We start from the raw sequence: 55,780 nt of genomic DNA, 5'->3' as shown, positions 1-55,780 counted from the left end.
CGGACGGGTTCCTGTTCGTCTCGGGGCAGGTCGGCAGCCGCGAAGATGGTTCGCCCGAACCGGAGTTCGAACTGCAGGTACGCCGCGCGTTCGAAAACCTCAACGCCGTGCTGGCGGCGGCCGGTTGCACCTTCGACGACGTGGTCGACGTGACCGTCTTCATGATCGATCCGGCCAGCCGCTTCGAACGCGCCTGGGCGATCGTCCCCGAGTACTGGGGCGCGGCGCCGTTTCCGACCGCGACCGTCGTCGGCGTGACCTGGCTCGCGGGCTTCGACTTCGAGATCAAGGTGGTGGCGAAGCTGCCGGAGGCTGCTGCCAGCTGAGCGCTGGGCGCGGGCGGTTGCTCTCCTCCCCCGCAAGGGAGCCGGAATCGCAGAGTCCCTCTTGTCGAAGGCGCCTTGAACGCACCCTTCCCTCCTCGGGGAAGGCGGTTCGCACGGCCCGAATCCCGCGGCGGCAACGCGCGCCAGTCGCCGCGCCAGGACGACATGGTGGTGCTGACCGGACGATCCACTCGATTGGCGTGACACATCGAACTTCCCGCCACGCTAACGGCGATGGGCCCCGCAGGGCCCATCGTCATCAAGCTTATCTGGCGACCTCAGCCGGCTGGCGGAGGCCCGGCCGTTCCCGGCGGGTTCGCAGGCGTTACCGCCGGCTGCGCAGGTGCGGCGCCGGGCTGCGGCTGAGCAGGCGCTGCCGGCGAACCCTGCGCACCACCCGGCGGTGTGATGCGCCAGATAGTGTTCGACAGATCGTCCGCGACCAGCAGCGCGCCGCGTGGATCGACGGCCACGCCGACCGGGCGGCCGCGCGCCTTGCCATCCTCACCGAGGAAGCCGGTCGCGAAGTCGATCGCTTCACCGGAAGGCCTGCCATCGACGAACGGCACGAACGAGACCTTGTAGCCCACCGGCGGATCACGGTTCCAGCTGCCGTGCTGGCCCACGAACACACCATTGGCGAACTGCGGCCCCATCGCGGGCGTCGAGAACGCCAGACCCAGCGCCGCGACGTGCGAACCGAGCGCATAGTCCGGGGTGATCGCACTGGCAACCTTCTCCGGATCCTGCGGCCGCACGCGTTCGTCGACGTTCTTGCCCCAGTAGCTGTAGGGCCAGCCGTAGAAGCCACCGGGCCGGACGCTGGTCAGGTAGTCGGGCACCAGCTCGCCACCGATCTCGTCACGTTCGTTGACCACCGTCCACAGCTGGTCCATGCCCGGTTGCATCGCGAGTGCAGTGGGATTGCGCAAGCCGGTAGCGAATACGCGGTGGAAGCCGGTCTGTGCATCCACCTGCCAGATCTGCGCGCGGTTCTCCTCCACCGGCAGACCGCGCTCGGTGATGTTGCTGTCCGAACCGATGCCGACGTAGAGATACCGGCCATCGGGGCTGATCGCCAACGACTTGGTCCAGTGGTGATTGATCGCCGAGGGCAGCTTGGTGATCTCCTGCGGCGCACCGTCCGCGGTCACCGCACCAACGGCGTAGGGAAAGCGCAGCAGCGCGTCCTGCGTGGCGACGTAGATCGAACCATCGGCGTAGGCCAGCCCGTACGGAGCATCAAGACCATCGGCGAAGATCGAGCGACCCTCATACGCACCGTCGCCATCAGCGTCGCGCAGCAGGGTCAGACGGTTGCCGCTTTCGACCTGGGTATTGCCTCGCGCCTTGATCACCCCGGCGATGACGTCCTTGGGCGTGAGCTTGGGCGCACGGCCGCCGCGCCCCTCTGCGACCAGGATGTCGCCATTGGGCAGGATCAACATCTGGCGGGGAATCAGCAGGTTGTCTGCGATCGCCTCGATGGTATAGCCCTCCGGCACCTGGGGGCGCTCGTCGCCCCACGCAGCCGGGGGCGAGACCTTGAGCACCGGAAACAGGCCGCGGTGCGGTTTCGGCAAATCGGGCGACGTACCCACATAGGTCTGGTCCGGCGTGCCGCCACAGGCGGCAAGTGCGAGTGCCAACGCCGGCACCAGAGCGCGGCTCAGCAGCGCGGTCCTGCGACCGCTGGATTCGAAGCGCTTCATGCGATCACCTCCCGACGGCGCAGCGTGCCGCCAAGCGCGAACCACAGCGTCGCGACAATCGAGGCCACGCACAGCACCGACCACACCAGCGCCTGGGGCATCTTCTGCCAGGCGTCCATCGCATGGACCAGCGAATTGAGGAAGCCCAGCACGCAGGTCAGCGCGAGCAGGCCGACGTAGATGTAGCGCGCGCGGGTGCGCGCGGTCGGCGTGATCAGGGAGACGAGCGCCCAGACCAGCGCCGGCACCGCAAACACCATCGCCCCGACGAGCAACCATGAGGCGAAGTTGGTCCACTGGATCTGGTAGGTCTTCGCGTAGGCGATGTCGGCGACCAGGGTGCCGAGAAACAGGGGAAATGCGCTGGTGACCAGCAACATGTGCAGAGGGTGCAGCGGCCGGTAGGGCTGCGTCACGACGTCCGGGCGTGTATGCATGGCGGTCTCTTCGACGAAAGGAGCGGCGCGTCAACGAGTGCGCGACCTTGCAGACAGTCGTACATCGGGTCGCAAGAGGCAGTGAATACGGCGGCGCCGGGCCACTCGACGCGGCGCGAGCCGGACTACCGGGAACCATCGCGACCGCTCCCGTCGGCGTCGGGCGGCGCATCGGCAGCAGCAGCGGCTTCGATCACCTGCGGGTTCGCCAAAGGGGATGCGACCCGTCGCCTTCCGGGTGCTCATCCGTTCGCCCCTGAGCGAACCTGAGCCCCTCTCCCCCCGGGAGAGGGGTTGGGGTGAGGGCAACCGATCGCGACACGCTGTGGCGCCTCCCAGAAGCACTTTTTTTGTGCCCCCTACGTTGCTAGGACCGGAGCCCGATGCTTGAGCGCGAGGCCGCTACGGCAGGCCCATGCACGACAGTTCTTTGCATCGGTCAAGCCGGATGGCCCCGTGCCCCTCCCGGGTACACATCCTCTCTGCCCTGCGCGAGCCGAAGCCCCTCTCCCCCAAGGAGAGGGGTTGGGGTGAGGGCAACCGATCGCGACACGCCGTGGCGCCGCTCGGGAACACCTTTTTTTTTGCAGCCCCTAAGCTGCGAGGACCACCGGAGCCCGATGCTTGAGCGCGGGCCAGCTACGGCAAGCCCATGCACGACAGTTCTTTGCATCGGTCAAGCCGGATGGGTCCCGTGCCCCTCCCGGCTACACATCCTCTCTGCCCTGCGCGAGCCGAAGCCCCTCTCCCCCCGGGAGAGAGGGGTTGGGGTGAGGGCAAACCGATCGCGACACGCCGTGGCGCCGCTCGGGAACACCTTTTTTGCAGCCCCTAAGTTGCGAGGACCATTGGAGCCCGATGCTTGAGCGCGGGGCCGCTACGGCAAGCCCATGCACGACAGTTCTTTGCATCGGTCAAGCCGGATGGGCCCCGTGCCCCTCACGGGTACACATCCTCTCTGCCCTGAGCGAACCAAGGCCCCTCTCCCCCCGGGAGAGGGGTTGGGGTGAGGGCAGACCGATCGCGACACGCCGTGGCGCCTCTCGGAAACACTGTTTTTGTGCCTCGATGTTGCTAGGACCCGAGCCCGATGCCTGAGCGCGAGCCAGCTACGGCAGGCCCTTGCAAGACAGTTCTTTGCATCGGTCAAGCCGGATGTCCGCGTGCCTTCCCGGGTGCCCATCCTTTCGCCCCTGAGCGAACCAAGGCCCCTCTCCCCCCGGGAGAGGGGTTGGGGTGAGGGCAACCGATCGCGACACGCCGTGGCGCCTCTCAAAAAACCCGCTCTTGCGGCGTCAGCTGGTGGAGGCCAGCCGCGTCCGATGCGTGTGTGCAGTTCCCAATGCGGTCGCGCCCTTGTCATCCGCGGGCTTGCTCGACACGTGTGGACTTGGATGACAAGTTGCGCGAGAAGCTGCCCTCACCCCAACCCCTCTCCCGGAGGGAGAGGGGCTCAGTGCAGCTGCGCGGGGGAAGCTGCCCTCATCCCAACCCCTCTCCCAGAGGGAGAGGGGCTTAGTGCAACTGCGCGAGAAGCTGCCCTTCCCCTCGCTCTTCCGGGCACAGGGCTCGGTGCAATGCGCCTCCCGACGTCGATTCTGGATTCAGATCGCCTGACCGCCCGAGACTTCGATGCGTTGGGCGTTGACCCAGCGGTTCGCGTCGGTCAGCAGCGCGGCGATCATCGGGCCGATGTCATCCGCCACGCCCACACGCCCGAGGGCGGTGATGCCTGCGAGCTGGGCGTTGATCTGCGCGTTGTCGCGAACCGCGCCGCCACCAAAGTCGGTTGCGATCGCACCCGGGGCGACGGTGTTGACTGCGATGCCGCGCGGGCCGAATTCCTTGGCCATGTACAGACTCAAGGTCTCGACCGCCGCCTTGGCCGCCGCGTATGCGGCGTAGCCGGGATAGGCGAACCGGGTGAGGCCGGTGGAGATGTTGACGATGCGGCCGCCGTCGCGGATCACCGGCAGCAGCGCCTGGGTCAGGAAGAACACGCCCTTGAAATGCACGTCCACCAGGCGCTCGAACTGGGCGACGGTGGTCTCGGCGATCGGCGCGGTGTCGCCGTGGCCGGCATTGTTGACGAGGTTGTCGAAGTCGTCGCGCTGCCAGCGCGTGCGCAGGGCCGCGCGCAGGCGTTCCACGAAACCGGGGAACGCGTCGGCCCCACCGGTGTCGAGCTGCAGGGCCACGGCGTCGCGTCCAAGCGCTTCGATGGCGGCGACGGTCGCCTGCGCCTCGTCGGCATTGTTGCGGTAGGTCAACACCACGTCGCCGCCATTGCGGGCGATCGCGAGTGCGGTGTTGCGACCAAGGCCGCGGCTGGCGCCGGTGATGAGGGTGATCCGGGACATGGGTGGCTCCTTGGGGGTGATCGGCTTGCCACGCAGTCTGGGCGGCGCCTGCGCGACCGGGTTGCCGGAAGCTGCGCGGGTCTTGCCGATTCCTGTCGGCGGACACCCGGGCCTGACCGACCGGCGCTACGATCGCCGCATGTCCGCATTGCACGAAGCTGTCCGCCGCCACGCCGACGCCCATGCCAGCGCGAACGGTGTTGCGCCCTCTCCCATTGCCGGGCTCATGGCCGTGCGTGCGCTCGCGCCGAGCGAACTCATGCACGACGTGCAACGCCCGCTGGCCTGCCTGGTACTGGAAGGCGCCAAGCGCGTCACCTTTGGCACGCGCGCGTTCGATTTCGCGGCCGGCCACTCGCTCCTCGTCACCGCGGACGTGCCCACGGTCAGCCAGATCACCCGCGCCAGTGCGGCTGCGCCCTATTGCTCCCTGGTGCTGGAGCTCGATCCGGCGGTGATCGCCGATCTGGTCGCGCAGATGGGCCCGCCACCGGACGAGGACACCGCGCCGGTGCGCGTGCTGCCGACCGAGCCGGAGGTCGCCGATGCCGCGCTGCGCCTGGTGCAACTGCTGGAGCAGCCGCAGGCGCGGCCGGTGTTGCAGGCCCAGCGGATCCGGGAGCTGCACTACTGGTTGCTGGCCGGCCGACACGGCCACGCGATCCGCCGCCTCGGCTGGCCCGATGGCCATGTGCACCGCATCGCACGCGCGGTGAAACGGCTGCGCCGCGATTTCGCCCGGACCCTGCCGGTCGATGCACTCGCCCTCGAGGCTGGGATGAGTGCCTCCGCCTTCCACCGCCACTTCAAGGCGGTCACCTCGCTTTCGCCGCTGCAGTTCCAGAAGCACCTGCGCCTGATCGAAGCGCGCCGGCTCATGCAGTCGCAGGGCCTGCCAGCCGGCAGCGCGGCGTACGCGGTGGGCTACGAGAGCGTGCCGCAGTTCACCCGCGAGTACGGGCGCATGTTCGGCCGCACGCCGGCGGCCGATGCCCGCGCAACCGCTTCGCAGCGCACCGCGCGCGCCTGACGCCGGCGCAGGCGGCGCCGCCGGCATGGCCGCGCGCTTCACCGCGGCCTGGGTATAGCTTGCGGACACCCAGTAACGGATGCCGCGACATGGCCGACGCTTCGCCCGCGATGGAAACGCCCGACGGAATCGCCAGCGCGATCTCCGATACCTGCGCCGAGAAGGCCACGCTGCCCACCGGCAACATGATCGGGCTGGGCGTGCTGGCCGGTGCCTACATCGGCTTCGGCAGTCTGATGGCCGCCCTGCTCGGCGCCGGCGCCGCCGACCTGCCGTATGGGCTGGCGCAGATCGCGGCCGGCATCGGTTTTTCGCTGGGATTGATCCTGGTGATCCTGGCCGGCGCCGAGCTCTTCACCGGCAATACGCTGATGACCCTGCCGCTGGCGCGCGGGCGCATCGGCATCGGCCAGCTGGCCCGGGCGTGGTGCGTGGTGTGGATCGCGAACTTCATCGGCGCGCTGTCGCTGGTGGCGCTCGCGCTGGCCGCAGGCGTGCATCTTGCCGGCGATGGCGCCGTCGCCACCTCGGCCATCGACATCGCGGCCGGGAAGGCCTCGAAACCTGCGCTCGGCATCCTCGCCAGCGGCATCCTGGCCAACGTGCTGGTGTGCCTGGCAGTGTGGATGGCGGCAGGCGCGAAGTCGGCGGTCGACAAGGTGGCGGTGATCGTGCCGCCGGTTGCCGCCTTCGTCGCATTGGGCCTCGAGCATTCGATCGCCAACATGTCACTGCTGCCGCTGGGCCTGCTGGCACAGATGACGACCGGCGCGGCGCTGCCGGCCGGACTGTCGTGGGGCGCCGCCGGCATCAACCTGCTGTGGTCGACGCTGGGCAACATCATCGGCGGCGGCGCGCTCGGCCTCGTCTACTGGGCGGTGTACCTGCGCGGCAAATAAGCGCGGCCACGGGCGCCGGCGCTGGCGCGCCTTGCCGCATGCACGCCGCGGTCGGCCGCCGTGACCGGTCCGCATTCGCCCTCAGGCGCCGCTCGTATCGTCTCCCGCGTCGCGCGCACCGGCGAGCTGCTCGATCCGCCGCCGCGATTCGCTGCTCGAGGCCGTGCGCCGCGCCACTTCGGCGATCACGTCGCGCTTGGCATCGAGCATCCGCTGCCGCGCGGGCGCCCGAGCGCCCCCAGCAAGGACGAGCTGTTCGCCGAGATCCTGCGGCAGTTGCTCGCGCGCAGCATGGATGGCCTCGACCTCGCCTATCGCCCCGACCAGCCGCTGCGCCCGCAATTGCTGGAACTGGTGCAGCAGAAGCTCGCCCTGCTGCGCGACCCGCACTTCATCGATCTGGCCCGCGTGGCCATCGCCGCCGCCATCCACTCACCCGAGCGCGCGCACGACATGGTGGCGCGCATGGGCGAGCGCGAAGAAGGCCTCACCACCTGGGTGCGCGCCGCCGCAGCGGATGGCCGTCTGAAGACCGACAACCCGCTGTTCGCCTCCATGCAGCTGCAGGGCCTGCTGAAGGGCTTCGCGTTCTGGCCGCAGATCACGTTGAGCCAGCCGGCGCTGACGCCCGCGCAGCAGGCGCAGGTGGGCGAAGCGGCCGTGGACATGTTCCTGGCGTGTTACGGGCGGCCTGATTCGGACGATTGAGTTGCGGCTGCGCAAGAAACCACGCGAGCCTGTGACCCCGCTGGGTAAAGAGTCGGTCGCCGAGGGGCTCAGCCAGGGTGCGTCACCTCAACTCATCCGATACGGATCGAGCTCACGCCGCGGAAGCGCACTTGGCGTGGCCATTCGCGGTCCAGGCCGCCAAGGTTCCGACGCGCGAAGGCCGCCTGCTGCGGCGCCACGCCAAAACGCGTGCGATCAGGTCCGCAACGGCAACACGGGGTGTTCGTCCAGGGTCCCGTCTTCGAGAATCACCACGTGGCGCGTGCCCGCCCGATCGAACAGGACCGGGATCGGCGCCTGGAACAGCGGACGGCGCACGAAGGCCAGGCGCCAGCCGAAGATCTCCAGCGCTTCCAACGTGACGAGCTGGGCCGGCCGCAGGCCTTCGCGCAGCGGGGCAGTGTCGGCCGATGGCGCGCCCCGGCGACGCTCGGGCGTCCGGCGGGCCGGCGCATGGGGCTGGGCCGCCCAGGGGCCGGCGATGACGGTGGAGTGCGCGGTGTGCGACATGCGGGTGCTCGAAAACGGATAACGGGCCTCCCTTGCAAGCCGCGTGCCGAACGGCCCGGACGCCCGCGAACCCCGTCATCGGCGGTCACGACGCCCGCACCCTGAAGCGCGTCGTGGAGCGCATCACCCCGTGCCTGCCGCAAACCGACAGCGCATCCACGGGCCTGCGCCCGCAATGGGCGGACAGCCCACCGACAGGAGAGCCCCATGCCTCACGACCACGCCGCCGCTCAGTCCGGACAGCTCGACGCCTGCATCCATGCCTGCACCGCCTGCCATGCCATGTGCCTGGAAACCATCGCCCACTGCCTGCGCCAGGCCGGCCGGCACGTGGAACACGCGCACATGACGCTGATGATGGCCTGCGCCGACATCTGCAGGACCAGCGCCGACACCATGTTGCGCGGCGCCGACGTGCACGTGCATACCTGCGCCGCCTGCGCGGCGATCTGCCGCGCCTGCGCCGAAAGCTGCGCCGCGATGGCCGAAGACGACCCCGCCATGCAGCGCTGCGCCGATGCCTGCGCCGAATGCGCACGTCATTGCGAGGAGATGGCGGCCTGAGCCGCAGACCAGCCGCCCCATGGCGGCTGTGATCCCCCAGCGTCAGCCCGCCTCAGCGCGGGCGTCACAGCAGCGCGGGCGTCACAGCCACCGCGCCATCGCCATCGCCATCGCGGGCGTTGGCCTGTCAGCGCTCGCGTGCAAGGCGCCCGCGCACCTCGCCTTCCAGCCCGCGCAGGCCCCAGCGCCGGCCCTCCTCCACTGCGGCCTCCTCGTCGGCACCATGCAGCCACGCCGCGCGCAGCGCCGCCAGCGCGCCGACGCGGTTGCCGCTTCCGCAGTGCACCAGCGTCGGCCCGTCGGCGGCCTGCAGCAGCCGGTCGAAGGCCACCACCGCCGCGCGGTCCAGATCGCCTGCCCCGGCGATGGGCAAGGTGTCGTATCCCATCCCCGCCGCGCGCACCGAAGCGGCCTCGTCGAAGCCGGGCGTCTCCGCAGCCGGCGCCAGGTTGATCACATGGCGGATGCCCGCCTCGCGCAGCGCGGGCAGATCGTCGGCGCTGATCCGGCCCCCGCTGTGGATGCCGGCGACCGGCGTGGCAAAGCGTTCGAGTACGGGAGATTGCATGGTCGTCACCTCGTCGTGGGTGGGTGCGGCCCGCCCGTCTTCAGGCGCGGCGCAGGCGGTGGACGCGAGGACCAGCGCGATTGCGACCCCAAAACGGAGACGTGCTGGAGTGGATCGGATGGTCATCGAAAGCTCCGCCCTTTCTGTCGTGAACCAAAACCACCCCGGCGCCTGATTTCGGTCTGTTGACCCATCAGCTGACCGCAGAACCTAGCCCGTCCGAATCTCCGGACTCGAACGAGCCCGCAACATCTCATACAACTGCCCAGGGCCAAGCAGGATGTCTTTCAGGCCGTCCTGCACCCTGTCGGAGTTCAATGTCTGACTGCCCAGCGACGTGAATCTTTCCAACGCGTCCATGACTGCGCTAACGAGTGCGGGCGTGAGGTCAGGCGAGTTTGCGAATTGCAGCTTGCTGTTGTGCCCCGCCTGTATGCCGAGTCGATCGTTCTCAAGCATCTGATCCCGGACGCTCTCGACGAACCGCAACTGGTCCTCATCGCTCAGCTGGCCCTCGAACAGGCCGTTGACCCGCTCGATGATCTCGCGCAGGTAGGCCTGTTCCTTCTCCTGCACCCGTCCGCTACCCACCGCGTCCACGGGGGCCAGCGGGTAGCTGCCCCCGGAATCGAGGTTGAGCGCCTGGAGCCCTCGGCTGCGCAGGGTGTGATGGGTCAGTGCCACCTTCGACAGGTCCACGGTGTCGCGCTCACGGCCGAATTCCAGCAGCGGCAGCAGGCGCCGGTAGAACAGGAAGCGTTTTTCGATTGCGGTATTGCCGTAGTCGAACATCTGCGACAGGAAGGCATACAGCCGCACGAACGCGCCCATGTCACCCTTGAACAGCACCAGCGCGTCCAGCGCGTCCTTGGCCTCGGCAGCAGCGGCGTTATCGCCGGATGTTTCGGCAGCGCCCCGGGCCTGTGCAGCTGCCTTGTAGCGCTTGAGCAGGCGGTCAGCGACGGGCTGCAATGCCGCGGCCAGTTGCGACTGCTTCGCCTGCGGGTCCAGCTCCACCTTCGCCACCCGTTCGACCTCGAAATCGTCGTAATGGCCGGCGGCATCCAGCTTCGCGCGCAGGTCGTAGACCAGGTTCGGATCGGTCGTGGCTTCCAGTTCCGCGGTTTCGTAGTAGGTGCGGAATGCCGCGAGGATCTCGCCGGTGTCGTTCTGGAAATCGAGGATGTAGGTCGTGTCCTTGCCCGGATGCGCCCGGTTGAGACGCGACAGCGTCTGCACCGCCTGGATCCCGCCGAGCTTCTTGTCCACGTACATGCCGCACAGCAGCGGCTGGTCGAAGCCGGTCTGGAACTTGTTGGCCACCAGCAGCAGGTGATAGTCCGGCCCGGCGAAGGCCTCACGGATGTCGCGCCCCTTGAGCCCCGGGTTGAGCAGCGCGTTCGATTCGGTCACCGGCTCGGGATAGCTCTCGGAATCGTCGATCTCGCCGGAAAACGCCACCAGCACGCCCAGCGGATAGCCCTGACGCTCGAGATAGGCGCGGATCGCCTTCTGCCAGCGCACCGCTTCGCGCCGCGAGCCCACCACCACCATCGCCTTGGCCCGGCCGTCGAGCAGCGGCTGCACGTTCTCGCGGTAGTGCTCCACCACGATCTGCACCTTGGCGGCGATGTTGTAGGGGTGCAGGCGGACCCACTGCATGATTCCCTTCATCGCCGTCGAGCGCTCGACCTCGGTGTTGTCGAACTCCTGCCCGTCGTGCGCCAGGCGGAACGCCAGGCTGTAGGGCGTGTAGTTCTTCAGCACGTCGAGGATGAAGCGCTCCTCTATCGCCTGGCGCATCGAATACACATGGAAGGGCTGCGGCAGGCCATCCGGTCCGGGCCTGCCGAAGAGCTCCAGCGTCTTGCCCTTCGGAGTTGCGGTGAAGGCCACGTAGGTCAGGCCGGATTCCGCACTGCGCGCCCCCATCTGCGCATGCAGCACGGTTTCGCTGTCGATCTGGCCGCCGTCCTGCAGTTCGGCCCATTCCTGGGCACTGAGAAACTTCTTCAGGTCGGCCGCGGCCTGCCCGGTCTGCGAGCTGTGCGCCTCGTCGGCAATCACCGCGAAGCGCTTGCCTTCGGTGGCCGCCAGCTCCTGCACGGTCTTCAACGCGAAGGGGAAGGTCTGGATGGTGCAGACGATGATCTTCTTGCCTGCCTGCAGCGCCTCCGCCAGCTGCGCGCTCTTGCTGCCGTGTTCGCCGGTGATGGTGGCCACCACGCCGGTGGTCCGCTCGAAGTCGAAGATTGCTTCCTGCAGCTGCGCATCCAGCACGGCGCGGTCACTCACCACCAGCACACTGTCGAACACCTTGGCATTGGCCGCATCGTGCAGATCGGCCAGGAAGTGCGCCGTCCATGCGATGGAGTTGGTCTTGCCCGAGCCTGCCGAATGCTGGATCAGGTAGCGCTGCCCTGCCCCGTATGCGCGCACATCGGCCACCAGCTTCCGGGTCGCGTCGAGCTGGTGGTAACGCGGGAAGATCACCGTCTTGAGCCGCTTCTTCTCGTCGCGCTTGCCGATCAGGTAGCGGCCGAGGATTTCCAGCCAGCTGTCGCGCGCCCACACTTCTTCCCACAGATAACGGGTGGCAAAGCCGCCCGGATCCGGCGCATTGCCCGCGCCGCCGCCGTTGCCGCGGTTGAAGGGCAGGAAGAACGTGTCCGTGCCGGCCAGCCGCGTGGTCATCATCACCTCGGCCTGGCTCACCGCGAAGTGCACCAGTGCGCCGCCCGGAAACGCCAGCAGCGGCTCGGCCACGCCGCCCTTCGGGTGCGGGTTGCGGTCAAGCCGATACTGGTCCACCGCATCGCCCACGCTCTGGGTGAAATCGGATTTCAGCTCGGCCGTCGCCACCGCGATTCCGTTGACGAACAGCACCAGGTCCATGCAGTCGTTCGGACGATTGGGCGAGTGCTTGACCTGCCGCACCACGCGCAGGCGATTTGCCGCGTGGTGCTGTTCGATGACGGTATTGATCGAAAGCGCCGGGCGGAACTGCACCAAGGTCAGCGGGCGCTTGAGGCCCACCATCTCCACGCCCCGGCGCAACACGTCCAGCGTGCCGCGCTCGTCGAGGTTCTTGCGGATGCGCTCCGCCAGCCGAGCCGTGGCCTGCGGCCCGTGGGTCTTCGCAAGTGCCTCCCAGCTCTCCGGCTGGGTGGCCTGCAGCCAGGCCACGAGGTCCGGCAGGTAGAGCGCGCTCGGCCGGTCGTAGTGCGCCGCATCGCCGTCCGCGTACAGCCAGCCATTGGCGGCGAGGTGTTCGCAGATCTCGCGTTCGAAGTGGTGTTCCTGGTGCAGATTCATAAGCTGGCCTCCCCCTCGGCCACGACATCATCCGTAAACAGTCGCACATACGGTTCGTAGCGGAACCGGCGGTTCCGCGCGAAGCCGGTCATCTCCATCAGTATCCCCAGATCCACCAGTCGCGCGACCAGTGTGTTGGCGGCGGGATAAGTGGTACCAGTCATCGCCCGCACGTCCGACACCGTGACGATCGGGCGGTCATACAGGCTTTCCAGCACCCGATGCCCGTTGCCGGCAGCGCGCCCCAGTCCATCCGTGATTGCAAGCCGGTGCTGCTCGCGCAACAGCTGGATCCTGCGCGCGGTTTCAGCCGCTTCGCCCGCCACCTCCACCACGCCGTGCAGGAAAAACTGCAGCCAGTCCTCCCATGCCCCGCGATCGCGAACCGCTTGAAGATGGTCGTAGTAGGCCTGCCGGTGCCGGCGGAAATAATGGGACAGGTACAGCACGGGCTTGTGCAGCACGCCGCATTCGGTCAGCAGGAAGGTGATCAGCAGCCGTCCAACGCGGCCATTCCCGTCAAGAAACGGATGGATGGTCTCGAACTGCACATGCGCCAGGGCAATCCTCACAAGCGCGGGCAGATCGTCCTCCGCATGCAGGAAGCGTTCCAGCTCACCCAGCGCCTGGGGCACATCCTCATGCGGGGGTGGCACAAAACTCGCCGTCGCGAGAGTGCAGCCGGCCGGGCCGATCCAGTTCTGGCTGCGACGCAGCTCGCCGGGCTGCAGCCGTCCGCCTCTAACCCCGTCCAGCAACACCCCATGGATCTCGCGGATCAGGCGGACCGAGACCGGCAACGTCGGCAGCCGGGCCAGCCCATGCTTCATCGCGCGGACGTAGTTGACCACCTCGTCCACATCGCGCGGCATGGTCTCGTCGAACAGATCGGCTTCGGCCGCCAGCAGATCCTGCAGCGAACTCTGCGTGCCCTCGATCTGGCTGGAGAGCACGGCCTCCTTGCGCACGTACATGAAGACGAACAGATCGGGGTTCGGCAGGGTCAGTACCGAACCATCCAGTCGCCCGAGCGCGCGGTCGGCCTGCGACAGCAGTCCCTGCAATGACCCGGTCAGGGTGAGTGCGGGTTCGGGCGGCAGGGGTGCGGGGAAGAACGCGCTGTACCCGGTGGGTTGGCGCAGGTAACGGCCCGCGCGCGTGGATTCGACCTGCTGGGGCATACGCAATCCTGGGGTGCGCACGGAGCCGGAGTCCGCCCATGCGATAGGCTGCGTTTACTATATCGGCCGCGTCGCGCTGTGTTCAAGGCAGGCTTGTACAAACATCAAACGCCGCAGGGCCGCATTCGCAATTCGCGAATTGCGAATGGCTGCTCGCAGTGACGTCATCCGGAGCGCCTCGGCGCTTGGCCGCATCGCGTCGTCCATCCGATAGGCGGGCTCGACAGGCCGCGCCTACCCCTGGACCTGCCGCCGGGGTAAGAGCCGAGGCACAGCGTTGCAGGTCAGGACGCAGCCTCAGCACCAAGTCCCAAGGGCTTCACCTCATGCTCCCAGAGCGGCACGCCCGTCTCGTCCCGCCATTCCAGCAGACCGTTCGCCGTTCGCCCAAGCACACAGGCTGCCGCCGCACTCGGTGACTTGAACAAGGTGTCGCGCACGAACACGAGGCGTCGCCCATCGGTCCGCAATGCGTCCTGCTGGATCAACTGTTGGCGCAGGCGGAAATAGCCCGTCGACTGGAACGACGCAACCGCCTCGGCCCGACCGGTTGAACCGGCCAGCACGACAAATCCCTCGTTCGTGTAAACCCCGCGGGCGTCCGCATCCGGCCCCGTGCAGATGTATGGCCTCAGTTCCGGCCCCGCATTCGGGGCGCCGTCCGGCGCATCAGGCTGGTGCGGACCATCCTGCGCATCGGTCACCGCTCGCCGGGCGACGGGATCGAACACGGGATAGCCCAGTGTCGAAAGCAGCACCCGGATCGTCTCGTGGATTTCCGTGCAGTCCGCAAGCAGCGGTGCCGGCGTATGCGGCTTCGCACCCGAGTTGCCGTTCTCCAGCACGAAGCGTTCGGCATCCCGCGTCTTCTGGATCGACAGCCATTCCAGATAGCTGGCGTGGGTGTTGGTCAGGCTGTTGGTCAGCGACAGCGCGATCACCACGCGGTTCCAGAAGTCCCGTCCTGCGTTGTGCTGCGCCAGCCGCATCCGCAGGGAGCCCGTCTGGCCCACGTAGACCTTCATCTGCCCGGTGGCCTCGTCGTCGCCGAACAGGAAGTACACGCCCACCTGGTCGGCCTCCCGCATCTTGAGAAACTCGCCCAGCAGGCTGCGCGGCACCTCGATGACACGGACGACGCGGGTTGGAATCTCCGCCACGCGAATCCCCTGGGGATCGCCGGCAGGAAGGAAGATCTGGATCGTCCTGCGGGTGGGCCATGGCTACGCTCCCAACAGTTTGCTGACAACGTTGACCAGAACGCCCTGCCCGAAACCGAGCGCGGGGCGGTACACGCGGGCGAAGGCGCCCGCCGGCGCATCGAGCTGTGGCAGATAGACCTCGCAGTCCGTCTTGAAGTGAAAGTGGCGCGCGAGGTGCCACAACTCTGCGGCGATGGCCTCTTCGCTGGCGCCCGTGCCATGCAGTCGTACATAGCGCTCGAGCGCAAGCGCGGCGAGCTGGCCGCCGTCCACCTCGGTGGCGCGCGCGGCGTCGCCCTGCCAGTGCACGCGCACGGTGCCACGCGCTTCGTCCCACTCCGATTCGTCCACCGGCAGTACCAGCGTGCCGTCCTGCAGAGATCGCGCGCACCACACACCGTCGCGGTCTTCGTGTGTGTAGAGCGGCATCAGATTGGCGAGGAAGCCGACCACGGCCACACTCTTGCCGTCGCGTGGCGCGGCCAGGGCCGACAGCCACGCCTGTAGCCGTGGCGACAGTGACACGCGATCGCGCTTGTTGAAGGAGAGCGTCGTCTGCTTTCCGTTTGCGCGGTAGCCGGTGCAGGCGAGGTTCGGTTCCTGCCTGGCCAGGCGGCGCAGGAACTCGGCAGCGGGAACAAAGCCCTCGTGGTCTGCGTCGCGCTCGTTGTGCGAATACAGCATCGGCACGCCGTCGCGGCGAGTGATCCGAGGGCACACCACTTCCTCGGGCGCGTCGGTCCGGTATTCGATGTCCGGAATACGGCCATCGATGATGAAATCTTCTGCGCGCATCAGCCGGCCTCTTCGCTCACCAGGCCGCGCACGTCGATCTGGCCGGTGACGGCGGCGGAGATGAGGGCGCTGCGGCGCTCGCGCAACAAAGGGACTGCTCGCTCGGCAGCACGTCGCAAGGCGGCAAGTTCTTTCAACTTGTCCTGCAGTGATTCAGCAATCTTGCGCTGCTCATCCTCCGGAGGTAACGCAACAGGCAAAGTGCCCAGCACTCCCATTCCGATGTTTTGCTGCGTGCCGAAGCTCCAGTTGAGAGCAACCCCTTCTTGGAAATTTTTTGATCTGAGGTAGCTCAGAACGAAGTGCGGAAGCGCAATTTCTAGGTTGCAGCGGATTGCTGCCAGAGGTGACCAGATGTTGAAGTCAGTCCTACCCTCCACGATCGCGGTTACCCCCGTAGTTGCCCCGGACTTCACCATATATATGTCGTGGATCTGAGGACGGTACTTTTGCGAATAGCGCGCATCATCTTCTGCCGAGATATAGCCCCTGACCTTATCGAAGTTGATAGCTCCACCCGAGACTGCCTCAGCCGACACGAACGGCACGCCTTCCTCGAGAAAAACCGGGGTTTCGTGGGGACCATCAGTGATCGGCGTGGCAACAATTGACTTCAATGCGCGCACTTCCCAATGCGCAGGTACCTCACCCAGCCACGCGATGCCAGAGTCCTTCATCGGGACGTTGGGCTCGAGGCCGCGGGTGACGGCGTGGGAGATAGTGGCCTGGCGCTTCTCGGCCAGCAGCGCCAGCAGCGTTTCCTGCTCGGCGATCAGCGCGTCGATCCTGGCGGTTTCGCGATCGAGGAAACGCGCGATGGATATCTGCTCTTCGACACTCGGCCAGCCAAACGCGAACTCCCGAACGAACTCGTCCGGAACGCGCTTCTGTCCCCCTGCGCCGTACATCGCCGCTTCGCCGCGTTTCCGGAACGGTGTGCTGCGAAACACCCAGTCGAGATAGTGGCTGTCGAGAAGATCGGGATCAGGTCGGGCGACTGTCAGTTCCGTGGTGCCAAATCCGTGTCCGCCATACAGGCCGACCATCCTTGCGCCTTTACCATTCTCGAAACACGGAGTGATTTTCGCGAAGGTCACGTCTCCCTCGCGGAAGTAGGTATAGCCGCTCAGGACATCGGAGATCTGCCGAGTTCGAGACAAATCCAGATCCCCATTTTCCCCAACTGCTTCCATTGGGAGAAAGGAAACCATTGCATCGCCAGGGAGCTCGCGAATTTCAGATTTGCTCGGATTCAGAGCTGCGCGGCGTCGGAGCGCGTCAACGTTCCAATGCGCCGGCACCTCCCCCAACCACTCCACCCCACTGTCCTTGTACTCGGGATACCTCGGCAGACTCATTCCGCCATCTCTCCCAGCATCCGCATGATGTTGGCGGTCACGGCTTTCAGCTCGGCGTCGATGACCTCCAGCGGACGTGGCGGCTCGAAGACGTAGAAGTGACGGTTGAACGGAATCTCGTAGCCGATCTTGGTCCTGGCCTCGTCGATCCACGCATCCGGCGCATGCGGCAGCACCTCGCGCGCGAAGTAGGCTTCGATGTCCTCGCCCAGCGGCACGTTCTCGGTATCGCGCAGTGAACTGTCCGGCTGCGGCTTGCCCTTCTGCTTGCCCTTCAGCCCGAGCACGATTTCGCCGGCGTCATCGCGCAGCGGGCGCTCGACGATAATCGTGGTGTAGCCGAAGTCTTCGTTGCGGAAGATGCGGCTGATCGGCACCCGCTTGAGCCGGCCGCCTTCGGGCGCTGCGGGCACGTCGTCGGTGCCGGTGACGATGCGCTGCTCCAGCTCGCGCCCCTCGGCATCGAGCACGGTGATGCGCTCGGCCTCGGTGAAGCCGCCGAACAGGCGGGTGACGAGGGCGATATCGTCGTCGCCCATCTCGCGGCGTTTGGAGCCGAGGCTCTTGCGCATCTTCCGCCAGAAGCTGCTGGCGTCGATCAGCTGCACCTGGCCGCGGCGGTCCTCATCCTTCTTGTTGCTGACGATCCACACATAGGTGGCGATGCCGGTGTTGTAGAACATGTCCGTCGGCAGGCCGATGATGGCTTCGACCAGATCGTTCTCCAGCAGATAACGGCGGATCTCGCTCTCGCCACTGCCCGCCCCGCCGGTGAACAGCGGCGAGCCGTTGAGCACGATGCCGAAGCGACTGCCGCCCTCGCCGTTGACCACCGGCGACATCTTGGCCACCAGGTGCAGCAGGAACAGCATGGAGCCGTCCGACACACGCGGCAGGCCGGGGCCGAAGCGGCCGTCGAAGCCTTGTCGTTCGTGCTCGGCGCGGACCAGCTTCTCGACCTTCTTCCACTCCACGCCGAAGGGCGGATTGGAGAGCATGTAGTCGAAGCGGCGGCCCGCATGGCCGTCGTCGCTGAGCGTGTTGCCGGGCGCCATGTTCTCCACCGGCTGGCCGCGGATCAGCATGTCGGCCTTGCAGATGGCATAGGACTCGTCGTTGAGCTCCTGCCCGAACAGGGTGAGGCGCGCGGCCGGGTTGTGGGCCAGCAGGTGCTCGGCGGCCACCGAGAGCATGCCGCCCGTGCCGGCCGTGGGGTCATACACGGTGCGCACCACGGCGTTGCCTGGCGTCAGCACGTCGTCGTCCTCGATGAAGATCAGGTTGACCATCAGCCGGATGACTTCGCGCGGGGTGAAGTGCTCACCGGCGGTCTCGTTGGAGAGCTCGGCGAACTTGCGGATCAGCTCCTCGAACACATGCCCCATCTGCGCGTTGTCCACACGGTCCGGGTGCAGATCGATGTTGGCGAACTTCTCGGTCACCAGGTACAGCAGGCCGGCCTTGGCCAGGCGCTCGACCTGGGTATGAAAGTCGAAGCGCTCGAAGATGTCGCGCGCCTCGGGCGAGAAGCCCTGGATGTATTCGTAGAGGTTCTGGCGGATGTGGTCCTGGTCGCCGAGCAGCGTTGGCAGATCCAGCTTTGAGGTGTTGTAGAAGCCCGCGGTGCCGACGATGCGCTTGAGGAAGGGATCGGGATTGAGGCCCGCGGCGGCCTTCTTCTCCCCCTCGGCGAGCACCTTGGCCTTGGTGGGCGCCAGCACGCAGTCCAGGCGACGCAGCACGGTGAACGGCAGGATGACCCGGCCGTATTCGGATTGCTTGTAGTCGCCGCGCAGCAGATCGGCGACAGACCAGATGAAGGCGGAAAGAGCTTGTTGGTTCAACGTGAGTCCCTTGGGATGCGACGTGAGGGATCTGCGGCCCTCTTCGCCGTGATGTGGCGATGGATCAGTGAGTGATGCGGGATCAGTGGTAGTCGCCTTCACGCTGATGCCTGACCGCCAGCACGGTCACCGTGCTGGCATCCTCCACCTCGAACAGCAGCACGTAACCACTGGCCCCGAAGCCGATGACGAGTTCGCGCAGGAAGGGGTCGTTGGCGGTGGCCTTGCGGCAGCTCAGCGGCGCTACTTGGAGCACCGTCACCGCGTCGCGGATGGACTGCAGCGCGCGCTCGGCCAGCGCGAAGTCGCCATCGCTGCGTTCGAGCAGCCAGTCGTACAGGCGCTCCAGGTCTTGCTGCGCTTCTTCCGTGAAGCGGACGCGGAAGCTCATGCAGGCCGGGCCTTCCTGCGAGCCTGCTCAAGCCGCTGCGCGAGACCGTCGATGACCTCGCCGGCATCGACGTAGCGCCCATGCGCCTGTGCGTCGCTGCGTGAGGCGAGGCCGCGCGCGATGAAGGCTTCCTGCTGGCGACGCAGCTCGACCTGGACCCGCACGGAATGCTCGACAAAGCTGGACAGGCTTTCGCCTTCCAGCAGCACGGCTTCGGCGGCTTCGCGCAGTTCTGGCTCGACCCGCAAGGACGGGAGGGTGGCGGTCTTCATGCTGGCACCTTGCGTTGCATTTGCAACGCATGATGGCGGAAACGGCGGTGCCGGTAAACCCGCCGTCAATGGGAGTGCCGCGGCGTCCCCCGGTCCTCGGGCACCGCTCGGGCATCTAGCTCCAGCAGAGGGCGACCCACTCGGTCAACGACGACCAACGGGTTCGGTTCGCTTACTGCGTAGCTTGCAGACCCGCCCGGCTCGCGGCCGCCGCCCTTCCCCGCCGCCCGAACTTCCCACCATCCGCTCCTCGACATCACGCCTTGCATCGGGATCTGGCTATGACCGGAGGCGCGCTCCCACTCACCCCAGGCCCAACCGCAGCACCAGCGCCACCAGCGTCACCACCAGCACCGGCAGGGTCAGCACGACGCCCACCTTGAAGTAGTAGCCCCAGCCAATCCGGATGCCCTTGCGTGCCAGCACGTGCAGCCACAGCAGGGTGGCGAGGCTGCCGATCGGGGTGAACTTGGGGCCGAGGTCGCTGCCGATGACGTTGGCGTAGATCATCGCTTCGCGCACCACGCCCTCGGCCTGGCTGGCGTCGATGGACAGGGCGCCTACCAGCACGGTGGGCATGTTGTTCATCACCGAGGACAGCAGCGCGGTGAGCAGGCCCGTGCCCAGCGTGGCGGCCCACAGGCCGTGGCCGGCGAAGGCGTCGAGCAGCCCGGCGAGGTGGTCGGTGAGGCCTTGGTTGCGCAGGCCGTACACCACCAGGTACATGCCCAGCGAGAACACCACCACCTGCCACGGCGCTTCGCGCAGCACCTTGCGCGTGGGGATGACGTGACCGCGCGCGGCCACGCCCAGCAGCACCAGCGCGCCGGCGCCGGCCACGGCGCTGATCGGCACGCCCACCCGTTCCAGCCCGAAGAAGCCCAGCAGCAGCATTGCCAGCACGCCCCAGCCGGCGTTGAAGGTGGTGCGGTCGAGGATGGCCGCTTTCGGGTCCTTGAGCTGGGTGACGTCGTAGGTGGCCGGGATCTCGCGGCGGAAGAACCACAGGAGCATCAGCAAGGTGGCGGCCACCGAGACCAGGTTCACCGGCACCATCACCGAGGCGTATTCGGCAAAACCGATGCCGAAGTAGTCCGCGGAGACGATGTTGACCAGGTTGGACACCACTAGCGGCAGGCTGGCGGTATCGGCGATGAAGCCGGCCGCCATCACGAAGGCCAGCGTGGCGGCGGGACTGAAGCGCAGCGCCAGCAGCATGGCGATGACGATCGGGGTGAGGATGAGCGCGGCGCCGTCGTTGGCGAACAGCGCCGCCACCGCCGCGCCCAGCAGCACCAGCAGCACGAACAGCGCGCGTCCCCTGCCCCGGCCCCAGCGCGCGACGTGCAGCGCGGCCCATTCGAAGAAGCCGGCCTCGTCCAGCAGCAGGCTGATGAGGATCACGGCGACGAAGGTGAGCGTGGCGTTCCAGACGATGCCCCAGACGGTGGGGATGTCCGCAAGCCCCACCACGCCGGTGAGGAGCGCCAGCACCGCGCCGAAGCTTGCACTCCAGCCCACGCCCAGGCCACGCGGCTGCCAGATCACCAGCACGATGGTGACCACGAAAATCGCAAGCGCCAGCAGCATGGGTCAGGCCTTCCGCGCTGGCGCGCGTCTGTTGGAGGTGGGTGTGGCGGGCGCGCAGCGGCCGGTATCGCCACCGCAGCAGTTGCGGGTGAGGAATTCCAGCAGGCCGTTCATGGCGTCGAAGTCGGCGCGGTAGGAAATGTTGCGGCCGTGCGCCTCGCCATCGATCAGCCCGGCGGCGGCGAGCTCCTTGAGGTGGAACGACAGCGTCGCCCCGGGCAGCGACAGCGCCTCGGCGATCTGCCCGGGCGTGCGCCCATCGGGGCCGGCCTCCACCAGCTGGCGGAAGATCGACAGGCGGGTGACATGGCCCAGCGCGGAAAGCGCGGCGCTTGCGTCGTTCAGTTCCATGTTTCTAGAATAATCGAACGAATTTCGAACGCGCAATCACCGCGGTGCCCGGCGCCTGCCCAACAGCGTCCCGCCGCGCTCGAGGGGCCGGATGCCGCCCGCCTCGGTGTCGCCTGCGGCCACCCGCCGCGGATCCTGGCCCTCTACGGCTTGCTGCGCCCGCAGTCCTACAGCCGCAAGCTGGCGCTGGAAGCCGAACGCCTGCTGCGCCACTTCGGTGGCCGAGACGCAGGCGCTCGATCCGCGCGACCTTCCCGTGCAGGGCACTTGCGAGGCGGACCATCCGATCTGCGAGGCCTGTGGCGGTGGTGATCTACGCCACCGCCCAGAGCGGCACGCTGCCACCGCGGGCGGTGGACCACGGCGGACAGCAGACGGCTCAGACCGCAGCCTCAGCCCCGCGCGCACCTTCCGGGGCCTGCGGCAGCAGATCGGCCGCGGCGCGGCGGCGCCGCCCACACAGCGCGCGTCCAGCGCCACGGTGCGCACGTCCAGTCCCGCGCAGATGGCGGCGGTGCCGTCGCTGCAGCTGTCCAGCGCCACCATGCACGCGCGGGGCACGGCGTCGAATGCCACCGGCTGCTTGCGATCGCGGGCATGCCGACCGCTTGCCAGTGCGGATCGAGCACGCGTACGTAGGCCTGCGCCGTCAGCGGGTTTGCCCGCAGCGCGGTGGTGTGTGCCGCGCGCGGCCTCGGCGCAAAAAAAAGCGACCCGGTCACCCGGGTCGCCTTCATTACCGCAACAGCTGATGGATCACTTCAGACCGCGATTCCGCAGCAGCGCTTCCGCCGTGGGCATGCGACCGCGGAAGGCCTTGTAGCTCTCGGCCGGGTCGCGGGTGTTGCCGACCTCGTACACCTCGCGGCGCAGCTTGGCCGCCAGCTCGGGGTCGAACACGTTGCCGGCTTCCTTGAACGCGTCGAAGCCGTCGGCGTCCATCGCCTCCGCCCAGGTGTAGGCGTAATAGCTGGCCGAATAGCCGCCATCGAAGATGTGGCTGAAGTGCGGCAGGCGATGGCGCATGCCGATCTGCTCGGGCACGCCCAGCTCACGCAGCTGCGCGGCTTCCCACTCGCCGGCGTCGAAGTCGGCCGGCAGCGTGGTCAGCTGGTGCAGGCGCATGTCGAGGATGGCCGACGACAGCTGCTGGATGGTGGAGAAGCCCTGGTTGAAGGTCTGCGCCTTGAGCAGCGACTCCAGCATTTCCTTGGGCATCGGCTCGCCGGCGGCGTTGCGGGCATGGGCCTGCAGGATGGTCGGCTCGGTGATCCAGTGTTCGTAGACCTGCGACGGGAACTCGACGAAGTCGCGCGACACCGCCGTGCCCGACAGGCTCGGGTAATGCGCGGTCGACAGCATGCCGTGCAGGCCATGGCCGAATTCGTGGAACAGGGTCTGCGCCTCGTCCAGCGAGATCAGCGCGCGCTCGCCGGCGGCGGGCGGCGTGATGTTCTGGTTGTTGACCACGATCGGGGTGTCACCCAGCAGCCCGTTCGGCACGCGGATGCTGTTCATCCAGGCGCCGGGACGCTTGGTGGGACGGGCGAACCAGTCGGCATAAAACAGACCGACCTTGCGGCCGTCCGCTTCGCGGATCTCGAACACGCGCACGCCGTCGGCATAGACCGGGATGTCGCTGCGCTCGTGCGCGGTGAGGCCGAACAGCTTCTGCGTGGTCTCGAACATCGCATCGACGATGCCGTCCAGCGGCATGTACTGCTTCACCTGCGCCTCGTCCAGGGCGAAGCGCTGGCTGCGTACCTGCTCGGCGTAGTAGCGCCAGTCCCAGGGCTGGACGTCGGTGATGCCGTCCTTCGCGGCCAGGGCCTGGATGTCGGCCAGTTCCTCGTTGGCACGCACCAGCGCCGGCTGGTAGACGCCCATCAGCAGCTCCATCGCCGCGTCCGGGGTCTTGGCCATGGAGTCCGCGAGGACGAAGTCGGCGTGGGTGTCCGCGCCCATCAGCTTGGCGCGCTCGATACGCAGCTCCACCAGGCGCTTGATCTCCGCGCTGGTGTTGTTGGCGTTGTCGTTGTCGCCGCGGAAGCTGAAGGCGCGCCAGATCTTCTCGCGTGCATCGCGGTTGGGCGCGGCGGTCAGGAACGGCTCGGCGGCCGAACGCGTGGCGGGGAACAGGTACTGGCCCGGCTTGCCGGCGGCTTCCGCGGCGGCGGCGGCGGCACTCAGCTGGTCGGCCGGCAGGCCTTCCACTTCGGCAGCGCTCAGGAAGACGTCGTTGGCCTTCTGGTCGGCCAGCAGCTTCTGGCCGAACTGCACGCCGAGGTTGGCGAGCTCTTCGTTGATGGCGGCAACGCGGGCGCGTGCATCAGCCGGGAGCGCGGCACCGGCACGCACGAAGCGCTTGTGGGTCTGCTCCAGCAGGCGGTTCTGCTCGGGGGTGAGGCCCAGCTCGGCGCGCTGCTTGTAGAGCGTATCCACGCGCTGGAACAGCGCCTGGTCGAGCATGGTCTCGTTCGACAGCCGGGCCAGCTTCGGCGCGATGGCCTTCTGGATGGCCTGGTTGGCCGGGGTGGCATCCGCGGAGGCCACGGTGAAGAAGGTGCTGGAGACGCGCGACAGCTCGCGGCCGGCGCGTTCCATGGCCTCGATGGTGTTCTCGAAGGTCGGCGCCGTCTTGTCGTTGGCGATGCGCTGGCTCTGCGCGCGGGCCTCGGCGATGGCCAGGTCGAACGCGGGCTCGTAATGCTCCGGGCGGATGCGGTCATACGGCGGCACGCCGTCGGGGGTGCTCCAGGCGCCCAGCAGCGGATTGGCGGTCTGCTCGGCGCGCTGGGCGGCGGACTGCGCTGCGCTCGGCAGGCTTGTGCTCATCAGGGTGACCGCGATCGCGGCGGAAAGAACGCACGTACGAAGAATCATGAATCCGGCTCCAGACATTTGTCATGTAACTCTATTACAACGGGCATCGCTTCGGCATTCCTGGTGTGAATGCGCGCGATATGGGGGGTCGAGGGCGGCGCAGACTGGGGCGTGCGGTCGCCGGAGCGCTCCTGGCGATGAACGATCCCAGGCACCTGGGTCACCCGGGCGGAAGCGGAGGTGGACTGCGGAGGCGGCACCGCGCCGGCCGTTCGCGAGTGCCGCGCTCCAACCCGCCCGCGCCACGCCGGTGCCAACCCCCGGATCGATGGCGACGACGAGGTCGCAGGCGGTCCAATACTCCGCTCAGGCCTTCAGCCCCGGCGCGCGCGTGCCCGGGCCGGCCGCGGCGTCAGCCGCGCATCGATCGGCGTCAGCGCCGCAGCAATTGCGGGTGAGGAATTCGATCAAGCCGTTCATGGCGGCGAAATCGGCGCGATAGCAGATGCTCCGGCCCTGTGCCTCGGCCCCGATCAGCCCGGCGGCGGAGAGCTCCTTGAGGTGGAACGACAGTGTCGCCCCGGGCAGCGCCAGTGCTTCGGCGATCTCCCCCGGCGTGCGGCCACTGGGGCCGGCTTCGACGAGCTGCCGGAAAACCGACAGACGGGTCATATGCCCGAGTGCCGAAAGCGCAGCGCTTGCGTCCTTAAGTTCCATCTTTCTAGAATAGTCGAATGAATTTCGAACGCGCAATCACCGCAACCCCCGACGACCTGCCCAACATCGTGCCCGCTGCCTTCGAGGTCCCGGATGCCGGCCGCCTCGGCGTGGCCGCCGGCCATCCGCCGCGGATCCTCCTGCTGTACGGCTCGCTGCGCGAGGAGTCCTACAGCCGCAAGCTGGCGCTGGAAGCCGAACGCCTGCTCCGCCACTTCGGCGCCGAGACGCGCGTGTTCGATCCGCGGGACCTGCCCGTGCAGGGCAGCTGCGAGGCGGATCACCCGAAGGTGCAGGAACTGCGTGCGCTGGCCATGTGGTCCGAGGGCCAGGTGTGGGTGAGCCCGGAGCGCCACGGCACCCTCACCGCGGTGTTCAAGAACCAGATCGACTGGCTGCCGCTGGAAGAAGGCGGCATGCGCCCGACCCAGGGCCGCACGCTGGCGGTGATGCAGGTCAGTGGCGGCTCGCAGTCGTTCAACGCGGTCAACGCGATGCGGGTACTCGGGCGCTGGATGCGCATGGTCACCATCCCCAACCAGTCGTCCGTGCCAAAGGCCTGGCAGGAATTCGACGACGCCGGGCGCATGAAGCCCTCGGCCCTCTACGACCGCGTGGTCGACGTGATGGAGGAGCTGGTGAAGTTCACCCTGCTGGTGCGCGGCCACAGCGACTACCTGACCAGCCGCTACAGCGAGCGCAAGGGCGACCTCGCCGCGGCAACGCTGGCCGCTGCCGCCACTTCCACCGAGACCTGAGGCCCCCATGGACGCGACCATCTTCCACAACCCTGCCTGCGGCACCTCGCGCAACACGCTCGCGCTGATCCGCCATGCCGGCATCGAGCCGACGGTGATCGAGTACCTGCGTGATCCCCCGCTGCGCGGGCAGCTCAGCGCGATGATCGCGGCCGCCGGCATCGGCGTGCGCGACGCGCTGCGCCGCAAGGGCACGCCCTACGACGCGCTTGGTCTGGATGATCCGGCGCTGACCGACGACCAGCTGCTCGACGCGATGCTGGCCCACCCGGTGCTGATCAACCGCCCGTTCGTGGTGACCGACAGCGGCACCCGGCTCTGCCGGCCATCGGAGGTGGTGCTGGAGATCCTGCCGCCGCTGACGCAGCCCTTCACCAAGGAAGACGGCGAGGTGGTCGGCGCGACGGGCTGACCGCAGCCCGGCGGGATCGCAGCCGCCGCGTACGTGCCGCGGCCGTGGCCCACGCCTGTACGTCACGCTGGACCAGTGCCTGCGTGAGCCGGGCATGCACAACGTGGGCGGCATCGCCCTGCCCGACGGCGCTGACCTGCCTGCGCGGCCGGCTCAGCTTCGGAAGGGCGACCCGCTTCCGCGATCCGGCTTCCGACATCGCTGGAGCGGTGGCGGCGACGGACAGCTGCGGATGTCAGCTGCGGTCATGCGGCGGGGACGCCGTGGCCGCAATAGGCCGCGTGCAGCGCCTCGAGCACGCCCAGGGCCGGGCCGTCGGCGAGCGAGTAGTGGATCGACTGGGCCTCGCGCCGGGTGTGGACCAGCGCCATCTCGCGCAGCACCGCCAGGTGCTGCGACAGCGCGGACGCTCCCAGCCCGGTGGCCGGCTGCAGCTCGCCCACCGTGCGCTCGCCTTCCACCAGCTGGCACAGCACCAGCAGCCGCGCCGGGTGGGCCAGCGCCTTGAGCAGCGCGGCCGCCTCGCTTGCGTGGGCGGCCATGTCGGGCAACGCGACATCGGCATGGGCGGGCGTGGTGGCGGAGCTTGGCATCGCGGCGAGCTGGCTTGACAGGTGGTGGCGGGCATCACTACTTTAGACTTTACTAAATTAGATGGGAAGCCCGGGATGAACCCCCTGGTGGAAAGCTTCTACGATCCGTCCACGGCCACCTTCTCGCACGTGGTGTACGACCGCGAGGGCGGGCATGCGGCCATCGTCGATCCGGTGATGGACTTCGATCCGGCCAGCGCGCACACGATGTTCGACTCGGCGCAGCGGCTGCTCGACTTCGTGGCGAAGCGGCGGCTCACGGTCGAATGGATCCTCGAGACCCATGCCCATGCCGACCACCTCTCCGCAGCCGCCTGGCTGCGTGACAGGACCGGCGCGAAGGTCGCCATCGGCCGTGGCATCTGCGGGGTGCAAGCGCAGTTCAAGACGGTGTTCGGCCTGGAGGATTCGTTCCCCGTCGACGGGCGCCAGTTCGACCACCTGTTCGCCGACGGCGACACCTTCGCGATCGGCGACCTGTCCGGGCGCGTGATCGCCACCCCCGGCCACACCGCCGACAGCCTGAGCTACGTGATCGGCGATGCGGCCTTCATCGGCGACACGATGTTCGCGCCCGACACCGGCACCGCGCGCGCGGACTTTCCGGGCGGCGATGCGGCCACGCTGTACCGCTCGATCCGCCGGCTGTTCGCGCTGCCGGGCGAGACCCGCGTGTTCCTGTGCCACGACTACCCGCCCGACGGCCGCGCGCCGCGCGCCCAGACCACGATCGCCGCCCAGCGCGAGCACAACGTGCACCTGGGCGGCGAAGTGGCGGAAGAGGCCTTCGTGCGCATGCGCGAGGCGCGCGATGCCGGGCTCCCCGTGCCCAGGCTCATCCTCCCGGCGCTGCAGGTCAACATCCGTGGCGGCGACCTGCCGCCGCCGGAGTCCAACGGCGTGCGCTACCTGCGCCTGCCGCTCAACCAGTTCGGAGATCCAGCATGACCACGACCTGGCTGCTCGCACTCGCGGGCGGCGTACTGATCGGCCTCGCCGCCACGCTGCTGCTGTGGCTCAACGGACGCGTGGCCGGCGTCAGCGGCATCCTGGGCGGCGTGCTGTTTCCGGTTCGCGGCGAAGTGGCCTGGCGGATCGCGTTCCTTGCGGGGCTGGTGATCGCCGGCGGGGCGGCGATCGCGCTGCTGCCGGGCATCGCCACGCCGCGCACGGGCTTTCCGCCCGTATTGCTGATCGCGGCGGGCCTGCTGGTGGGTTTCGGCGCCAGCATGGGTAACGGCTGCACCAGCGGGCACGGTGTCTGCGGCCTGGGCCGGCTGTCGAAGCGCTCGCTGGCGGCGGTGCTGACCTTCATGGCGACAGCGGTGGTCACGACCTGGCTGGTGCGCCATGTGTGGGGCTGGGCATGAAGCGCATCCTCGCCGCCGCTCTCGCCTCCGGCGCGCTGTTCGGCGTGGGTCTGGCGCTGTCGGGCATGACCGATGCGCGGCGCATCCTCGGCTTCCTCGACGTCACCGGCGATTTCGACCCCACCCTCGCCTTCGTGCTCGGCGGCGCGGTCGCCACGACCCTGCTGCTGTTCCGCCCGGTGCTGCGGCGCGGGCGCCCGCTGTTCGCCGACGGCTTCCGCCTGCCGGAATCGAGCCGCATCGATGCCCGCCTGCTGACCGGCGCGGGGCTGTTCGGGATCGGCTGGGGTCTGGCCGGTTACTGTCCCGGCCCGGCATTGGCGGGCCTGGGCGTGGGCTCGAGCGAAGCGTTGTGGTTCGTGCCGGCAATGATCGTGGGGATCGTGCTGCAACGGATGCTCGCCCGCCGTTGAGAACCACAGGCCGGGGCTCCTCAGGGTGCTTCGGGGCTGGGACAACGCGCAGCCTCGCCGACACCGCGGCAGCGACGCTTCACTCCAATGGGAAGGCCGTAGCGCCTTCCCGGCCCGATGGCGCGACCGGTCCTGGCGGGCACCGACACGAGAGCGACACGATGATCGGCCGCAGGCGGCCTCAGGACACCCGGTCGAGGATGATCCAGATCGCGACGGCGAAGGTGATCGCCGCGAACAGCACGCCGCCCCACCCGTTGATGGCGGACGGATCCTTCTTCAGCCCCAGCCGCAACACGCCCACCATCAGCGTGGGCACCAGCAGGATCAGCGCCAGCAACACCCAGAGCGTTTCTGACATGACGTTCTCCTAGCAAGGGCCGGAAAGCGGACCGGGGAACCTGCGGCGGAAGCGGCACCCCGGCGGCGGCCAGCCACTCCCGGCGTACCGCACCGTCGTGGGCCGAGTATGCCGCAGGTGCTCGGCGCCACGCGTCGCCCGGCGCTATGCGGTGGCGCTGCCGTCCGTGCGCCCGCCGCGGCGGAACTTCGACACCACCCACGCCTCCACATCATCCACCAGCGTGAATGCCGCCGGCACCACGATCAGGCTGAGCACGGTGGACGTGATCAGGCCGCCGATCACTGCAACGGCCAGCGGCATGCGGAAACTGGAATCGGCGGTGAAACCGAGCGCGATGGGCATCATGCCGGCGCCCATCGCCAGGGTGGTCATGATCACCGGGCGGGCGCGCTTGTGGCAGGCGTCCATCAGTGCCTCATGGCGGCCCATGCCCTGCCCTTCGGCCATGACGGCGTAGTCCACCAGCAGGATGGAGTTCTTCACCGCGATGCCGATCAGCAGGATCAGGCCGATCAGCACCGACAGCGAGATGTCGAGACCGGTGATCAGCAGCGCGCCGAAGGCGCCAGCGGCAGCCAGCGGCACGGCGACCAGGATGGTGATGGGCTGGCTGGCATGGTTGAAGAGCAGCAGCAACACGCCATAGACGCAGAAGATGCCGGCCACCATGGCCATGGCGAAGCCGCCGAACATCTCGGCGAAGATCTCGCTGTCGCCCGCGGCCTGGCGCTCGACGCCCGGCGGCAGATTGGTGATGGAAGGCAGCGCGTCGATCTGCTTTTCCACCTCGCCCATCGCCATGCCGTTGAGATCCACGGTGATGGTGACATTGCGGCGGCGGTCGAAGCGGTCGATCTGCGAGGGGCCGCTGGCGGTGCTGATGTCCGCCACCGAAGACAACGGCACGCTGCCGCCACTGGCGGTGGGCACGCGCAGCTGGCCGAGCAGCGTCGGGTCCGACAGCGCACGCTCGTCGAGCTGCACGCGGATCGGCACCTGGCGCTCGGGCAGATTGAGCTTGGCCAGGAACTGCTCGTAATCACCGCGGGTCGCCACGCGCGTGGTGGCGGCGATGTCGGCGGTGGAGACGCCCAGATCGGCCGCGCGCGCGGGATCGGGGCGCACGATGATCTCCGGACGCACCAGCGCGGCCGACGAGCCCACGGTGCCGAGGCCGGGCAGTTGGCGGATCTCGCGTTCCACATCGCGCGCGGCCGAGGCCAGGTTCACCGGATCGTCGCCGGCCAGCACCAGTTGGAGTGCGCGACCGGGTTCGCCGCCCTGGAAACTCAGGCGCACACCGGGCAGATCGGCCAGGCGTTCGCGGACCTGCGATTCCAGCTCGTACTGGTTGAGTTTGCGGTCGTCGTTCCAGCGGATGGTCAGCGTGGCCTTGCGCAGCTCGGCGCTGGTGAGGTCGCCGGCCGGACCGTTGGCGCCGGAGTTGCTGCCGGCGGTGACGAAGACATGCGTGATCTCGGGGATGTCGGCGATGCGCTGGCGCGCGGTTTCCGCAACCTCCGCCGTGGTGTCGAGCGAGGTGCCCGGGGGCAGCTCGATCAGTACGTTGCTCTGGATGCCGTCGGCAGGCGGGATGAAGGTCACCTGCAGCAGCGGCAGCAGCGCCAGTGAGCCGATGAAGATGCCCAGCGCGATCGCCAGCGTTCGGTTTCGGTAACGCAGCGCCCGATCGACCATGCGCAGGTACCACTTCATCAGCTTCGAATCGCCCTTGTGCTCGGGCAGCGGCTTGAGCAGATAGGCCGACATCATCGGCGTGATCAGGCGTGCCACCAGCAGCGAGAACATCACCGCGGCCGCGGCGGTCCAGCCGAACTCGCGGAAGAACTTGCCGGGAATGCCCGGCATGAACGCCACCGGGATGAACACCGCCGCCAGCGTGCACGAAGTCGCAATTACCGCCAGGCCGATCTCGTCGGCCGCCTCCAGTGCGGCCTGCTGGGGACTCTTGCCCATGCGTAGATGGCGGTCGATGTTCTCCACCTCCACGATGGCGTCGTCCACCAGAATGCCCACCACCACGGCCAGTGCCAGCAGCGTGATCATGTTGAGGCTGAAACCCAGCCAGTACATCACCGCGAACGTGGGAATGATCGACAGCGGCAGCGCGACCGCCGAGATCAGCGTGGCGCGCACGTCGCGCAGGAAGAAGAACACCACCGCCACCGCAAGCGCGGCGCCCTCGTAGAGCATGTGCATCGAGGAGCGGTAGGAGTTCTCGGCCACTTCGGTGCTCGACGCCACCTCGACCATGCGCACGCGCGGTTGCTGCTGCTGCAGTTCCGCAACGGTGGCGCGCACGGCATTGCCCACGTCCACTTCGCTCGAGCCGGTGGTGCGCTGCACGGCGAAGCCGATCACCGGCCGGCCGTCGAGCGTGGTGCGCTGGCTGAGGGTGGCGTTGCCGTCGCTCACCGTCGCCAGCGTGGACAGGCGCACGCTGCGCCCGTCGGGCATGGAGATCGGGAAATCGGCGAGATCGGCGGCGGTCTCCACCGTGCCCAGTGTGCGCACCGCCTGCTCGCTGCCGCCCACGGTGGTGCGCCCGCCCGGCTGTTCCTGCTGGATGCGCGCCAGCTGCTGGCTGATCAGCGCCGGGCTCACGCCGAAGCCCTGCACGGCCTCGGGCCGCAGGTCCACGCGGATTTCGCGGTCGACGCCGCCGATGCGCCGCACGGTGCCCACGCCGGACACGGCGAACAGCCGCTTGGACACGGCGTCATCGATGAACCAGCTGAGCTCCTCGTCGCTCCAGCCATCGGCAGTGACGGCATAGGTGAGCATGTCGCCGCCGGTGACGTTGACCAGCGAGACGATCGGCGGCTCGACATCGGCCGGCAGATCGATACGCACACGGTCAATGGCGTCGCGCACCTCGTCCTTGGCGATGGTGCCGTCCTTCTCGATCTCGAAATTGAGGATGGTGGTGGAGGTGCCCTCGTTGACGATCGAGGCCATGTTGCGCAGCCCCGGGATGCTGGCGGTGGCATCCTCGATCCGCCGGGTCACCTGGGTTTCCAGCGTGCTGGGGCTGGCGCCGGGCAGCACCACGGTGACGTTGACCACCGGCACGGTGAGGTCCGGGAACTGCGAGACGGCCAGCCGGTTGAAGGCGACGAGACCGGCCGCGGTGAGCAGGATAAAGACCAGGATCGCCGGCAGCGGACGGTGGATCGACCAGGCGGAGAAGTTCATTCGGCAAGGTTTCCACTGGCGGCGTCACGGGTGGCCTCGCGCGTGGCGCCGGCACCTGCGGGATCGGCGGAGGCCGCCGGCGCGGGGCGTGGAGCGCTGCCGGGCGGAGCATTCGCCGCGTCGGCCGCGCTCGCGCTGTCGACCACGCGCACCAGGTCGCCGTCGCCGAGGAAGCCCGCGCCGCGCGCGACCACGCGGTCGGCCACGGTCAGGCCTTCGCCCACTTCGATCATGTCGCCATGCGTCGCGCCGACCGATACCGCCTGTTCGCGCACGCGGTTGTCGTCCGCCACGGTGAACACATAGGCGCGGCCGTCGCGGCGCACGACGGCTTCGATGGGCACCAGCAGCGCCTGCGCGCGGCCGAGCGCCAGCCGGCCCTGGGCGAACATGCCCGCGCGCAGCGGACCGGGATCGGGCAGGTCCACGTAGACGGTGCCGGTACGGCGCTGCGCGTCCAGCCCGGGCGATACCGTGCGCACGGTGCCGGGCACCGGGCCGACCGGCGTGTCCACCTGCACCTGCGTGCCCGGGCCCACGCGCAGCAGGTCGCCCTCGGCGAGCTCGGCGCGCCACTCCAGCCGACCATCGCGAATCAGCCGCAGCAGTTCGCCGCCGCCCACCACCTGTCCCGGCTGCACGCTGCGCGCCGACACCACGCCAGCCACCGGTGCGCGCACCACGGTGAAATCGCGCTGCACGCGCGCGGCATCGCGGCTGGCGATCGCGGTGTTGAGGCGCGCCTGCGCGTTGTCGCGCTCGGCCTCGGCCTGCTCTGCATCCTGCAGCGCGACCAGTTGTTCGCCGGCGAGTTCGCGCACGCGTCCGGCGCGACGGCGCGCGGTTTCGAGGTTGGTCTGCGCCTCGCGCACCGAGGCTTCGGACTGCGCCAGCTGCGAGTCCAACGTGCGATCGTCCACCCGCAACAACACATCGCCCGCGGCCACCTCGCTGCCCACTTCGACCTCCACGCTGGACACGCGCAGGCCCGACAGCTCGACGCCCACCGATACTTCCTCCCACGCTGCCACCGCGCCGGATGCGACCACTTCGCGGGTCACTTCACGATGTTGTGGCGTAGCCAGGCTTACGGTCAGGCTCGCTGTGGGTTCGGGCGGAGCGCCATCGCCACACGCGGCCAGGGCCAGCAATCCGGAAAGCGACAGGAGTCGAAGATGGTTTTGCATCAGGGCGGGCAGGATCGAGGAGCCCGCAAAACTATCAGCCTACTGATAACTCCGGAGTGACGGCGGCGCCAAGATGCCCAAGAAGCACCAGATCGACACCCTGCAGCGGCTGCGCGAGTCGCTGGCCTACCGGATGGGCCTGCAGCTCAAGCACCTGCACGCCGGGCTGACCGCCGCGATCGACGAGCGCCTGCGCGCCGATGGCATGGAACTCACCCGCCCGCAGGCGCTCACCCTGATGCTGCTGGCCGAGCGCCCCGGTGCCTCGAACGCGGAACTGGCGCGACTGGCGGGGGTGTCGCCGCAGACGATGCACCAGATCCTGCGGCGCCTGGACCGCGATGCGCTGGTGACCCGCGCGCCGCATCCCACGCGGGCACGCAGCCTGTCCTTGCAGATCACGGCCGAAGGCCTGGCCCGGGTGACGCGGGGCGCCGCGCTGGCGCAGACCGTGATCGAAAGTGCGCTGGACCGCCTGCAGCCTGCCGAGCAGACCCAACTGGTCACGCTGCTCGAGCGGTGCGCGGCGGGCCTGCCGGCAGGCGAGGATCCATAAGCGCGTTCGCGCGAGTCACTGGCCTGCTCGAGGCTGGCTGCAATGGCGCAACGGTCGCGGCCGGGCACCCTTCCCTCGCGCGATGACATCGCTTCGCCGTGCAATGGAAGCCTGACGTCGGTAGGCGACGCGATGCCGCAGTTCGCCAACTCGATTACAGGCAGCACGCTCGAGAGGCCGACGCTGCGGTCCAGGCGGGAGGCCGGGTGCGACGCGCTCAGCCCTTGACGCAGACCACCTGGCGCAGCGTATGCACCACTTCCACCAGGTCCTTCTGCGCGTCCATCACCGCCTCGATCGACTTGTAGGCGGCCGGCGATTCGTCGACCACCTCGGCATCCTTGCGGCACTCGACATGCGCGGTGGCGCGCGCGTGCGCCTCCACCGAGATCAGCTTGCGCGCGCGCGTGCGGCTCATCACCCGGCCGGCGCCATGGCTGCAGCTGTGGAAACTTTCCGCATTGCCGAGTCCGCGCACGATGTAACTGCGCGTGCCCATGCTGCCGGGAATGATGCCCAGCTCGCCTTTGCGCGCACTCACCGCGCCCTTGCGCGTCACGAAGATGTCCTTGCCGAAGTGATGCTCGCGGCTGACGTAGTTGTGGTGGCAGTTGACCGCTTCAGCCTGCGCCTCGAATGGCTTTGCGATCACCCGCCGCGCGGCATCGACCGCGTTGCGCATCATGATCTGGCGGTTGATGCGCGCGTAGTGCTGCGCCCACTCCACCGCGAACACGTAGTCGTCGTAGTGCTGGCTGCCCTCGCGCAGATAGGCCAGATCGACGTCGGGGAGGTTGGCGATGTGCCGGCCCATGTCCTGCTTGGCGAGTTCGATGAAGTGCGTGCCGATGGCATTGCCGACGCCGCGCGAGCCCGAGTGCAGCATGAACCACACGCGCTGCGCCTCGTCGAGGCAGACCTCGACGAAGTGGTTGCCGGTGCCCAGCGTGCCGAGGTGATGCAGGTTGTTGGTCTTTGCCAGTCGCGGGTGCGCGTGGGTGATGCGCCTGAAGCCCTGCGCCAGCGTGGCCCAGCCTTCGATCGCGCGCTCGGGCGGCGAAGCCCACGCCCCCGGATCGCGCTTGCCGCGCGCGGCGACGCGCCCGTGCGGCACCGCGCGCTCGATCGCCTGACGCAGGCCCGCCAGGCTGTCCGGCAGGTCGCCGGCCATCAGCGTGGTGCGCGCAGCGATCATGCCGCAGCCGATGTCCACGCCCACTGCGGCGGGAATGATCGCACCGACCGTCGGCACCACCGAACCCACGGTCGCACCCTTGCCCAGATGGACATCGGGCATCACCGCGATGTGGCGATGGATGATCGGCAGCTTCGCGATGTTGCGCAGCTGCTCGCGCGCTTCGTCTTCCAGCGGCACGCCGCGCGTCCACAGCTTGATGGGCGCGGCGCCGGGGTCATGGATGATGTTGTAGGCGGTCTGGTTCATGGCGGAATCCTCGCGCCGATACTGCACGGGCGCGTGTCGACGGGGCGCGTGCGCCGGAACGCCATCCATTCGACACGATCTGCAGTGCGTGACCGATCGAGCGGAAAGAGCGCAGGAATCACCCGCCGGTCCGCGCGCCGCACGCGAGCTGGCTCGGCTGCAGATCTCAGTCGCTGCGCACCTGCTCCCGCATGGCATCGAGATGCGTCAGATACAGGCGCAGGTCGAATTCAAGCTGGTGATAGTCCGGCTCCATGTGCGTGCACAGCTGGTAGAAGGCCTTGTTGTGCTCGGCTTCCTTCATGTGCGCCAGCTCGTGCACCACGATCATCCGCAGGAAATCCGCCGGCGCGTCGCGGAACACACTGGCGATGCGGATCTCGCGGCTGGCCTTGAGCCTGCCGCCGTGCACGCGGGAGATGGTGGTGTGGGTGCCCAGCGCATGCTTCATCACCTGCAGCTTTCCATCGAAGACCACCTTGCCCAGCGGCGCAGCCTTGCGCATGTGGCGGTCTTTCAGGGCCTGCACGTAGGTGTAGAGCTGGCCATCGTTGCGCACCGCATGCGCATCGGCGTACTTCGCGCTCAGTACCGTGCCCAGACGGTCCTGCGCGATGAGCTCGCGCACGCGCGCCTGCACCTCCGGCGGATAGCCGCCGAGATACTTCAGCGGCTGCATCAGAAAAAACCCCGCTTTCGCGGGGCTTTCTCCAGCATGAAAACGCCTGCGATCAAGCGAACGGATCCTGCAGCACCATCGTGTGTGCACGGTCGGGGCCGGTACTGACGATGCTGACCGGGCAACCCGCCAGCTCCTCGAGCGCGCGCAGGTAGGCGCGGGCCGCAGGCGGCAGTTTCTCCCACTCGGTGATGCCATGGGTGTTCTCGTCCCAGCCCGGGAATTCGAGATACACGGGCGTGCACTCGTCCCAGCCGCCGGCGTCGAGCGGCGCGTATTCGGTGCGCTTGCCGCGGTATTCGTAGGCGATGCAGATCTTCAGCGTCTTCATGCCGTCGAGCACGTCGAGCTTGGTGATGCACAGGCCGGAGATGCCGTTGATGGCCACCGCGCGCTTGAGCGCGACGATGTCCATCCAGCCGCAGCGGCGCGGACGCCCGGTGGAGGCGCCGTATTCCTGGCCGCGGTCGCGGATGCCCTGGCCGACCTCGTCGTCGAGCTCGGTCGGGAACGGACCGCCGCCGACGCGCGTCGCGTAGGCCTTGGCGATGCCGAGCACGTAGTCGATCGCGTCCGCGCCGACGCCGGTCCCGGCCAATGCGCCGCCGACGGTGGTGTTGGAGCTGGTGACATAGGGATAGGTGCCGTGGTCGATGTCGAGCAGCGCGCCCTGCGCACCTTCGAACAACACCCGCTTGCCCTGCTTGCGCAGGTCGTGAAGGATGCCGGCCACGTCACTCTTCATCGGCTCGACGTACTCGCCGAACGCCAGCGCCTCGTCGTAGGTCTGCTGGAAGTCGACCGCGTCGACGCCCAGGTACTTGGTGAGCACGAAGTTGTGGTAATCGAGCGCGGTGCGCAGCAGCTCCTCGAGCTGCTTCGGGTAGTGCAGGTCGGCAACGCGGATGCCGCGGCGCGCCACCTTGTCCTCGTACGCCGGACCGATGCCGCGGCCGGTGGTGCCGATGGCCTTGCCGCCGGCGGCCTTTTCGCGGGCCTGATCCAGCGCAATGTGGTAGGGCATGATCAGCGGCGTGGCCGGGCTGATCTTCAGTCGCGAACGCACTTCGACGCCGGCGCCTTCGAGTTCACCGATTTCCTTGATCAGCGCGGCCGGGCTCAGCACCACGCCGTTGCCGATCAGGCACAGCGCGTCGTCGCGCAGGATGCCGGAGGGAATCAGGTGGAGGACGGTCTTCTTGCCGCCGATCACCAGCGTATGGCCGGCATTGTGGCCGCCCTGGAAGCGCACCACGGCGCCGATGTCCTGCGTGAGCAGGTCAACGATCTTGCCCTTGCCCTCGTCGCCCCACTGAGCGCCGATTACCACCACTGACTGACCCATCTCGATGACTCCTGTATCGCATTGCGGCCATCGGGGCCGCAGGAAAGGACCGGCCTGCCTTGCCTGGACGCTGGCCGCTCCATCGGGGAGACGACCGCCACGCAGGGCCGGACACGGAAAAAGCCGGACGGTCCACTCGAGCGAGTTGGCCGGGCCGGCTTTTCGGCATTATCCGGATAACGGGTGACCGCGGCCACCGCTTTGTGGGCGCGGTTCACGGGCGGTCAGATGCCGCCGCGGCCCGTTGGCGCCGCGGCGCAACTCCGCTACCCGCTACATCTCGCTACCCGCCACATCTGCTGAGGGGAAACCGACCCGTTGCGCCCGATTGGGGCCGCTCGGGCGGGCAAGCAGCGGTCGTCGGCAAAGCCCATCGGTCAGCACAGCGTCAGCGCGGTGCCGGCCGGAGAGACGGCTTGGACGCGGCAACCGATTCAGAACTGCCGGCGGGACCTGTGCAGAGCTGTTGGCAGGGCATCCGAAACCCGAGTCGACCACGCACGCCGCTCCGGCCCTCTCCCCCCGGGAGAGGGGTTGGGGTGAGGGCAACTGTCCGTAGGGATGGGGACCAGATAACGCCCCCGGGAACCCGCCATCTAAAGGCGCAAGAATCACGCCCCTCGGAAATGCGCGGGACCAGTCACCCTTTCCGCCGCGCTGCGCGCGCCGGCCTCACGGAGAGGACGACGCAACAGTGCCGGGTGAAGCGTGGGAAGCCCTCCGGCGAAGGAACGACGGTCACCGCGGACGCTCGTCCACCGACTGGGGGGCGAAGTCGACTCAGCCCCGCACGAAATAAAGCGCGACCAGCCCCAGTGCCAGCACCGCTGCGCCGATGCGGCGCAGCGTTGACAGCGGCAACGCCAGCATCTGCTCGGCGTTGCGCTTCCAGAAACCCGGGGCAGCGAAGAGCATCATACCTTCGACGACGAACACCAGGCACAGCGCCGCCCACAGGTCGGACATCAGCGTTGCGCCATCAACGGTCGCTGCGCATGTACTGCAGGAAGGGGTCGTTGCGCTCGAGCACGATCACGCTCTCGCCCTTCTCGAACGCAGCGCGATACGCCTCGAGACTGCGCTGGAACGCGTAGAACGAGGGATCCCGACTGGCCGCCTGGCCGTAGATGCGCGTCGCCTCGGCGTCGCCTTCACCGCGCAGGGTCTGCGCATCGCGCTCGGCCTCGGCCAGCAGCACGGTCTGCTCACGATCCGCCTCGCCGCGGATCGCGCGCGCGCGCTCCTCGCCCTCGGCGCGCAGACGCGTGGCTACTTCCTGGCGTTCGGCGCGCATGCGGTTGTAGACCTGCTGGATGACCTGGCTGTCGGTCGGCAGGTCGATCTGCTTGATGCGGATGTCGATGATCCGCATGCCCAGCGACTTGGCGGCCTCGTTGATGGCCGGCAGCTGGCGCTCGACGAACTCCGAACGGTTGCCCGAGACCAGCTCGGTCAGCGTGTTGGCGTTGATCTCGTTGCGCAGCGAGTTCTTGATGATGGGTTCGAGGCGCAGGCTGGCGTCGGCCTCGATGCCCGAGGTCGCGCGGTAGAACTCGACGACGTCGCTGATCGCGATGATGGCCACGAAGTCCACGCTGACGTCCTTGCGCTCGGAGGTCAGCGAGCGTTCGGGCGAAAACGCGGTCGCAACGAAGCGGCGGTCGAACACGCGCGCGGTCTCGATCAGCGGCACCTTGAAGTGCAGGCCCGGGCCGATATCCGTCCGCGCGACGCGACCGAGGTTGAGGACCAGGGCCACCTGGCCTTCGCGGACCACGTACACCGAACTCATCAGGCCCAGCAGCACGATGATCAGCAGGGGAATGACGAACTTGAATCTCATCGGCTGGCTCCATCACGCGGCGGGCGCGGCAGGTTGCGCGCGGCCGGGGCCGGCGCGGTGGTGCTGGTGTTGCTGCCGCGCGTGGCATCGGTGCTTGGCGACAGCGCTTCAGGCGGGAGCAGCGCCGGTGCGGACTGGCTGCCGGTGCCCTGCCCACCCAGCGGGGCGTAGATCACCTGACGGCCATCACCGCCGACGATCGTGTGGTTGTTGGCCAGCACCTGCTGCACGGTGTCGAGCCACAAGCGCTTGCGGGTGACTTCAGGCGCGCTCGCATAGGCATCGACCAGCAGGCTGAAGCGCTGCGCATCACCGGTGGCGCGGGCGATCTCGGCGGTCTTGTAGCCTTCGGCCTGCGCGCGGATCCGGGCGGATTCACCACGGGCCTCGGGCACGACCTTGGCCGCATATGCGCCAGCTTCCTTGACCAGCTGCTCATTGATCTGCTGGGCGCTATTGACCTCGTCAAACGCGGCCTTGACCTCTTCCGGCGGACGCGCGTCCTGCAGGTTGAGTTCGTTGACGATCAGGCCGGTGCGGTAGCTGTCGAGCGATGCCTGCAACGAGGCCTGGGCGGCGGTCGAGATCGGGCCACGCGCATTGAGCGCGGCGTCGAGGTTCACCCGGCCGATCTGTTCGCGCACGGCGCTGAGGGCGGTCTGCTCGAGGATCTCGCGGGGATTGCGAGTGCCGAACAGATACTCCACAGGATCGCCGACCCGGTACTGCACGTTGAACGACACGACGACGATGTTCTCGTCGCGGGTCAGCACCGGCACGGTATTGCTGTAGGACTGCACCGTGGTCGCGTCGACCTTGATCACGCGCTCGATCGGCCACGGCAGCTTGAAGTTCGGACCCGGCTGCATCACCCGGGCGACTTCGCCGAAGCGCAGCACCACGCCGCGCTGGGTTTCACCCACCAGCACGAAACAGTTCAGCAGCAGCACGATGACCACGACGACCGCGATCCAGCGCAGCGGATTGCCGCTCCCGAAACCGCCGCCGAAGAGCCCGCGGAACTGGTCGAGGATGCGATCGAAGCCACCGCCGCCGCCGCGTCCTCCACGTCCACCACCGCCGCCGGTACGGCGTGGCGGCCACGGATTGCGGTCGCCCTGATTCCCCGAGCCCTTGCGGTCGGGAGAATCGTTGTCCTTGTTGTTGCCGGGAATGTTCCAGGCCATGCCTGCTCCAGTTCTGGGCGCGCAGCCTGCGTCGGCGCGGCGCGGGGGTCGCATAGTCTAACCGGCTGGCGCCTCCCTCAGGCGACGCCGGCCGGCTCTCGCTGTCCTGCGTATGCACGTATGCCACGGCAGGGGTGACGGGAAGGCCGCCGTTGTGGGCGGCACCCGGGGATGCGGCGGAGCCGGTAGCCCGGCGGGCCGGGACGGCCGGAAAACACCGGTTTCGACGGGCAGGCCGAGGCGGCCCGCCCGAACTGCCGCTCAGCCGAACTCGTCCTCGTCGGGCGGCAGCAGCGCGCGCAGGGGTTCGCCGTTCTCCTGCGAGGCCAGGCGCGCGGCATCGGCATGGGCCAGATCCACCTGCAGCAGCCAGCCGTCTTCGTCGAGCGTTTCGGTGCGCACGCCTTCGAGCGCGTGCAGACGCGCATGCAGACGGCCCGCTTCGGGCGGCAGGCGCAGCTCGCCGACGATGCGGCGGATGCCGAGGCGACGTGCCAGCGCATGCGAAAGCAGATCAAGGCCCAGCCCGTCGCGCGCCGAGATCCAGACGCTCTCGCGCACGGCATCGTCGGAGAGCGCATTGGGATCGAGGTCGTAGCGCGGCGTGGCACCTTCGATGCGGTCGATCTTGTTGAACACCAGCAGCTGCGGCAGATCGCCGGCGCCGATGTCGCTCAGCACCGCGTCCACCTGGGCGATGCGCTCGTTGCGCAGCGGATCCGCAGCGTCGATGACGTGCAGCAGCAGGTCGGCCTCGCGCGCCTCGCTCAGGGTGGAGCGGAATGCGGCGACGAGTTCGTGCGGCAGGTCGCGAACGAAGCCGACCGTGTCGGCCAGCACGATGCTGCCGCCCGACAGGTCCACGCGGCGCACGGTGGGATCGAGCGTGGCGAAGAGCTGGTCGGCGGCATAGGCGTCCGCGCCGGAAAGCGTGTTGAACAGCGTCGACTTGCCTGCATTGGTGTAGCCGACCAGGGCGACACGCGGCATCTCGCTGCGCACGCGGGCGCGGCGCATCTGGGTGCGCTGCACTTCTACCTTGTCGAGCCGGGCCTGCAGCTGTTCAAGCCGCTTCTGCAGCAGTCGACGGTCGGTCTCGAGCTGGGTTTCGCCGGGGCCGCGCAGGCCGATCGAACCACCGCGCTGGCGCTCCAGGTGGGTCCAGCCGCGCACCAGCCGCGTGGCCATGTGCCGGAGCTGCGCCAGCTCGACCTGCAGCTTGCCTTCATGGCTGCGGGCGCGCTGGGCGAAGATGTCGAGGATCAGTCCGGTGCGGTCGACCACGCGGCGCTCGAGATATTTCTCGAGGTTGCGTTCCTGGCCGGGCGAGAGCCGGTGATTGACGAGAATGAGATCGGCGCCAGTGGCGTCGGCGGCCGCCTTCACCTCTTCGAGCTTGCCGCTGCCGAACAGCGTGGCGGCGTTGGGCTTGTCGATGCGGGCGGGAATGACCGCCGCTACGTTGGCACCGGCCGAGCGTGCCAGCTCGGTGAATTCTTCCAGGGCACCCTCGTCGGCCGGCCCGTGCGCATGGGGCTGGATCAGCAGCGCGTTTTCACCCTTCCGGGAGCGTTCGAACAAAGTGTTTATCTACCTCTGGCTCTGGGTCAGTCGGCGGTCTCGGCCGCCGCGTCGTCCCCGCCCTCGCCATCGGAGGACTGGACGAAGCCGCCGCCGGGTGCGACACGCACATTGCGCGCAGGCACCACGGTGGAGATCGCGTGCTTGTAGACCATCTGGCTCACGGTGTTGCGCAGCAACACCACGAACTGATCGAAGGATTCGATCGTGCCCTGCAGTTTGATGCCGTTGACCAGGTAAATCGAGACGGGCACGCGCTCACGGCGCAGTGCGTTCAGGAAAGGGTCCTGCAAAGATTGCCCCTTGGACATGGTGTTTCCCCAGCGTGGTTGTTGTTGTTATGTGCCTGACAGCGGGGCCGACGCCCGCTCCCCGGGTCGCCGACCGGCCGATGGTACACAACCGGGGGGCCGTCCGCGCAACATCGCAGGGGCGGGACGCCGCGTCGGATCGGGGACGTCATCGCGATCCGGCATCACGACCGGAACGGGCCGCGTGGAAGTGCTCGCCCGCAGACCCACCACAGCCGTTCACCCCGGGCGACGGCCCAGGAATGCAGTGACCTCCGCATCCAGCACGTCGCGCTGGGCTGCCGGATCGAACAGGCGCGCGCCGCTGCGGCCCCGCAACCAGGTGAACTGACGCTTGGCCAGCTGCCGGGTTGCAGCGATGCCGCGTTCGCGGAACGTGGCGGCGTCGCCCTGCCCGTCGAGGAACTCCCAGGCCTGGCGGTAGCCGACCGCGCGGATCGCGGGCAGCTCCAGCGGCGCCGGGTGCGCCCGCAGTTCCGGCATGGCGCGCAGGCGCCGCACCTCGTCGAGGAACCCTGCGGCGAGCATCGCGTCGAAACGCGCGGCAATGCGCGCGTGCAGGATGGCGCGGTCGGCCGGTGCGATCGCCAGCGACAGCACCTGCGCCGGGAACGGCGGCGATTCGGTGGGGCGTCGCTGCCACTCGCTGATCGGGATGCCGGTAAGCCGATGGACCTCCAGCGCACGCTGGATGCGTTGTGCATCGCCCGGTTTGATACGCGCGGCCGCTTCGGCATCGATCGTTTCCAACCGGGAATGCAGTGCGGACCAGCCCAGCTCGGCCGCCTCGGCGGCGATCGCGGCGCGGGTCGCCGGGTCGGCCTCGGGCATCGGCGACAGACCATCGAGCAGCGCCGCGAAATAAAGCCCGGTGCCGCCGGCCAGGATCGGCACCCGGCCACGGTGGAGGATGTCCTCGACCGCGCGACGTGCGTCGGCAGCAAACTCGGCGGCCGAATAGGCCTGCCATGGATCGCGCAGGTCGAGCATGTGGTGCGGCACGCGCCTGCGCTCGGCGGCATCGGGCTTGGCCGCGCCGATGTCCAGGCCGCGGTAAACCAGCGCCGAATCGACGCTGACGATCTCGCCGCCGAAGCGCTCGGCCCAGTCGAGCGCGAGCGCAGTCTTGCCCGACGCAGTGGGACCCATCAGCACGATGGCGCGCGCACGATCGGCGGCGGCATCGCCACTCATGCGCAAGTCCTGGCGGCACACGCACCGAACATGCTCAGTACCCGGTTTCCCTCAGGGACCGGCGCACCTGTTCGTGGGTGGCCCGCACGTTCTGCGAAGGGGCATTGTCGAGCAGGCTCACGACGATGATCGCCAGCAGCCCGATCGCGAACCCCGGAACGATCTCGTAGAGGTTCGAGCCCATGCGCTCGACCGCGATCTGCTTCCACGCCACGACGGTGACCGCGCCGAGCAGCATGCCCGCCAGAGCGCCATTGCGGGTCATGCGACCCCAGAACAGCGACAGCAACACCACCGGACCGAACGCCGCCCCGAAGCCTGCCCAGGCATACGAGACGAGTCCGAGCACTCGGCTCTCCGGATCGCGCGCCAGCCACAGCGCGACCAGCGCCACAAGCAGCACGCTCGCCCGACCGATCCACATCAGCTCCCGCTGGCCGGCGGCCGGACGCACGAAACCGCGATAGAAATCCTCAGAAAGCACGCTCGAGCACACGAGCAGCTGGCTCGACAGCGTGCTCATCACCGCGGCGAGGATCGCCGACAGGATCACACCGGCCACCCAGGGATTGAACAGCAGCTCGACGAGGGTGATGAACACCCGCTCGGCATTGGCTTCGACCGGCCCGGCGACTTCCGGGTGCTGCTGGAAATACGCGATACCGAGGAAACCGACCAGCAACGCGCCGAGCAGGCACAGGATCATCCAGGTCATGCCGATCCGGCGCGCGGCCGGAATGGAGTGCACGCTGTCGGCCGCCATGAAGCGCGCCAGGATGTGCGGCTGGCCGAAGTAGCCCAGCGCCCATGCGAGCAGCGAGATCAGCCCGACCGCGCCGAGCGCGCCATCGCGGGTCCACGACAGCCGCGTGGCATCGACACTCCGGATCAGCTCGATGCTCGATTCGAAGCCCCCGGTATTCATGTAGACGATCACCGGCGCGAGTATCAGTGCGAACAGCATCAGCGTGCCCTGGGCCACATCGGTCCAGCTCACCGCGAGAAATCCGCCGATCAGCGTATAGAGGATGGTGACCGCAGCGCCCCACCAGATCGCCTGCGCATACGGCAGGCCGAACACGCTCTCGAACAGACGCGCGCCGGCGACCACGCCCGAGGCGCAGTACACGGCGAAGAACACCAGGATCACCACCGCCGAGAACACGCGCAGCAGGCGGCTGCGGTCCTCGAAGCGATGGGTGAAGAAGTCGGGCAGCGTCAGCGCATTGCCGGTGCGCTCGGTGTAGACGCGCAGCGGGCCGGCAACATACCGCCAGTTGAGATACGCACCGACGATCAGGCCAATCGCGATCCAGGACTCAGATACCCCGCCCAGGTACATGGCACCGGGCAGGCCCATCAGCAGCCAACCGCTCATGTCGGAGGCGCCGGCGGACAACGCGGTGACGCCGGGACCCAAGCTTCGCCCACCCAGGATGTAGTCGTCGAAATTACGCGTCGAACGCCAGGCGACGACGCCGATCAGCACCATGGCGAGCAGGTAGATCACGAACGTCACGATCAGCGGCGTGCTGGCAGTCATCATTGGAATCTGTCCCCTCCTGAAACGAACGGCCGCCCTGGCGGGCGGCGCGAAACTGACTGCACAGGGTAACGCATCGTTCTACAGGCGTAGCCCGGGTGCCGGGCTTCAGGCATCGTCGGGCCAGCTGATTACAGGCCTGGCGGACGCCGCGCGCGGCACCGGCACAGCGGCGACCGCGGCCCAGATCCTGAGCGCATCGACCGTCTCGGCGACGTCGTGCACGCGCACCAGGCGCGCGCCGTTCTGCACCGCGATCAGGTGCGCGGCCACCGATCCGGCCACGCGCTCGCTCGCCAACTCGCGCCCGGTGAGTTCGCCGATGCTGCGCTTGCGCGACAACCCGGCGAGCACCGGCACGCCCAGTTCGGCGAAACGCTGCAGCTGCGCCAGCAGCGCCATGTTGTGGGCCGTGGTCTTGCCGAACCCGAAACCGGGATCGACAAGGATGTGTCTGCGTGCGATCCCGGCCATCTCGGCGGCAAAGATGCGTTCGGCGAGGAAGCGATGCACATCGCCGACCACATCGTCGTACTGCGGCGCATCCTGCATGTCGCGCGGCTCGCCGAGCATATGCATCAGCACCACCGGCACGCCGAGCGACGCGGCCGTCTCGAGCGCGCCCTCGCGGCGCAGGCCGTAGACATCGTTGATCATGCCGGCGCCCGCCGCGACCGCCGACCGCATCACTTCCGGCTTGGACGTGTCGATGCTGATCGGCAGCGCCGTGCGCGCGCGCAGACCCTCGATCACCGGCAGCACGCGCCGCAGTTCTTCAGCCACGGGCACTTCGGCAGCGCCGGGCCGCGTCGATTCGCCGCCGACATCGAGGATGTCCGCGCCCTCCTCCGCAAGCCGCACGCCGTGCGCGATCGCCGCCTCGGCGTCCACGTGGGCGCCCCCGTCGGAGAACGAATCCGGCGTGACATTGACGATACCCATGACCCGCGGCGCGTCGAGACGCAGCACGCGGCCGTTGCAGTCGAGCTGGAGCGCGGTGTCGAACATCATCGGTTCCTCGGATTCATTGCAATGGAGGTGTGGCCGGCGCACGCCACGCGACGGCCCGGGCTGGACACGAAGCGGGCGCGCGTCCGATCGTGATGCAGCGCGGCCCGGTCAAACGTCGCAACCACGACGATGCCGATGATCAGACCTGCGCCACTGCCCGCAGGCAACCATGGACAGGACGACTTCGGCTGGCCTCGGCCATCCCGGATTCGTTGAGCGTGCACGAGATGGGACTCTGGCCGCTGGCGGCGGATGTCGCAAGCGGACACGCCCTGAAACGAGAAAGGCCAGGAGCGATCCTGGCCTTTTTCTTGAAGCAATGGCGGGCGTGTCAGGCCTGCTCGGCGGGACCACCGATCGGCGGCGGTACCGGGCGGCTTCCGCCGGCATCGCCATCGCCGCCCTTGCCGGGATTGGACTTGCCCCAACCCATCGGCGGCGGCGGATCGCGGCCTTCCATGATCGCGTCGATCTGCGGCACGTCGATGGTTTCGTACTCGAGCAACAGCTTCGCCATCGCATGCAGCTTGTCGATGTTCGCGGTCAGGATCTCGGTCGTGCGCTGGTAGGCCTTGTCGAGGATGGTCCGCACCACTTCGTCGATCTGGCGCGCGGTGTCGTCCGACACCGACTTGTGCTGGGTCACCGAACGACCGAGGAAGACCTCGTCGTCCTCCTCGCCATAGGCGATCGGCCCGAGCTCGTCCGACAGACCCCACTTGGTGACCATGTTGCGGGCCATCTTGGTCGCCCGCTCGATGTCGTTGGACGCACCGGTGGTGACCTTGTTGCCACCGAAGACCAGTTCCTCGGCAACGCGCCCGCCATAGAGCGAGCACAGCTGCGATTCGATCGCCACGCGATTCATCGAGTAGCGGTCGCCCTCGGGCAGATACATCGTGACGCCCAGCGCGCGGCCACGCGGAATGATGGTCACCTTGTAGACGGGATCGTGCTCGGGAACCAGGCGACCGACGATGGCGTGACCGGCCTCGTGATAGGCGGTCAGCGTCTTTTCGTCCTCGCTCATCGCCATCGAACGGCGCTCGGCGCCCATCAGGATCTTGTCGCGCGCACGGTCGAAGTGGTCCATGCGGACGTCCTTCGCGTTCTCGCGCGCCGCGAACAGCGCCGCTTCGTTGACGAGGTTGGCCAGGTCCGCGCCCGAGAACCCGGGCGTGCCACGCGCGATGACCAGCGGCTGCACGTCTTCGTCCAGCGGCACCTTGCGCATGTGGACCTTGAGGATCTGCTCGCGGCCCTTGACGTCCGGCAGGCCCACGACGACCTGACGGTCGAAACGGCCCGGGCGCAACAGCGCCGGATCGAGCACGTCCGGGCGGTTGGTCGCGGCGACCACGATCACGCCCTCGCCACCCTCGAAGCCGTCCATCTCGACCAGCAACTGGTTGAGGGTCTGCTCGCGCTCGTCATGGCCACCACCGAGCCCCGCGCCGCGATGACGGCCGACGGCGTCGATCTCGTCGATGAAGATGATGCAAGGCGCCTGCTTCTTGGCCTGCTCGAACATGTCGCGCACGCGGCTTGCGCCGACGCCGACGAACATCTCGACGAAGTCGGAACCCGAGATCGAGAAGAACGGCACCTTGGCCTCGCCCGCGATCGCCTTGGCGAGCAGCGTCTTGCCGGTACCGGGCGGACCCACCATCAGCACACCGCGCGGAATCTTGCCGCCGAGCTTCTGGAAGCGCGAGGGATCCCGCAGGAATTCGACCAGTTCGGAGACTTCCTCCTTGGCCTCGTCGCAACCGGCAACGTCGGCGAAGGTGATCTTGGTCTGCTCTTCGTTGAGCAGCTTTGCACGCGACTTGCCGAAGGACATCGCGCCCTTGCCGCCACCCTGCTGCATCTGCCGCATCATGAAGAACCAGAAGCCGATGATCAGCGCCACCGGCAACAGCTGGATCAGGATGTAGCCCAGCGAGATGCCGCTCGACGGCGGCGCCTGGTCGATCGCGACGTTGTGGTTCATCAGGTCGTCGATCATGCGGTCATCGCGACGCGGCGCGATCACGGTGCCGGTCTGTCCGCCCTTGCTCTGGAAGGTGATCGTGCGCTCGTCCTCGGCGATCTTCACCGAGCCGATCTGGTCACGACGCACCTGTTCCATGAACTGCGAGTACTGGACGTCCTGGCCACCTGCGCCGGTTCTGGGGCTGAAGCTCTGGAAGATCACCATCAGCACGACGGCAACAACCACCCAGAGCAGCAGATTTTTGACCAGATCGTTCATGTTCGGGAATTCTCGTGGAGAGTCTTGTAGACCGGATTCATGCTACTTCATCGTCGCCAGCTTGCCCTGCGCCAACGCGTAGACCTCGGGCGAGCGCTGGCGGGACGCCGCCGGCTTGCGGATCGACAGCTTGGTGTAACGCCGCCTCAGGTCGCGCACGTAGGCATCGAAGTCGGTGCCCTGGAACAGCTTGATCAGGAACGTACCGCCGGTACGCAGGTGGTTGTCGGCGAAATCCATCGCCAGCTCGGCCAGATGCATGGCGCGCGGCTGGTCGACAGCATCGATACCACTCTTGTTGGGGGCCATGTCCGACAACACAAGGTCGACCTGGCTTCCGCCGAGTGAAGACTCCAGCGCCGAGAGGACCGCATCCTCGCGGAAATCGCCGTGAAGGAACTCCACACCGGCAAGCGAAGGCATCTCCAGAATGTCGAGCGCGATCACCCGGCCGGTATCGCCCAGTGCATGCCGGACCCACTGCGACCAGCCGCCGGGGGCAGCGCCCAGGTCCACGACGACCATCCCGGGCCTGAGCAGACGGTCGCGCTCGACCAGCTCCTCGAGCTTGTAGGCCGCGCGCGAGCGCAGACCTTGGGCCTGGGCCTTCTTCACGAAAGGATCGGAGAAATGTTCCTTGAGCCAGCGCTGGCTGCTTTTACTGCGGGAGGCCATCGACAACTCGGGCGGGCGGAACGGGGGCGTCCCACGGCCATGATATCCTGCCGCCCGCTTTCATTCTCCAGACCGGTTCATCCATGAGTAACGTCCTGACCGCTGCCCAGACCCGTTTTCTGCGCGGCCAGGCCCATGGCATCAAGGCCATGTTGCAGGTCGGCGGCAAAGGCATCACCGATTCGCTGATCGCCGAAATTGACGCCGCGCTCGAACATCACGAGCTGATCAAGGTCAAGGTCGGTGCAGCCGACCGGGAAGCCCGCGACGCGATGATCGAGGACCTCGCAAGCCGGACCGGCGCGGCACTTGTGCAGCGCATCGGCCATGTCGCCATCCTGTATCGCCAGAGCAAGGACCGCCGCCAGATCGTGCTGCCGCGGACCTGATCTCCCGAGTAGGAGTCAACCATATGCAGTTGAATCTCGAGACGCCGGATTTCGATTTCGTTCTGCGTGGTGCGGACGGACGCGTGGCGCTGGTCAACGATCGGCGCCTGAGCAGAAGCTTCATCGTCTCGGCTCGTGCACTGGTCGAAGACTGGCCGGTGACCGATGTCCGCACGCTGGAAGTTGCCGCGCTCGCGCCCCTGCTGGCGCTGGAGCCTGAAGTCGTGATCATCGGCACCGGCGCAAGCCAGGCGTTTCCGCCGCCGGCGACCATGGCCGCGTGCCTGTCGCAGGGGATCGGCCTGGAAGCGATGACCAACGCTGCCGCGGCGCGCACGTTCAATGTGCTGGCCGGTGAAGGCCGACGGGTGGTCGCGGCATTCGTGCTGGAAGGCGCCCCCCTCGCCGAGCCGGGCAACGGCTGACGCGCAGCCCGCGGGGTTGCCGGTTCCCCGGACGAGACTCGCCTACCCCCTCCGAATCCGGATGCAGGCGGAAAGCCCAGAGCTTCCAGCCCGGCCCGCGCGAAAGGGGGCGGAAAACCTGCCGATGCGCCGAGATGGCGATCGGAGGCGGACATTCCGCGAGCGGCCCAGGACAAACAGCCCGGGGTATTCCCCTGCACCTTGCAACGACCCCGGTCGCACCGCTGCGCACACGCGCTCGCGGCACCTGTCGCGCCCGAACCGCGCAGCGAGCGCCAGACCAACGAAGCTTTCGCAGTTGAAGCGGTCCACGCAGTGCGACCCGCGTGGGACCGGACACGGCCTCGGCGCTGCGGTCAGCGCGCCGGCAGATACGACATCGGATCGACCGGCTTGCCGTTGTAGCGGATCTCGAAATGCAGCATGTCGCGCGCCGCACCGGTCCGGCCGAGCTCGGCGATCTGCTGGCCGGCACGCACGCGCTCGCCTTCGTTGACCTTGCGCGAGCGGTTGTGGCCGTAGGCGGTGAGCCACTGTTCGTCGTGCTTGACGATGATCAGCTCGCCGTATCCCACGAGGCCCGCACCGGAATAGACGACCACGCCATCGGCGGCCGCATTGACTGCCTGACCCGACGTGCCGGCGATATCGATGCCCTGCTTGGTGGGATCGTTGGCGACATAGCGTCCGACGACCTGGCCGGCCGTGGGCCACTGCCAGTTGAACGGGCTTCGCGCCGGCGGTGCGGCCGGTGCCTGCGGCCTGGACTGGGTGGGCTGCACCGCAGGGCGCTGCGCGCTGGCGGTACCGGTCGTGGCTGCTCGTGCCGGCGCGGCGCTGCCGCCACCGGGATACAGGCGCAGCCGCTGGCCCGGATAGATCGTGTACGGGGGGCGGATGTTGTTCCAGGTCGCGAGATCCAACGCACTGATGCCGTTGCTGGTTGCCAGGCGGTACACGGTGTCGCCGCGCTGTACGGTGACCGATTGCCCCGGCCGGGGCGTCGACGTCGGCGCGGTACTGCCGCCCTCACGGATCACCCGGCTGCTTCCGCAGGCCGAAAGCAGTCCAACCAATACCAACACAACCAGCATCCTCATCCACGCATCTCCAACCAGACCAGTCCGACGACCGCCAAGCCCACCATCAACCAGCCAAGCCATTCGATGTAACGCTTGAGCACCGGCTCGTACTTCGCGCCGCCCCCGAGCCATCAAACCCGCTACCAGGTAGAACCGCATGCCGCGGCCCAGCAGCGATCCGACGACGAACGGTAGCAAGCGGACTCCCGGCGAACCCGACGCGATGGTGAACACTTTGCATGGGATCGGCGTGAACCCGGCGAGGAACACGAACAGCAGGCCGTGTTCCAGGAAGGACGCCTGGATTCGCTCGAATGCGGACTCCCAGCCCATGCGCACGATCCACGGCCACGCAAGGTCGAGTACGAAGTGTCCGCAGCCCGGCAAACCGACGGCCACCGACCCGAGTGTGCACAGCAACGCGAAGCGCCACCACGCCCTCGGTTGGGCCAGGGGCGAGCATGACGTCGGGCGGAATCGGGAAGATCACGATTCGGCCGCGCTCATCGCGGTCAGACAGCGTGGTGCGTCGCGATGGCGTGCCCACGAAAGCGTGAGGTCGTACGTCCTTGCGAACAACTGCATCAGTCCACGTATCCGGAGAGGAGCGGCACGAACGCGACGGCCGCCACGTCCTGTTGTTCGATGTGGCCGTCGGCATCCTTGCGCAGCACCAGCAGCCGCTGCGCGCCCTGCGCGCCGACCGGGGCGACCAGGGTGCCGCCGACCGCCAGCTGCGCACTCAGCGCCTCCACCAGCGCCGGGCCCGCGGCGGTGACGATGATCCCGTCGAAAGGCCCGTTCTCGGGCCAGCCGATGCGGCCGTCGTCGTGCTTGCTGCGGATGTTGAGCCCCAGCGAGCGGAAGCGCTTGCGCGCGACGCGCAGCAGTTCGCCGATCCTCTCGACCGTGTGCACCTCGATGCCCAGCGCCGCGAGGATCGTCGCCTGGTAGCCCGAGCCGGTGCCGACCTCGAGCACCTTGCCCGGCATGCCATGGGCCAGCAGCGCCTCGGTCATCCGCGCGACCACCCATGGCTGCGAGATCGTCTGTCCGTGGCCGATCGGCAGCGCGGTGTCCTCGTAGGCGCGCGTGGCCAGCGCCTCATCGACGAACAGGTGCCGGGGCACGGTACGGATCGCATTGAGGACCCGCTCGTCGGTGATGCCGCCGCCCGGATGTGCACCATCGCGCAGGCGCTCGATCAACCGGTCGCGTACGCGCTGCGAGGTCATCCCGACGCCAATCGCCTCGGGCTGCAATCGCAAACGCATGCTCATGCCCGGGTCGCCTTCAGGTCGGCTTCCAGACCGCCGACCCAGCTGGCGACGTGCTCGAGCGCCTGATAACGGGTCAGGTCGACATGGATCGGCGTGATCGCGATGTGCCGCGTGCGCACCGCGTGGAAGTCGGTGCCCGGGCCGGCGTCCTGCTCGGGACCCGCCGCGCCGATCCACCACCAGGTCCGACCACGCGGATCGTCGATCGAGGTACAGGGGCCGGCGCGGTGCCGGTTACCCAGACGCGTGACCTCGAAGCCCGCGAGCTCTTCCCAGGGCACATCGGGCACGTTCACGTTGAGGATGGTGTCGGCCGGCAACGGGTCGGCCTTCAGCCGCGCGACGATCTCCACCGCCGCCCGCGCGGCCGTTTCGTAGTGCTTGCCCTCGTGGTCGCGCGTGACCAGCGAGACCGCAACCGCCGGCAGGCCCAGGAAGCGGCCTTCCATCGCCGCGGCGACAGTGCCCGAATAGATCACGTCGTCGCCGAGGTTGGCGGTGTTGTTGATACCCGACACGACGATATCGGGTTCACGATCGAGCAGGCCGGTGATCGCCACATGCACGCAGTCGGTCGGCGTGCCGTGCACGCGCCAGGTGTGGTCATCGAGCTGCACGGTGCGCAACGGCATGTCGAGGGTCAGCGAGTTGCTGGCACCCGAGCGGTCGCGGTCGGGCGCCACGATGAGCACCTCGTGACCCGCATCGCGCAGGCCCTGGGCCAGGATCCGGATGCCGGGGGCGTCGACGCCGTCGTCGTTGCTGACCAGTACGCGCATGAACTGTTCTACGGACCCCGAGCCGACGGACAAGACGTGCATGATAACGGATGCATCCACCCCACCCCACCTCGATCCCGCGCTGCGCTGCGCGCACGCTTCGCTAGGCTAGACGCATGCAACGTGGCCGCCACCGCTCCGATCCGCCCCCCGCGCCATCGATCGATGACGACGATGCGGCGCTTTTCCGCAATGCGATCGGCCCGGTGCGCGAGCTGCCCGCGGCGCCGCTGCCGCCGCAGTCGCCCAAGCCACGGCCGTCGACACGAATGGCCGAACGTGACGATGCGCAGGCGCGCAGCGAATTCAGGCAACTGCTCGACGGGCCCCTGCTGCACGCCGGCGATTCCATGCAGTACCGCCGCGAGGAAATCGCGCCGCGCGTGCTGCGGCGCCTCGGACGCGGCGAGTACGCGGCCCAGGAAGAGCTCGACCTGCATCACAGCGACGTGCAGCAGGCGACCGCCCTGCTGCGGCTGTTCCTGCGTGACGCGGTCGACGCGGGTGTCGGTTGCGTGCGCATCATCCACGGCAAGGGGCTGAACTCCTCGCCGGATGCGCCGATCCTCAAGAATCTCGTCGACCGGCTGCTGCGCCAGCGCGCCGACGTCCTCGCCTTCCACACCGCGCCTGGCGGCCAAGGCGGTACGGGGGCGGTACTCGTACTGCTGAGGCCGCGCCGCTGAGCCCCGCCCCCGTCCTGGCGGGTTGGCATGCCAGACGCGGGCAAACCCGCAAAAAAAAGGGCTGCAGTCGCCTGCAGCCCTCGGATATCGCGGTCAAGCCCGCTCAGTGTTTCACGCGGGTCCGCTTGGCTTCGGTCCGCGGCACCACCTTGCGGGGCGCCTTGCGCGTCGTATCGGCCTTCTGCCCCGGGGGTGGCGGCAGCGGACGCTCCAGCGCGAGATCGAGCACCTCGTCGATGTACTTCACCGGCACGATCTTCATCCCGGCGGTGACGTTCTTCGGGATGTCGGCCAGATCCTTGCGGTTTTCCTCGGGAATGATCACGGTCTTGATGCCGCCGCGCAGCGCCGCGAGCAGCTTCTCCTTCAGACCGCCGATCGCCGTCACCCGGCCACGCAGGGTGATCTCACCGGTCATCGCCACGTCCGCGCGCACCGGGATCTTGGTCAGCAGCGACACCAGTGTCGTCGCCATCGCGATGCCCGCACTCGGACCGTCCTTCGGTGTCGCGCCATCGGGCACGTGGACGTGGATGTCGTGCTTCTGCAGCACTTCGAGTTCCACGCCCAGGCGCTCGGCGCGCGAGCGCACCACCGACATCGCTGCCGACGCCGATTCCTTCATCACGTCGCCGAGCTGGCCGGTGAGGATCAGCTGGCCCTTGCCCGGCACCTGCGTCGCCTCGATCTGCAGCAGGTCGCCGCCGACTTCCGTCCATGCCAGGCCCGTCACCAGGCCCACCTCGTTGTCCTGCTCGGCGCGACCGAAGTCGTAACGCTGCACGCCCAGGTACTTGTCGAGGTTCTTCTCCGTCACCTTGACCGTGCGCACGCTCTTGGCCTTGCCCTTCACCGGCCCCGCGAGCGCTATCTCCTTGACCACCTTGCGGCAGACCTTGGCGATCTCGCGCTCCAGGTTGCGCACGCCCGATTCACGCGTGTAGTAGCGCACGATGTCGCGGATCGCGCCTTCCGACACCGTCAGCTCGCTGTCGCGCAGGCCATTGGCCTTGAGCTGCTTGGGCAGCAGGTAACGCATCGCGATGTTGAGCTTCTCTTCTTCGGTGTAGCCGGGGATGCGGATCACTTCCATGCGATCGAGCAGCGGCCCGGGGATGTTGAGCGAGTTCGAGGTCGCCACGAACATCACTTCGGACAGGTCGAGATCGACCTCGAGATAATGGTCGTTGAAGGTGTGGTTCTGTTCCGGATCGAGCACCTCGAGCAGCGCCGACGCGGGATCGCCACGGAAGTCCATCGACATCTTGTCGATCTCATCGAGCAGGAACAGCGGGTTCTTCGTGCCGACCTTGTTCAGGCTCTGGACGATGCGGCCCGGCATCGAACCGACGTAGGTGCGGCGATGTCCACGGATCTCCGCCTCGTCGCGCACGCCACCCAGGGCCATGCGGGTGAACTTGCGATTGGTCGCCTTGGCGATCGACTGGCCGAGCGAAGTCTTGCCCACGCCCGGCGGACCGACCAGGCACAGGATCGCGCCCTTCATCTGCTTCACGCGGGTCTGCACCGCGAGGTACTCGAGGATGCGGTCCTTGACCTTCTCCAGACCGTAGTGGTCGGCGTCGAGCACGTCCTGCGCGGCCTTGAGGTCCTTGCGCACCTTGCTGCGCTTCTTCCACGGCACACCCAGCAGCCAGTCGAGATAGTTGCGCACGACCGACGCCTCGGCCGACATCGGCGGCATCTGCTTGAGCTTGTTGAACTCGGCCTTGGCCTTGGTCTCGACCGCCTTCGGCATCCCGGCCTCGGCGATCTTGCGCGCGATCTCGTCGATGTCGCTCGGCGCTTCGTCGATCTCGCCCAGCTCCTTCTGGATCGCCTTCATCTGCTCGTTGAGGTAGTACTCGCGCTGCGACTTCTCCATCTGCGACTTCACGCGGCCGCGGATGCGCTTCTCCATCTGCTGCACGTCGATCTCGCCGTCGACGAAGCCGACCAGCAGCTCGAGGCGGTCGGCGGTGTCGGTCGCTTCAAGCAGACGCTGCTTGTCGGCCAGACGCACGCCCAGATGGGCGGCGATGGTGTCGGCCAGGCGGCCGGGCTCGTCGATGCCGGCCAGTGTCTGCAGCAGCTCGGGCGGCAACTTGCGGTTGGTCTTGACGTACTGCTCGAACAGGCTCATCAGCGAGCGCGCGATGGCTTCGACCTCGCGGGGTTCGCGACCTTCGACTGGCGGGATCGCCACGCCGCTGCCGACCAGCGCGCCAT

At 68.0% G+C, this 55,780-nt stretch carries 52 protein-coding genes and 1 pseudogene (2 of these 53 cut by a window edge); 15 read left to right on the top strand and 38 right to left on the bottom strand.

Annotated elements, in window-relative coordinates; all coding sequences use genetic code 11:
• A protein-coding gene (locus EGK76_RS04565; protein ID WP_123831783.1) for a RidA family protein crosses the window boundary here: on the top strand, positions 1-326 show its 3' portion. Its footprint begins 79 nt before the window's first position; the window shows 326 of its 405 coding nt (coding positions 80-405); the start codon falls outside the window, past its left edge; its stop codon occupies positions 324-326.
• Positions 327-604: 278 nt separating this feature from the next.
• Here the strand turns inward: EGK76_RS04565 and EGK76_RS04560 are convergent, their stop codons facing one another.
• The 3 genes from EGK76_RS04560 to EGK76_RS04550 all read right to left on the bottom strand — a co-directional run bounded on the left by EGK76_RS04560 (position 605) and on the right by EGK76_RS04550 (position 4,835).
• Complete coding sequence (locus tag EGK76_RS04560; protein ID WP_123831782.1) at positions 605-2,038, bottom strand: sorbosone dehydrogenase family protein; 1,434 nt, start codon at positions 2,036-2,038, stop codon at positions 605-607.
• Entirely contained in the window at positions 2,035-2,475 is a 441-nt protein-coding gene (locus EGK76_RS04555; RefSeq protein ID WP_123831781.1) for a DUF2231 domain-containing protein, read from the bottom strand. The genes EGK76_RS04560 and EGK76_RS04555 overlap by 4 nt, the downstream gene beginning before the upstream one ends.
• 1,604 nt (positions 2,476-4,079) lie before the next feature.
• On the bottom strand, positions 4,080-4,835 hold the full coding sequence (locus EGK76_RS04550; protein WP_123831780.1) for an SDR family oxidoreductase: 756 nt from the start codon (positions 4,833-4,835) through the stop codon (positions 4,080-4,082).
• 139 nt (positions 4,836-4,974) lie between these two features.
• On the opposite strand from EGK76_RS04550, the gene EGK76_RS04545 reads away from it, so the two are divergent.
• From EGK76_RS04545 to EGK76_RS04535, 3 genes are all read left to right on the top strand, one after another.
• A complete protein-coding gene (locus EGK76_RS04545; RefSeq protein WP_123831779.1) occupies positions 4,975-5,865 on the top strand; it encodes an AraC family transcriptional regulator in 891 nt (296 codons plus the stop codon).
• Between the two features lie 89 nt (positions 5,866-5,954).
• Entirely contained in the window at positions 5,955-6,764 is an 810-nt protein-coding gene (locus tag EGK76_RS04540) for a formate/nitrite transporter family protein (RefSeq protein ID WP_199730849.1), read from the top strand.
• Between the two features lie 60 nt (positions 6,765-6,824).
• Complete coding sequence (locus tag EGK76_RS04535; RefSeq protein ID WP_343205614.1) at positions 6,825-7,472, top strand: TetR/AcrR family transcriptional regulator C-terminal domain-containing protein; 648 nt, start codon at positions 6,825-6,827, stop codon at positions 7,470-7,472.
• 216 nt (positions 7,473-7,688) lie between these two features.
• On the opposite strand, the gene EGK76_RS15620 is transcribed toward EGK76_RS04535, so the two are convergent.
• Positions 7,689-8,003: a hypothetical protein gene (locus EGK76_RS15620; RefSeq protein WP_233580153.1), complete on the bottom strand. Its 315-nt coding sequence runs from the start codon at positions 8,001-8,003 to the stop codon at positions 7,689-7,691.
• Positions 8,004-8,210: 207 nt separating this feature from the next.
• Between EGK76_RS15620 and EGK76_RS04525 the strand changes: the two genes are divergently transcribed.
• A complete protein-coding gene (locus EGK76_RS04525; protein WP_123831778.1) occupies positions 8,211-8,567 on the top strand; it encodes a hypothetical protein in 357 nt (118 codons plus the stop codon).
• Between the two features lie 127 nt (positions 8,568-8,694).
• Here EGK76_RS04525 and EGK76_RS04520 read toward each other — a convergent pair whose 3' ends face one another.
• The 11 genes from EGK76_RS04520 to EGK76_RS04470 form a co-directional block, all read right to left on the bottom strand.
• Positions 8,695-9,135, bottom strand: coding sequence for a sulfur transferase domain-containing protein (locus tag EGK76_RS04520; RefSeq protein WP_233580152.1), 441 nt, complete (start codon positions 9,133-9,135; stop codon positions 8,695-8,697).
• A 210-nt stretch (positions 9,136-9,345) separates the two neighbouring features.
• On the bottom strand, positions 9,346-12,450 hold the full coding sequence (locus EGK76_RS04515; protein ID WP_123831776.1) for a type I restriction endonuclease: 3,105 nt from the start codon (positions 12,448-12,450) through the stop codon (positions 9,346-9,348).
• On the bottom strand, positions 12,447-13,631 hold the full coding sequence (locus EGK76_RS04510; protein WP_123831775.1) for a Fic family protein: 1,185 nt from the start codon (positions 13,629-13,631) through the stop codon (positions 12,447-12,449). The genes EGK76_RS04515 and EGK76_RS04510 overlap by 4 nt, the downstream gene beginning before the upstream one ends.
• A gap of 284 nt (positions 13,632-13,915) precedes the next feature.
• The gene (locus EGK76_RS04505; RefSeq protein WP_199730848.1) at positions 13,916-14,791 is read right to left on the bottom strand and encodes a GIY-YIG nuclease family protein; all 876 of its coding nucleotides are present in this window, start codon (positions 14,789-14,791) and stop codon (positions 13,916-13,918) included.
• A 63-nt stretch (positions 14,792-14,854) separates the two neighbouring features.
• Positions 14,855-15,628, bottom strand: a complete 774-nt coding sequence (locus tag EGK76_RS04500; protein WP_123831773.1) for a hypothetical protein — start codon at positions 15,626-15,628, stop codon at positions 14,855-14,857.
• Complete coding sequence (locus EGK76_RS04495; protein ID WP_123831772.1) at positions 15,628-16,986, bottom strand: restriction endonuclease subunit S; 1,359 nt, start codon at positions 16,984-16,986, stop codon at positions 15,628-15,630. Before EGK76_RS04495 ends, EGK76_RS04500 begins: the two co-directional genes overlap by 1 nt.
• The gene (locus EGK76_RS04490) at positions 16,983-18,830 is read right to left on the bottom strand and encodes a class I SAM-dependent DNA methyltransferase (RefSeq protein ID WP_123831771.1); all 1,848 of its coding nucleotides are present in this window, start codon (positions 18,828-18,830) and stop codon (positions 16,983-16,985) included. The genes EGK76_RS04495 and EGK76_RS04490 overlap by 4 nt, the downstream gene beginning before the upstream one ends.
• 82 nt (positions 18,831-18,912) lie before the next feature.
• Entirely contained in the window at positions 18,913-19,221 is a 309-nt protein-coding gene (locus tag EGK76_RS04485) for a type II toxin-antitoxin system RelE/ParE family toxin (protein WP_123831770.1), read from the bottom strand.
• A complete protein-coding gene (locus tag EGK76_RS04480; protein ID WP_123831769.1) occupies positions 19,218-19,493 on the bottom strand; it encodes a YlcI/YnfO family protein in 276 nt (91 codons plus the stop codon). Before EGK76_RS04480 ends, EGK76_RS04485 begins: the two co-directional genes overlap by 4 nt.
• A gap of 303 nt (positions 19,494-19,796) precedes the next feature.
• Entirely contained in the window at positions 19,797-21,083 is a 1,287-nt protein-coding gene (locus EGK76_RS04475; RefSeq protein WP_123831768.1) for an arsenic transporter, read from the bottom strand.
• Between the two features lie 3 nt (positions 21,084-21,086).
• Complete coding sequence (locus tag EGK76_RS04470) at positions 21,087-21,434, bottom strand: metalloregulator ArsR/SmtB family transcription factor (protein WP_096298806.1); 348 nt, start codon at positions 21,432-21,434, stop codon at positions 21,087-21,089.
• Positions 21,435-21,455: 21 nt separating this feature from the next.
• Here EGK76_RS04470 and EGK76_RS15615 point away from each other — a divergent pair.
• Positions 21,456-21,693: pseudogene (locus tag EGK76_RS15615) on the top strand (NAD(P)H-dependent oxidoreductase); the annotation flags it as partial.
• 497 nt (positions 21,694-22,190) lie between these two features.
• On the opposite strand, the gene EGK76_RS04460 reads toward EGK76_RS15615, so the two are convergent.
• Positions 22,191-24,317 (bottom strand): M3 family metallopeptidase, encoded by a 2,127-nt coding sequence (locus EGK76_RS04460; RefSeq protein WP_123831767.1) that lies wholly within the window; start codon positions 24,315-24,317, stop codon positions 22,191-22,193.
• Between the two features lie 306 nt (positions 24,318-24,623).
• Positions 24,624-24,974 carry a metalloregulator ArsR/SmtB family transcription factor gene (locus tag EGK76_RS04455; RefSeq protein WP_123832063.1) on the bottom strand — a complete coding sequence of 117 codons (351 nt, stop codon included), beginning with the start codon at positions 24,972-24,974 and terminating at the stop codon, positions 24,624-24,626.
• 17 nt (positions 24,975-24,991) lie between these two features.
• Between EGK76_RS04455 and arsH the strand changes: the two genes are divergently transcribed.
• Positions 24,992-25,732 (top strand): arsenical resistance protein ArsH, encoded by a 741-nt coding sequence (gene arsH, locus EGK76_RS04450; protein ID WP_123831766.1) that lies wholly within the window; start codon positions 24,992-24,994, stop codon positions 25,730-25,732.
• Between the two features lie 7 nt (positions 25,733-25,739).
• Positions 25,740-26,144, top strand: coding sequence for an arsenate reductase (glutaredoxin) (gene arsC / locus EGK76_RS04445; protein WP_096298813.1), 405 nt, complete (start codon positions 25,740-25,742; stop codon positions 26,142-26,144).
• A gap of 245 nt (positions 26,145-26,389) precedes the next feature.
• On the opposite strand, the gene EGK76_RS04440 is transcribed toward arsC, so the two are convergent.
• Entirely contained in the window at positions 26,390-26,737 is a 348-nt protein-coding gene (locus tag EGK76_RS04440) for a metalloregulator ArsR/SmtB family transcription factor (RefSeq protein ID WP_233580151.1), read from the bottom strand.
• 75 nt (positions 26,738-26,812) lie between these two features.
• On the opposite strand from EGK76_RS04440, the gene EGK76_RS04435 reads away from it, so the two are divergent.
• The 3 genes from EGK76_RS04435 to EGK76_RS04425 are packed head-to-tail and all read left to right on the top strand — an operon-like array spanning position 26,813 to position 28,520.
• Positions 26,813-27,685, top strand: a complete 873-nt coding sequence (locus tag EGK76_RS04435; protein WP_123831765.1) for an MBL fold metallo-hydrolase — start codon at positions 26,813-26,815, stop codon at positions 27,683-27,685.
• Positions 27,682-28,107 (top strand): YeeE/YedE family protein, encoded by a 426-nt coding sequence (locus tag EGK76_RS04430; RefSeq protein WP_096298819.1) that lies wholly within the window; start codon positions 27,682-27,684, stop codon positions 28,105-28,107. Before EGK76_RS04435 ends, EGK76_RS04430 begins: the two co-directional genes overlap by 4 nt.
• On the top strand, positions 28,104-28,520 hold the full coding sequence (locus EGK76_RS04425) for a DUF6691 family protein (protein WP_123831764.1): 417 nt from the start codon (positions 28,104-28,106) through the stop codon (positions 28,518-28,520). Before EGK76_RS04430 ends, EGK76_RS04425 begins: the two co-directional genes overlap by 4 nt.
• A 181-nt stretch (positions 28,521-28,701) precedes the next feature.
• On the opposite strand, the gene EGK76_RS04420 is transcribed toward EGK76_RS04425, so the two are convergent.
• From EGK76_RS04420 to EGK76_RS04410, 3 genes are all read right to left on the bottom strand, one after another.
• A complete protein-coding gene (locus tag EGK76_RS04420; protein WP_096298822.1) occupies positions 28,702-28,881 on the bottom strand; it encodes a hypothetical protein in 180 nt (59 codons plus the stop codon).
• A 144-nt stretch (positions 28,882-29,025) separates the two neighbouring features.
• On the bottom strand, positions 29,026-32,100 hold the full coding sequence (locus tag EGK76_RS04415) for an efflux RND transporter permease subunit (RefSeq protein WP_123831763.1): 3,075 nt from the start codon (positions 32,098-32,100) through the stop codon (positions 29,026-29,028).
• On the bottom strand, positions 32,097-33,287 hold the full coding sequence (locus EGK76_RS04410; RefSeq protein ID WP_255409771.1) for an efflux RND transporter periplasmic adaptor subunit: 1,191 nt from the start codon (positions 33,285-33,287) through the stop codon (positions 32,097-32,099). The genes EGK76_RS04415 and EGK76_RS04410 overlap by 4 nt, the downstream gene beginning before the upstream one ends.
• Before the next feature lie 73 nt (positions 33,288-33,360).
• Between EGK76_RS04410 and EGK76_RS04405 the strand changes: the two genes are divergently transcribed.
• The gene (locus tag EGK76_RS04405; protein WP_096298828.1) at positions 33,361-33,843 is read left to right on the top strand and encodes a MarR family transcriptional regulator; all 483 of its coding nucleotides are present in this window, start codon (positions 33,361-33,363) and stop codon (positions 33,841-33,843) included.
• Between the two features lie 217 nt (positions 33,844-34,060).
• Here EGK76_RS04405 and EGK76_RS04400 read toward each other — a convergent pair whose 3' ends face one another.
• The 13 genes from EGK76_RS04400 to rlmE all read right to left on the bottom strand — a co-directional run bounded on the left by EGK76_RS04400 (position 34,061) and on the right by rlmE (position 48,910).
• Complete coding sequence (locus EGK76_RS04400) at positions 34,061-35,287, bottom strand: RtcB family protein (RefSeq protein ID WP_123831762.1); 1,227 nt, start codon at positions 35,285-35,287, stop codon at positions 34,061-34,063.
• A gap of 166 nt (positions 35,288-35,453) precedes the next feature.
• Positions 35,454-35,966: a YgjP-like metallopeptidase domain-containing protein gene (locus tag EGK76_RS04395; protein WP_123831761.1), complete on the bottom strand. Its 513-nt coding sequence runs from the start codon at positions 35,964-35,966 to the stop codon at positions 35,454-35,456.
• Positions 35,967-36,018: 52 nt separating this feature from the next.
• Positions 36,019-37,311 (bottom strand): adenylosuccinate synthase, encoded by a 1,293-nt coding sequence (locus EGK76_RS04390; RefSeq protein WP_096298834.1) that lies wholly within the window; start codon positions 37,309-37,311, stop codon positions 36,019-36,021.
• Positions 37,312-38,091: 780 nt separating this feature from the next.
• Complete coding sequence (locus EGK76_RS04385; RefSeq protein WP_123831760.1) at positions 38,092-38,277, bottom strand: DUF2065 family protein; 186 nt, start codon at positions 38,275-38,277, stop codon at positions 38,092-38,094.
• 13 nt (positions 38,278-38,290) lie between these two features.
• Positions 38,291-39,154 carry a protease modulator HflC gene (gene hflC, locus EGK76_RS04380; RefSeq protein WP_123831759.1) on the bottom strand — a complete coding sequence of 288 codons (864 nt, stop codon included), beginning with the start codon at positions 39,152-39,154 and terminating at the stop codon, positions 38,291-38,293.
• A complete protein-coding gene (gene hflK, locus EGK76_RS04375) occupies positions 39,151-40,341 on the bottom strand; it encodes an FtsH protease activity modulator HflK (RefSeq protein ID WP_123831758.1) in 1,191 nt (396 codons plus the stop codon). Before hflK ends, hflC begins: the two co-directional genes overlap by 4 nt.
• A gap of 261 nt (positions 40,342-40,602) precedes the next feature.
• Positions 40,603-41,922 carry a ribosome rescue GTPase HflX gene (gene hflX, locus EGK76_RS04370; RefSeq protein ID WP_096298842.1) on the bottom strand — a complete coding sequence of 440 codons (1,320 nt, stop codon included), beginning with the start codon at positions 41,920-41,922 and terminating at the stop codon, positions 40,603-40,605.
• Between the two features lie 26 nt (positions 41,923-41,948).
• Positions 41,949-42,233 carry an RNA chaperone Hfq gene (gene hfq, locus EGK76_RS04365; RefSeq protein WP_096298844.1) on the bottom strand — a complete coding sequence of 95 codons (285 nt, stop codon included), beginning with the start codon at positions 42,231-42,233 and terminating at the stop codon, positions 41,949-41,951.
• A 219-nt stretch (positions 42,234-42,452) separates the two neighbouring features.
• On the bottom strand, positions 42,453-43,427 hold the full coding sequence (gene miaA, locus EGK76_RS04360; protein ID WP_123831757.1) for a tRNA (adenosine(37)-N6)-dimethylallyltransferase MiaA: 975 nt from the start codon (positions 43,425-43,427) through the stop codon (positions 42,453-42,455).
• Positions 43,428-43,461: 34 nt separating this feature from the next.
• A complete protein-coding gene (putP, locus tag EGK76_RS04355) occupies positions 43,462-44,973 on the bottom strand; it encodes a sodium/proline symporter PutP (protein WP_233580149.1) in 1,512 nt (503 codons plus the stop codon).
• A 105-nt stretch (positions 44,974-45,078) separates the two neighbouring features.
• Complete coding sequence (gene folP / locus EGK76_RS04350) at positions 45,079-45,978, bottom strand: dihydropteroate synthase (RefSeq protein WP_123831756.1); 900 nt, start codon at positions 45,976-45,978, stop codon at positions 45,079-45,081.
• Between the two features lie 334 nt (positions 45,979-46,312).
• Positions 46,313-48,235, bottom strand: coding sequence for an ATP-dependent zinc metalloprotease FtsH (ftsH, locus tag EGK76_RS04345; RefSeq protein WP_096298848.1), 1,923 nt, complete (start codon positions 48,233-48,235; stop codon positions 46,313-46,315).
• A 42-nt stretch (positions 48,236-48,277) separates the two neighbouring features.
• The gene (gene rlmE, locus EGK76_RS04340; RefSeq protein ID WP_096298850.1) at positions 48,278-48,910 is read right to left on the bottom strand and encodes a 23S rRNA (uridine(2552)-2'-O)-methyltransferase RlmE; all 633 of its coding nucleotides are present in this window, start codon (positions 48,908-48,910) and stop codon (positions 48,278-48,280) included.
• 83 nt (positions 48,911-48,993) lie between these two features.
• Between rlmE and yhbY the strand changes: the two genes are divergently transcribed.
• Positions 48,994-49,299, top strand: coding sequence for a ribosome assembly RNA-binding protein YhbY (gene yhbY, locus EGK76_RS04335; protein WP_096298852.1), 306 nt, complete (start codon positions 48,994-48,996; stop codon positions 49,297-49,299).
• A 23-nt stretch (positions 49,300-49,322) separates the two neighbouring features.
• Positions 49,323-49,724, top strand: a complete 402-nt coding sequence (locus tag EGK76_RS04330; RefSeq protein ID WP_123831755.1) for an MTH938/NDUFAF3 family protein — start codon at positions 49,323-49,325, stop codon at positions 49,722-49,724.
• A gap of 356 nt (positions 49,725-50,080) precedes the next feature.
• Here the strand turns inward: EGK76_RS04330 and EGK76_RS04325 are convergent, their stop codons facing one another.
• The 3 genes from EGK76_RS04325 to surE all read right to left on the bottom strand — a co-directional run bounded on the left by EGK76_RS04325 (position 50,081) and on the right by surE (position 52,865).
• Positions 50,081-50,824: a peptidoglycan DD-metalloendopeptidase family protein gene (locus EGK76_RS04325; RefSeq protein WP_123831754.1), complete on the bottom strand. Its 744-nt coding sequence runs from the start codon at positions 50,822-50,824 to the stop codon at positions 50,081-50,083.
• 566 nt (positions 50,825-51,390) lie between these two features.
• Positions 51,391-52,086 carry a protein-L-isoaspartate(D-aspartate) O-methyltransferase gene (locus EGK76_RS04315; RefSeq protein ID WP_096298858.1) on the bottom strand — a complete coding sequence of 232 codons (696 nt, stop codon included), beginning with the start codon at positions 52,084-52,086 and terminating at the stop codon, positions 51,391-51,393.
• Positions 52,083-52,865: a 5'/3'-nucleotidase SurE gene (gene surE, locus EGK76_RS04310; RefSeq protein ID WP_123832060.1), complete on the bottom strand. Its 783-nt coding sequence runs from the start codon at positions 52,863-52,865 to the stop codon at positions 52,083-52,085. The genes EGK76_RS04315 and surE overlap by 4 nt, the downstream gene beginning before the upstream one ends.
• 116 nt (positions 52,866-52,981) lie before the next feature.
• Here surE and EGK76_RS04305 point away from each other — a divergent pair, with 116 nt between their 5' ends.
• Positions 52,982-53,551, top strand: a complete 570-nt coding sequence (locus EGK76_RS04305) for a Smr/MutS family protein (RefSeq protein ID WP_096298860.1) — start codon at positions 52,982-52,984, stop codon at positions 53,549-53,551.
• Between the two features lie 103 nt (positions 53,552-53,654).
• On the opposite strand, the gene lon is transcribed toward EGK76_RS04305, so the two are convergent.
• A protein-coding gene (gene lon, locus EGK76_RS04300) for an endopeptidase La (protein ID WP_096300595.1) crosses the window boundary here: on the bottom strand, positions 53,655-55,780 show its 3' portion. It continues 322 nt past the right edge of the window; the window shows 2,126 of its 2,448 coding nt (coding positions 323-2,448); the start codon falls outside the window, past its right edge; its stop codon occupies positions 53,655-53,657.

Origin of the sequence: Luteimonas sp. 100069, assembly GCF_003813845.1 — a bacterium.
GTDB classification, from domain to species: Bacteria; Pseudomonadota; Gammaproteobacteria; order Xanthomonadales; family Xanthomonadaceae; genus Luteimonas; species Luteimonas chenhongjianii.
Note: the sequence above shows the minus strand (reverse complement) of the source record. Positions and strands in the feature narration are given on the sequence as shown.

Bases quoted from the DNA above. Each gene is read 5' to 3' on its own strand.
- EGK76_RS04500 (WP_123831773.1), bottom strand. From the start codon at position 15,628: ATGCGCGCAGAAGATTTCATCATCGATGGCCGTATTCCGGACATCGAA.
- EGK76_RS04515 (WP_123831776.1), bottom strand. From the start codon at position 12,450: ATGAATCTGCACCAGGAACACCACTTCGAACGCGAGATCTGCGAACAC.
- EGK76_RS04390 (WP_096298834.1), bottom strand. From the start codon at position 37,311: ATGGGTCAGTCAGTGGTGGTAATCGGCGCTCAGTGGGGCGACGAGGGC.
- EGK76_RS04420 (WP_096298822.1), bottom strand. From the start codon at position 28,881: ATGTCAGAAACGCTCTGGGTGTTGCTGGCGCTGATCCTGCTGGTGCCC.
- EGK76_RS04395 (WP_123831761.1), bottom strand. From the start codon at position 35,966: ATGCAGCCGCTGAAGTATCTCGGCGGCTATCCGCCGGAGGTGCAGGCG.
- EGK76_RS04455 (WP_123832063.1), bottom strand. From the start codon at position 24,974: ATGGAACTTAAGGACGCAAGCGCTGCGCTTTCGGCACTCGGGCATATG.
- EGK76_RS04410 (WP_255409771.1), bottom strand. From the start codon at position 33,287: ATGCAAAACCATCTTCGACTCCTGTCGCTTTCCGGATTGCTGGCCCTG.
- EGK76_RS04545 (WP_123831779.1), top strand. From the start codon at position 4,975: ATGTCCGCATTGCACGAAGCTGTCCGCCGCCACGCCGACGCCCATGCC.
- EGK76_RS04405 (WP_096298828.1), top strand. From the start codon at position 33,361: ATGCCCAAGAAGCACCAGATCGACACCCTGCAGCGGCTGCGCGAGTCG.
- EGK76_RS04525 (WP_123831778.1), top strand. From the start codon at position 8,211: ATGCCTCACGACCACGCCGCCGCTCAGTCCGGACAGCTCGACGCCTGC.
- hflC (WP_123831759.1), bottom strand. From the start codon at position 39,154: ATGAGATTCAAGTTCGTCATTCCCCTGCTGATCATCGTGCTGCTGGGC.
- hfq (WP_096298844.1), bottom strand. From the start codon at position 42,233: ATGTCCAAGGGGCAATCTTTGCAGGACCCTTTCCTGAACGCACTGCGC.
- EGK76_RS04330 (WP_123831755.1), top strand. From the start codon at position 49,323: ATGCAGTTGAATCTCGAGACGCCGGATTTCGATTTCGTTCTGCGTGGT.
- EGK76_RS04425 (WP_123831764.1), top strand. From the start codon at position 28,104: ATGAAGCGCATCCTCGCCGCCGCTCTCGCCTCCGGCGCGCTGTTCGGC.
- EGK76_RS04305 (WP_096298860.1), top strand. From the start codon at position 52,982: ATGCAACGTGGCCGCCACCGCTCCGATCCGCCCCCCGCGCCATCGATC.
- yhbY (WP_096298852.1), top strand. From the start codon at position 48,994: ATGAGTAACGTCCTGACCGCTGCCCAGACCCGTTTTCTGCGCGGCCAG.
- EGK76_RS04470 (WP_096298806.1), bottom strand. From the start codon at position 21,434: ATGGAACTGAACGACGCAAGCGCCGCGCTTTCCGCGCTGGGCCATGTC.
- surE (WP_123832060.1), bottom strand. From the start codon at position 52,865: ATGCGCGTACTGGTCAGCAACGACGACGGCGTCGACGCCCCCGGCATC.
- rlmE (WP_096298850.1), bottom strand. From the start codon at position 48,910: ATGGCCTCCCGCAGTAAAAGCAGCCAGCGCTGGCTCAAGGAACATTTC.
- EGK76_RS15620 (WP_233580153.1), bottom strand. From the start codon at position 8,003: ATGTCGCACACCGCGCACTCCACCGTCATCGCCGGCCCCTGGGCGGCC.
- EGK76_RS04415 (WP_123831763.1), bottom strand. From the start codon at position 32,100: ATGAACTTCTCCGCCTGGTCGATCCACCGTCCGCTGCCGGCGATCCTG.
- EGK76_RS04385 (WP_123831760.1), bottom strand. From the start codon at position 38,277: ATGTCCGACCTGTGGGCGGCGCTGTGCCTGGTGTTCGTCGTCGAAGGT.
- ftsH (WP_096298848.1), bottom strand. From the start codon at position 48,235: ATGAACGATCTGGTCAAAAATCTGCTGCTCTGGGTGGTTGTTGCCGTC.
- EGK76_RS04560 (WP_123831782.1), bottom strand. From the start codon at position 2,038: ATGAAGCGCTTCGAATCCAGCGGTCGCAGGACCGCGCTGCTGAGCCGC.
- EGK76_RS04510 (WP_123831775.1), bottom strand. From the start codon at position 13,631: ATGCCCCAGCAGGTCGAATCCACGCGCGCGGGCCGTTACCTGCGCCAA.
- folP (WP_123831756.1), bottom strand. From the start codon at position 45,978: ATGTTCGACACCGCGCTCCAGCTCGACTGCAACGGCCGCGTGCTGCGT.
- EGK76_RS04485 (WP_123831770.1), bottom strand. From the start codon at position 19,221: ATGAGCTTCCGCGTCCGCTTCACGGAAGAAGCGCAGCAAGACCTGGAG.
- EGK76_RS04430 (WP_096298819.1), top strand. From the start codon at position 27,682: ATGACCACGACCTGGCTGCTCGCACTCGCGGGCGGCGTACTGATCGGC.
- EGK76_RS04480 (WP_123831769.1), bottom strand. From the start codon at position 19,493: ATGAAGACCGCCACCCTCCCGTCCTTGCGGGTCGAGCCAGAACTGCGC.
- EGK76_RS04495 (WP_123831772.1), bottom strand. From the start codon at position 16,986: ATGAGTCTGCCGAGGTATCCCGAGTACAAGGACAGTGGGGTGGAGTGG.
- putP (WP_233580149.1), bottom strand. From the start codon at position 44,973: ATGATGACTGCCAGCACGCCGCTGATCGTGACGTTCGTGATCTACCTG.
- arsC (WP_096298813.1), top strand. From the start codon at position 25,740: ATGGACGCGACCATCTTCCACAACCCTGCCTGCGGCACCTCGCGCAAC.
- EGK76_RS04440 (WP_233580151.1), bottom strand. From the start codon at position 26,737: ATGCCAAGCTCCGCCACCACGCCCGCCCATGCCGATGTCGCGTTGCCC.
- EGK76_RS04315 (WP_096298858.1), bottom strand. From the start codon at position 52,086: ATGAGCATGCGTTTGCGATTGCAGCCCGAGGCGATTGGCGTCGGGATG.
- EGK76_RS04555 (WP_123831781.1), bottom strand. From the start codon at position 2,475: ATGCATACACGCCCGGACGTCGTGACGCAGCCCTACCGGCCGCTGCAC.
- EGK76_RS04540 (WP_199730849.1), top strand. From the start codon at position 5,955: ATGGCCGACGCTTCGCCCGCGATGGAAACGCCCGACGGAATCGCCAGC.
- EGK76_RS04460 (WP_123831767.1), bottom strand. From the start codon at position 24,317: ATGATTCTTCGTACGTGCGTTCTTTCCGCCGCGATCGCGGTCACCCTG.
- EGK76_RS04550 (WP_123831780.1), bottom strand. From the start codon at position 4,835: ATGTCCCGGATCACCCTCATCACCGGCGCCAGCCGCGGCCTTGGTCGC.
- miaA (WP_123831757.1), bottom strand. From the start codon at position 43,427: ATGAGTGGCGATGCCGCCGCCGATCGTGCGCGCGCCATCGTGCTGATG.
- EGK76_RS04400 (WP_123831762.1), bottom strand. From the start codon at position 35,287: ATGAACCAGACCGCCTACAACATCATCCATGACCCCGGCGCCGCGCCC.
- EGK76_RS04435 (WP_123831765.1), top strand. From the start codon at position 26,813: ATGAACCCCCTGGTGGAAAGCTTCTACGATCCGTCCACGGCCACCTTC.
- EGK76_RS04520 (WP_233580152.1), bottom strand. From the start codon at position 9,135: ATGCAATCTCCCGTACTCGAACGCTTTGCCACGCCGGTCGCCGGCATC.
- arsH (WP_123831766.1), top strand. From the start codon at position 24,992: ATGAATTTCGAACGCGCAATCACCGCAACCCCCGACGACCTGCCCAAC.
- hflK (WP_123831758.1), bottom strand. From the start codon at position 40,341: ATGGCCTGGAACATTCCCGGCAACAACAAGGACAACGATTCTCCCGAC.
- EGK76_RS04325 (WP_123831754.1), bottom strand. From the start codon at position 50,824: ATGAGGATGCTGGTTGTGTTGGTATTGGTTGGACTGCTTTCGGCCTGC.
- EGK76_RS04475 (WP_123831768.1), bottom strand. From the start codon at position 21,083: ATGCTGCTGGCGCTTGCGATTTTCGTGGTCACCATCGTGCTGGTGATC.